Origin of the sequence: Pseudoalteromonas sp. SR41-8, from assembly GCF_014163915.1 — a bacterium.
Taxonomy (GTDB): Bacteria; Pseudomonadota; Gammaproteobacteria; order Enterobacterales; family Alteromonadaceae; genus Pseudoalteromonas; species Pseudoalteromonas rhizosphaerae.
In genome coordinates this window covers 115,344-157,733 of sequence record NZ_JACJEE010000010.1, presented here as the reverse complement: position 1 = coordinate 157,733, position 42,390 = coordinate 115,344, and the positions used below count along the sequence as shown (strand labels likewise).

General features: G+C 38.0%; 39 protein-coding genes (1 of these 39 cut by a window edge). 21 read left to right on the top strand and 18 right to left on the bottom strand.

Features of this window, described 5'->3' with window-relative positions; genetic code table 11:
- The first annotated feature begins 93 nt into the window (after positions 1–93).
- The 11 genes from flgJ (at position 94) to H5162_RS09175 (ending at position 12,955) form a co-directional block, all read left to right on the top strand.
- The gene (gene flgJ / locus H5162_RS09225; protein ID WP_182778328.1) at positions 94–1,062 is read left to right on the top strand and encodes a flagellar assembly peptidoglycan hydrolase FlgJ; all 969 of its coding nucleotides are present in this window, start codon (positions 94–96) and stop codon (positions 1,060–1,062) included.
- Between the two features lies 1 nt (position 1,063).
- The gene (flgK, locus tag H5162_RS09220; RefSeq protein ID WP_145239522.1) at positions 1,064–3,070 is read left to right on the top strand and encodes a flagellar hook-associated protein FlgK; all 2,007 of its coding nucleotides are present in this window, start codon (positions 1,064–1,066) and stop codon (positions 3,068–3,070) included.
- 2 nt (positions 3,071–3,072) lie between these two features.
- Complete coding sequence (flgL, locus tag H5162_RS09215) at positions 3,073–4,305, top strand: flagellar hook-associated protein FlgL (protein WP_182778326.1); 1,233 nt, start codon at positions 3,073–3,075, stop codon at positions 4,303–4,305.
- A gap of 338 nt (positions 4,306–4,643) precedes the next feature.
- Positions 4,644–5,606 (top strand): flagellin, encoded by a 963-nt coding sequence (locus H5162_RS09210; protein ID WP_182730995.1) that lies wholly within the window; start codon positions 4,644–4,646, stop codon positions 5,604–5,606.
- A gap of 417 nt (positions 5,607–6,023) precedes the next feature.
- Positions 6,024–6,992, top strand: a complete 969-nt coding sequence (locus tag H5162_RS09205) for a flagellin (protein WP_182718208.1) — start codon at positions 6,024–6,026, stop codon at positions 6,990–6,992.
- Positions 6,993–7,157: 165 nt separating this feature from the next.
- Positions 7,158–8,120 carry a flagellin gene (locus tag H5162_RS09200; protein WP_182778324.1) on the top strand — a complete coding sequence of 321 codons (963 nt, stop codon included), beginning with the start codon at positions 7,158–7,160 and terminating at the stop codon, positions 8,118–8,120.
- A 77-nt stretch (positions 8,121–8,197) separates the two neighbouring features.
- A complete protein-coding gene (locus tag H5162_RS09195; RefSeq protein WP_149981560.1) occupies positions 8,198–8,632 on the top strand; it encodes a flagellar protein FlaG in 435 nt (144 codons plus the stop codon).
- 31 nt (positions 8,633–8,663) lie between these two features.
- Positions 8,664–10,082 (top strand): flagellar filament capping protein FliD, encoded by a 1,419-nt coding sequence (gene fliD, locus H5162_RS09190; protein WP_182734918.1) that lies wholly within the window; start codon positions 8,664–8,666, stop codon positions 10,080–10,082.
- A 28-nt stretch (positions 10,083–10,110) separates the two neighbouring features.
- Complete coding sequence (gene fliS / locus H5162_RS09185; RefSeq protein WP_149981556.1) at positions 10,111–10,539, top strand: flagellar export chaperone FliS; 429 nt, start codon at positions 10,111–10,113, stop codon at positions 10,537–10,539.
- Positions 10,529–10,828 (top strand): hypothetical protein, encoded by a 300-nt coding sequence (locus H5162_RS09180; protein WP_149981555.1) that lies wholly within the window; start codon positions 10,529–10,531, stop codon positions 10,826–10,828. The genes fliS and H5162_RS09180 overlap by 11 nt, the downstream gene beginning before the upstream one ends.
- 9 nt (positions 10,829–10,837) lie before the next feature.
- Positions 10,838–12,955, top strand: coding sequence for a 6-hydroxymethylpterin diphosphokinase MptE-like protein (locus tag H5162_RS09175; protein WP_182778323.1), 2,118 nt, complete (start codon positions 10,838–10,840; stop codon positions 12,953–12,955).
- A gap of 4 nt (positions 12,956–12,959) precedes the next feature.
- Here H5162_RS09175 and H5162_RS09170 read toward each other — a convergent pair whose 3' ends face one another.
- From H5162_RS09170 to H5162_RS09105, 14 genes are all read right to left on the bottom strand, one after another.
- Complete coding sequence (locus H5162_RS09170) at positions 12,960–13,658, bottom strand: nucleotidyltransferase family protein (protein WP_182731000.1); 699 nt, start codon at positions 13,656–13,658, stop codon at positions 12,960–12,962.
- A complete protein-coding gene (locus tag H5162_RS09165; RefSeq protein ID WP_169019238.1) occupies positions 13,655–15,103 on the bottom strand; it encodes a PfkB family carbohydrate kinase in 1,449 nt (482 codons plus the stop codon). Before H5162_RS09165 ends, H5162_RS09170 begins: the two co-directional genes overlap by 4 nt.
- On the bottom strand, positions 15,100–16,155 hold the full coding sequence (locus tag H5162_RS09160) for an alcohol dehydrogenase catalytic domain-containing protein (RefSeq protein WP_145239471.1): 1,056 nt from the start codon (positions 16,153–16,155) through the stop codon (positions 15,100–15,102). The genes H5162_RS09165 and H5162_RS09160 overlap by 4 nt, the downstream gene beginning before the upstream one ends.
- A gap of 3 nt (positions 16,156–16,158) precedes the next feature.
- Positions 16,159–17,007 (bottom strand): FkbM family methyltransferase, encoded by an 849-nt coding sequence (locus tag H5162_RS09155; protein WP_145239468.1) that lies wholly within the window; start codon positions 17,005–17,007, stop codon positions 16,159–16,161.
- Positions 17,007–18,785: a thiamine pyrophosphate-binding protein gene (locus H5162_RS09150; RefSeq protein WP_076923528.1), complete on the bottom strand. Its 1,779-nt coding sequence runs from the start codon at positions 18,783–18,785 to the stop codon at positions 17,007–17,009. The genes H5162_RS09155 and H5162_RS09150 overlap by 1 nt, the downstream gene beginning before the upstream one ends.
- Entirely contained in the window at positions 18,786–19,556 is a 771-nt protein-coding gene (locus H5162_RS09145; protein WP_182778322.1) for an SDR family oxidoreductase, read from the bottom strand.
- The gene (locus tag H5162_RS09140; protein ID WP_076923526.1) at positions 19,556–20,611 is read right to left on the bottom strand and encodes an alpha-ketoacid dehydrogenase subunit beta; all 1,056 of its coding nucleotides are present in this window, start codon (positions 20,609–20,611) and stop codon (positions 19,556–19,558) included. The genes H5162_RS09145 and H5162_RS09140 overlap by 1 nt, the downstream gene beginning before the upstream one ends.
- Positions 20,601–21,557 carry a thiamine pyrophosphate-dependent dehydrogenase E1 component subunit alpha gene (locus tag H5162_RS09135; protein WP_169019240.1) on the bottom strand — a complete coding sequence of 319 codons (957 nt, stop codon included), beginning with the start codon at positions 21,555–21,557 and terminating at the stop codon, positions 20,601–20,603. Before H5162_RS09135 ends, H5162_RS09140 begins: the two co-directional genes overlap by 11 nt.
- On the bottom strand, positions 21,557–22,219 hold the full coding sequence (locus H5162_RS09130; RefSeq protein WP_083707533.1) for a class I SAM-dependent methyltransferase: 663 nt from the start codon (positions 22,217–22,219) through the stop codon (positions 21,557–21,559). The genes H5162_RS09135 and H5162_RS09130 overlap by 1 nt, the downstream gene beginning before the upstream one ends.
- Positions 22,220–22,226: 7 nt before the next feature.
- Positions 22,227–23,222, bottom strand: a complete 996-nt coding sequence (locus H5162_RS09125) for a GDP-mannose 4,6-dehydratase (protein WP_076923524.1) — start codon at positions 23,220–23,222, stop codon at positions 22,227–22,229.
- Between the two features lie 3 nt (positions 23,223–23,225).
- Positions 23,226–24,500, bottom strand: a complete 1,275-nt coding sequence (locus H5162_RS09120) for a hypothetical protein (RefSeq protein WP_076923523.1) — start codon at positions 24,498–24,500, stop codon at positions 23,226–23,228.
- Entirely contained in the window at positions 24,500–25,108 is a 609-nt protein-coding gene (locus H5162_RS09115; protein ID WP_076923522.1) for an SIS domain-containing protein, read from the bottom strand. Before H5162_RS09115 ends, H5162_RS09120 begins: the two co-directional genes overlap by 1 nt.
- Entirely contained in the window at positions 25,105–26,052 is a 948-nt protein-coding gene (locus H5162_RS09110; protein WP_145239453.1) for an NAD(P)-dependent oxidoreductase, read from the bottom strand. The genes H5162_RS09115 and H5162_RS09110 overlap by 4 nt, the downstream gene beginning before the upstream one ends.
- 68 nt (positions 26,053–26,120) lie before the next feature.
- Positions 26,121–26,846 carry a cytidylyltransferase domain-containing protein gene (locus H5162_RS09105; RefSeq protein WP_182778321.1) on the bottom strand — a complete coding sequence of 242 codons (726 nt, stop codon included), beginning with the start codon at positions 26,844–26,846 and terminating at the stop codon, positions 26,121–26,123.
- A 186-nt stretch (positions 26,847–27,032) separates the two neighbouring features.
- Between H5162_RS09105 and pseI the strand changes: the two genes are divergently transcribed.
- The 5 genes from pseI to H5162_RS09080 are packed head-to-tail and all read left to right on the top strand — an operon-like array spanning position 27,033 to position 32,511.
- Positions 27,033–28,082, top strand: a complete 1,050-nt coding sequence (gene pseI / locus H5162_RS09100; protein ID WP_182718191.1) for a pseudaminic acid synthase — start codon at positions 27,033–27,035, stop codon at positions 28,080–28,082.
- Positions 28,079–29,167: an FkbM family methyltransferase gene (locus H5162_RS09095; protein ID WP_182718190.1), complete on the top strand. Its 1,089-nt coding sequence runs from the start codon at positions 28,079–28,081 to the stop codon at positions 29,165–29,167. The genes pseI and H5162_RS09095 overlap by 4 nt, the downstream gene beginning before the upstream one ends.
- Positions 29,167–29,409, top strand: a complete 243-nt coding sequence (locus H5162_RS09090; RefSeq protein ID WP_145239445.1) for an acyl carrier protein — start codon at positions 29,167–29,169, stop codon at positions 29,407–29,409. Before H5162_RS09095 ends, H5162_RS09090 begins: the two co-directional genes overlap by 1 nt.
- Positions 29,410–29,411: 2 nt before the next feature.
- Positions 29,412–30,995 (top strand): hypothetical protein, encoded by a 1,584-nt coding sequence (locus H5162_RS09085; protein ID WP_169019245.1) that lies wholly within the window; start codon positions 29,412–29,414, stop codon positions 30,993–30,995.
- Positions 30,985–32,511 carry a class I adenylate-forming enzyme family protein gene (locus H5162_RS09080; RefSeq protein ID WP_182778320.1) on the top strand — a complete coding sequence of 509 codons (1,527 nt, stop codon included), beginning with the start codon at positions 30,985–30,987 and terminating at the stop codon, positions 32,509–32,511. Before H5162_RS09085 ends, H5162_RS09080 begins: the two co-directional genes overlap by 11 nt.
- Before the next feature lie 5 nt (positions 32,512–32,516).
- Here the strand turns inward: H5162_RS09080 and H5162_RS09075 are convergent, their stop codons facing one another.
- From H5162_RS09075 to pseB, 3 genes are read right to left on the bottom strand one after another with little or no spacing between them, the layout of a single operon-like run.
- Positions 32,517–33,653, bottom strand: a complete 1,137-nt coding sequence (locus H5162_RS09075; protein ID WP_182731005.1) for a Gfo/Idh/MocA family protein — start codon at positions 33,651–33,653, stop codon at positions 32,517–32,519.
- Between the two features lie 56 nt (positions 33,654–33,709).
- The gene (gene pseC, locus H5162_RS09070) at positions 33,710–34,864 is read right to left on the bottom strand and encodes a UDP-4-amino-4,6-dideoxy-N-acetyl-beta-L-altrosamine transaminase (protein ID WP_182778319.1); all 1,155 of its coding nucleotides are present in this window, start codon (positions 34,862–34,864) and stop codon (positions 33,710–33,712) included.
- A complete protein-coding gene (gene pseB / locus H5162_RS09065; RefSeq protein WP_145239431.1) occupies positions 34,861–35,862 on the bottom strand; it encodes a UDP-N-acetylglucosamine 4,6-dehydratase (inverting) in 1,002 nt (333 codons plus the stop codon). The genes pseC and pseB overlap by 4 nt, the downstream gene beginning before the upstream one ends.
- Before the next feature lie 210 nt (positions 35,863–36,072).
- Between pseB and H5162_RS09060 the strand changes: the two genes are divergently transcribed.
- Both H5162_RS09060 and H5162_RS09055 read left to right on the top strand, forming a co-directional pair.
- Positions 36,073–36,858 (top strand): flagellin, encoded by a 786-nt coding sequence (locus H5162_RS09060; RefSeq protein WP_182778318.1) that lies wholly within the window; start codon positions 36,073–36,075, stop codon positions 36,856–36,858.
- 163 nt (positions 36,859–37,021) lie between these two features.
- Positions 37,022–38,458: a sigma-54 dependent transcriptional regulator gene (locus H5162_RS09055; RefSeq protein WP_182731007.1), complete on the top strand. Its 1,437-nt coding sequence runs from the start codon at positions 37,022–37,024 to the stop codon at positions 38,456–38,458.
- A 417-nt stretch (positions 38,459–38,875) separates the two neighbouring features.
- On the opposite strand, the gene H5162_RS09050 is transcribed toward H5162_RS09055, so the two are convergent.
- Positions 38,876–39,463 (bottom strand): DNA-3-methyladenine glycosylase I, encoded by a 588-nt coding sequence (locus H5162_RS09050; protein WP_182778316.1) that lies wholly within the window; start codon positions 39,461–39,463, stop codon positions 38,876–38,878.
- A gap of 140 nt (positions 39,464–39,603) precedes the next feature.
- On the opposite strand from H5162_RS09050, the gene H5162_RS09045 reads away from it, so the two are divergent.
- The 3 genes from H5162_RS09045 to fliE all read left to right on the top strand — a co-directional run.
- The gene (locus tag H5162_RS09045; protein ID WP_145239418.1) at positions 39,604–40,716 is read left to right on the top strand and encodes a PAS domain-containing sensor histidine kinase; all 1,113 of its coding nucleotides are present in this window, start codon (positions 39,604–39,606) and stop codon (positions 40,714–40,716) included.
- Positions 40,713–42,191, top strand: a complete 1,479-nt coding sequence (locus tag H5162_RS09040; RefSeq protein WP_182731009.1) for a sigma-54 dependent transcriptional regulator — start codon at positions 40,713–40,715, stop codon at positions 42,189–42,191. Before H5162_RS09045 ends, H5162_RS09040 begins: the two co-directional genes overlap by 4 nt.
- Positions 42,192–42,369: 178 nt before the next feature.
- Positions 42,370–42,390, top strand: partial view of a flagellar hook-basal body complex protein FliE gene (fliE, locus tag H5162_RS09035; RefSeq protein ID WP_145239413.1) — the 5' portion only. The gene runs 312 nt beyond the window's last position; only the first 21 of its 333 coding nucleotides appear in the window; it begins with the start codon at positions 42,370–42,372; its stop codon lies off the right edge, out of view.

Below are 42,390 nucleotides of genomic sequence, written 5' to 3'. Positions count from 1 at the left end.
CTCGCAAACTCGCAAACTCGCAAACTCGCAAACTCGCATTGGCTCAATTATTGCATTGTTAATAATATCATTAATCACTGTGTCAAATTGCTGATGGATACTAATCATCTCGATAAACAAAACTTCTTTGATTTAGGCAATCTCAATACATTACGTCAAGATGCCTTAAAAAGTGGTGCCTCGCCTGAAGCATCAAAAGAAGCGCTAAAAAAAGCAGCGGCACAATTTGAATCTATTTTTACGCAAATGCTTTTAAAAAGTATGCGTAAAGCAAACGAAGCGTTTGAAGACGAAGACAGCCCTTTTAACTCCAGTGGAGTAAAGTTTTTTGAAGAAATGCATGATCAACAGTTATCGGTTGATTTATCTTCAAAAGGTTCATTGGGCTTAGCCGATCTCATAGTGCAACAACTCTCTCCTGACGGGAAAAAATTTACCCCTAGTTCAGTGCTGCGCACCGTCGATGATTTTACCAGTGATCAACGTGCAACCAGCAAGAATGCTGATAACGCGGCTGACACTCAGGCTGTCAATAGCAGCTCATCAACAGCGCAAAAACCTCAGTTTGAAAATGCAGAAGATTTTATCAGTAGTGTTTGGGAACATGCCAAAACAGCCGCTGAGAAAATTGGTTTGAACCCCGCTGTGATGGTTGCACAAGCAGCTCTTGAGACTGGCTGGGGGAAACATATCATTAATAAAAGTGATGGCAACAGCAGCTTTAACTTATTCAATATCAAATCAGATAGAAGCTGGCAGGGTGAGAAAGCCAATAAAATGACACTCGAATTTGAGCAAGGTACACCAGTAAAAAGACAAGCCAGCTTTAGAGCATATGATTCGATTAAAGACAGCGTGAATGACTTTGTGCAGTTTTTAACGGAAAACCCACGCTACCAAGAAGCATTACAAAATACCGCAAAACCGGCCGCTTTTTTAGACTCTTTACAAAAAGCCGGTTATGCCACAGACCCCAATTATGCCGAAAAAATTAAGCAAGTACTTAATCGTACAGAACTTAAAACACTGGCGACAACATTGGTTCGCCAAGGAGTAAATTAAGATGTCGTTTAATTTATTAGACATTGCAAATTCAGGCGTTCGCGCTAATTCAGAATTGCTACAAACGACCAGTAAAAACATTGCCAATATAAATACAGTTGGTTATGTACGTGAGCGTACAGAGCATATGACCATGATCGACAATCAAGTTGGTCGTGGTGAAACATATCGATTATTGAATGAATTTGCTCAAAAGCAGCTCAATCGCGATACTTCAAATAAAACCTTTTTTGATCAATTTGTTACAGAAGCAGGCCGGGTTGATAGCTTGTTTTCTCAAGAATCCAATAGCTTATCGAGCAGTATGAATTCGTTATTCAACAATGTGCAGGAAAGCTTAAATCAGCCATCATCAACAGTTGCACGTTCGTTGGTTATGACAGATGCAGAAAATTTGATTGATCAAATGGATCGTTTGTCAGGCATTGTATTTGATCAAAAAAACATCGTGAATGAGCAGTTAGAAATTTTTTCTGATGAAGCGAATACATTGATTCAAAATATTAGCAGTTTGAATAAGCAAATAGCTACGGTAAATGGTACGCGCAATGAGGCAAACTCAAGCACCATGTATAACGAGCGAGACCTTGCTATTCGTAAGTTATCGGAATTAATAGATGTAGAGACTCTTGATGGCCCCAACGGTGAAAAGCTGGTATTTATGGGGACCGGTGAATCACTCGTAATGCAAGACGGCGCATTTAATTTGTTTTCGATGGCGGGTGATCCGGATCCTAATTTTAAAGAATTACGTTTAGATATAAATGGCGGCAAAGCTGTGCCGCTTGATGTTGATGTAAGTAAACTTAAAGGTAAGATTGGTGGGTTACTAGCATTTCGTGATGATATTTTAGTGCCAGCACAAAACCAGCTTGGCCAAATGGGGCTTGCAATTGCTGATGCTTTTAACCAACAAAACCGTTTAGGGATGGACGGCAACGGTGAACTTGGTGGGGACATTTTTACAATTCCAACGGTTGGCGGTTACGCCTATCAAGCTAATACAGGTAACTCAAGCATGACGGCTACCCTAGAGCCTGGTAAAGGCAGTGAAATTCCTGCTAGTGACTTTATTGTTACTTATACCAGTGGTACAACGGTAGAAATACAACCTGTCGATAATAAAGGTGAACCATTAGGCTCTCCCTCAACCGCCAATATAGTTGCTGGCGTTATTGATTCATCGACTATGACCGGTGGGGAATCTTTTGGTTTACAATTAAATGTTACAGGAACCGGTAATGTTGGTGATCAATTTGCTGTAAAACTTAATGCAGAGGCTGCATCGAGTTTAACACTTGCCACCGATAGGCCTGAATCGTTAGCGCTTGCTTCACCAATCCGTACGGCTGATAACATAAACAACACTGGCAATGCCAATATTTCAGTAGGTAGTGTAAGTAGTGTGACTTCAGGTGGTTTTACAACTACGACACCTCCGGATCTTGCTAATGGCGATATCACGATAGTGAAAACTGCTAACCCAGATGAATACACAATATCAGATGGGGTCAATACAAGTACTTTTACAGTCACTCCGCCTGCTGAAAATATGCTTTCACAAGCTGGGAATGGTTTCGAATTATATGGCTTTGACTTTAATATTGAAGGCATACCAGCAACAGGCGATAGTTTTACACTGGAGTTTAATGAAGGTGGTTTTGATGATAACCGCAATGGCTTAATGTTGGCTGGGTTACAAAGTGGTGAGTTAGTTCGACAAAATGTGACCACAACTTCAACTGCAGATAATCATAAAACATTTAATCAAGCCTATGCAGGGTTAGTTACTGATATTGGTGTTGTAACCAATCAAGCGAAGACTAATGGCGCTGCTTTTGAGGCATTAGCTCAACAGTCTGAAGCCTGGTATGAGTCACTCTCGGGAGTAAACCTTGATGAAGAAGCAGCCAATTTATTACGTTTTCAACAATCTTATGCGGCGTCTGCACAAGTGCTATCAACAGCCCGTACAATTTTTGATACTTTACTTAATGCTGCGAGGTAATTATGCGTTTATCTAATAATTTGATGTACCAAAACAGTGTTAATTCGATTTTGAATAATCAGCAAAATGTCAATAAAGCACAAGAGCAAGTTAATACCCAAAAGCGAGTGCTTACAGCTTCAGATGATCCATCGGCAACAGCACGGGCGTTACTGTATACCGATCGTATACAAGCGAATGAGCAATACAGTAAAAATATTACTATGCTGACGAGTCGTTTAAATACCCAAGAAAGTGTACTTGAGAATATTAAAGGCTCGCTTGAAAAAGCACATACATTAGCAATTCAAGCTGGTAATGGTGTTTATACAGATATAGATCGTGAAGGTATTGCTGAAGAGATTAAATCTATACAAAGTAGTGTGCTTGATTTAATGAATGCTAAAACTGAAGATGGGAAGTATATATTTTCAGGCTATCAAGATAATACCCAAACCTATTCGCTTGATTCTTCAACTGGCAAATATGTTTATGGTGGCGACCAAGGCCAGCATAAAATTAAAGTAGCGGAAGGAGTTGAAATTAAATCCAGTGATAATGGGGTTGATACGTTTGAAAAGGTCAATGCACGTTTAGACGTCGCCTCGAATGATGGTGTTGCATCAGGAGGGATCACTAGTGCAAAAGTGTATGTGCGTGAACAAGCTCAGTTTGACTCTTTTCATAAAGCAAATTATAACGCTGATCCTGCTGCCGCAGTCGGAGCAAATACGTTTAATATTATAACGACAGCAGGTACACCTAATACTTATCAGGTTGAACAAGGTGGAAGTGTGATCAGCTCTGGCAGCTTTGAGGGATCACAAATTAAATTTGCAGGGTTGGAAATCGACATTAGCCCCGTGGCAAATGGGCAGGTAGACTTTACTTTAGAAGCACCGCAAAAAGAAAATATTTTAAACACCTTAAGTAATTTGATCGCAGGACTGACTGATCCAACAATTAGCCAAGAAGATTATGAGCAAGTATTGGCAGCGGCCATGATCCAGATCGACAATAGTAAAAATCAGGTCTCTTTAACGCAGGCTGGTTTAGGTGGGCGGTTAAATACAGCTGAAAAAATCACGCAATCTAATAGTGACCTTGATGTAAATAACAAATCTTCTCGTGCAGATTTAATTGAACTCGATATGGCTGAGGCCATTACTGAACTCACGAAGCAAGAAACTGCACTACAAGCCTCGCAGGCAACTTTTGGCCGCTTGGCTAAATTATCACTGTTCGATTACTTATAAGTAAGTAAAGGAGTAAGGCAATATATTGCCTTACTCTCGTATTTTTCCAGCCTTTTAAGATCATCTCCTTACTATTTAACAGCTTAATAATTTCCTGAAGAAAAAGACCTGTACAGTAATCCTTGTAGTTTTTTAATGAGCTTTATTAATTTAGTCACTATAAAATTCATTAAATTACATGAGCTTAAAAAATAATGGAAAAAAAATAAAAAAAAAGCTAAAGGATTTTTTTGCTAGACCGATAACTTAATTAACCAAGCAAAGCGTTGTAAATAACAACCACTGCTTAATCTAGTAAGTTTGAGAGTAAATGATAAGTTTACTTCTGGAGAGATATCATGGCTTTATATGTAAATACAAATGTTAGCGCGTTAAACGCACAAAGACAATTAAATAATTCTGGTAATGCACTGGATACATCATTCCAACGTTTATCATCAGGTTTTCGTATTAACAGTGCGAAAGATGATGCGGCTGGCCTACAAATTTCTGACCGTTTAACATCACAAATTAACGGTTTGAACCAAGGTAACCGTAACGCGAACGATGGTATTTCACTAGCACAAACAGCTGAGGGTGCATTAGACGAAGTAACATCAATGTTCCAACGTATCAGAACATTATCACAGCAAGCAGCTAACGGCTCAAATACTGATGAAGACCGTTTAGCGGTGCAAGAAGAGATTCGCTCTCTTTCATCAGAAGTTAATCGTGTTGCTGCAGATACAACGTTTGGTGGTCAAAACCTATTAGATGGTTCTTTCTCGGCTAACTTTCAAGTAGGTGCAGATGCCGTTCAGAATATCAGCTTTAGTATGGCATCGGTTGGTGGTACTGCTAACTCTATCGCAGCTAATGGTGGTTTCACCATGTCAGGTATTGCAGGTGTTGCCAGTGCGGTAACCGGCGCTAGTTTAAGTGCGACAGCTGGAACAATCAGCTCGCAAGTAGGTGCATCAGCAGACCAAACAGCATTTTCATCAGTATTTACTGCTGGTGGTATCAGTGTATCTTCACAGGCTAATGCGCAAGCTGTAATGGCTGGTATGGATTCGCTTATCGCGGTTGTTGATAAAAAACGAGCTGAGCTGGGTGCGGTACAAAATCGTTTTCAGTCAACGATTCGTAACCAATCAAATATCTCAGAGAATCTAAGTGCTGCAAAATCACGTATTAAAGATACTGACTTTGCTCAAGAAACTGCAAACTTAACAAAAATGCAGATTCTACAACAGGCTAGCCAAACAATTCTTAGCCAGGCTAATCAACGTCCACAGGCTGCATTAAGTCTTCTAGGATAATTGGTTGGAAATAGTCAATTAATTGACTAAGAATGTAGCGCCTTTGTTTAATGGGGTATTAACAAAGGCGCTGAAACGGATTGATAAAGCGGAGGCGCTTAAAAATCCTGTATTGTTCTAACATTTGTAAGAACATAAATTATTAAGCATAAAATATGCCAATAATTAAAACCTACTCTCAAACTTATCTTCAAAGGGCCTTATAGGCCCTTTTCTCTTTTTTTCTAATTCAATGCAACTCTATCTATAAAGTTGGCCTAAAGATTGCTCAATACTTATTAAGTTTTTAAATTAACCTGCAAAGTGGCAGTTTATTGCCCCGGGCCAATCTTACTTGGCTGCTGTAACTAGTCACTTTGTCAAAACTCCACTCATTTTAGAGTGGCTTTAATTTGACAGATAAGAAGAGAGTTTATTATGGCTTTATTTGTAAATACGAATGTTAGTGCGCTTAATGCGCAAAGACAGCTTGAAAGAACTGGAAACGACTTAGATACTTCCTTTAAACGTTTATCATCTGGTCTGCGTATTAACAGCGCGGCGGATGATGCTGCTGGTTTACAAATATCGGATCGTTTGCAATCGCAAATCTTGGGTTTAAACCAAGGCAACCGTAATGCGAATGACGGTATCTCGCTGGCACAAACGGCTGAAGGTGCGCTTGATGAAATTACTTCTACATTTCAACGTATCCGAACACTTGCTCAGCAATCAGCAAATGGCTCTAATACAGATGAAGATAGGCTCGCTATCCAAGAAGAGATTAGACAGTTATCTGATGAGGTTAACCGAATTGCCACGGACACTACATTCGGTGGTCAAAATTTATTGGATGGCTCTTATTCTGCAAGCTTTCAGGTTGGTGCTGATGCTGTACAGACTATTGGTTTTAGTATGCAGTCTGTTGGCGATACAGCTAATTCTCTTGCTGCTAATGGTGGTTTTACTATATCAGGTGTTGCCGGTGTTGCTTCAGCCGTGGGTGGTAAAGCACTTTCAACGCTCGCAGCTAATGTAAGCTCAGTTGATGGCGCAACGGCATCAACAACATTAGATTTTTCTTCTGTATTTACAGCTGCAGGTATTAGTGTGTCATCACAAGTAAATGCACAGGCTGTGTTTGCGGGTATGGATTCTCTAATAGCGGTGGTTGATAAAAAACGCGCTGAATTAGGTGCGGTACAAAACCGTTTTCAGTCGACAATACGAAATCAAGCTAATATTTCTGAAAATTTAGCCTCTGCTAAATCAAGAATTAAAGATGCTGATTTTGCAATGGAGACAGCTAACTTAACTAAAAACCAAATTTTACAACAAGCGAGCCAAACAATATTAGGCCAAGCAAATCAAAGGCCTCAGGCTGCATTAAGCTTGTTACAGGGTTAAAATAGTATAACGTTGTTAAAAATTTATAAATAAAGCTAAAGTTTCCGTTTTATCTGACGATAACTGACTTAGAGAACTAAAAATCTAGGACTCTCAGTCTGGAGTAATAACAGGGTAGGGGTATCCCGTTGTTATTCTATTTAAAATGATAAAGCGGAGGCTATTATGGCTTTATATGTAAATACTAATGTGAGTTCATTGAACGCACAGCGCCAGTTGATGAAATCTGGTAACCAGCTCGATACATCCTTTCAACGTCTATCATCAGGTTTTCGCATTAATAGTGCAAAAGATGATGCTGCAGGCATGCAAATATCTAACCGTTTAACTAGTCAAATAAATGGTTTGAATCAAGGTAACCGAAATGCTAATGATGGGATCTCACTTGCGCAGACTGCTGAAGGCGCACTTGATGAGACTACGTCAATGTTCCAGCGTATTCGTACTCTTGCTCAACAAGCTTCAAACGGTTCAAATACAGATGAAGATCGTTTAGCAGTACAAGAAGAAATTCGTTCATTATCAGAAGAAGTAAATCGTGTTGCTGCAGATACAACATTTGGTGGTCAAAATCTACTAGATGGTACATTCTCAGCTAACTTCCAAGTTGGTGCTGATGCTGTACAGAATATTAGCTTTAGTATGAAAGATATTGGTGGCACAGCTAACTCTGTTGTAGCTGCCGGCGGCTTTACTATGTCAGGCATTGCCAGTGTTGCTAGTGCTGTAACGGGTGCAAGCTTAAGTGCTACAGCCGGAACAATTAGTTCACAGGTTGGTGCTTCAGCTGATAACACTGCTTTCTCATCAGTGTTTTCAGCGACTGGGATCAGTGTATCTTCTCAGGCAAATGCACAAGCTGTAATGGCAGGTATGGATGCAATGATTGCAGTAGTTGATAAAAAACGTGCCGAACTCGGTGCTGTACAAAATCGTTTTCAATCAACTATTCGTAACCAATCTAACATTTCAGAAAATTTGAGTGCTGCTAAGTCACGTATTAAAGATACTGATTTCGCTGCCGAAACAGCTAATTTGACTAAATCTCAAATATTACAACAAGCAAGCCAATCTATTTTGAGCCAAGCAAACCAGCGTCCACAAGTAGCATTATCGTTACTAGGCTAGACGGTTAATTAGGTCATTATTGAGATATTGTCTCGATAATGACTTATACTTTGTTTGTATTTTGAAGGAGAGCTACTATGGCTGACTTAGGTGGAATAATTAAATCGAGTGAAAACTTCACCGCTAATTCATCTTTTACAAATAAAAATGAGTTAAACGAAGCAAGTAAAAAAGCAACCGTTGAAAAAGCTGGTACAAAAATTGCTGGTAGAGAGCCCGCACTTGTTGATAATAGTCAGCAACTTGATTCTGAAAGTGAAAGAAAAGCACTGATCGACGAAGTGAAAGAAAACTTAGAGAAATTAAATAAATATATTCCTGTGACGGCTACAAATTTAAAATTTGAATTTGATGAGCAGGGTGATCCACCAATAATTAAAGTGTTTGATAAAACAAGCGAAGAAGTTATTCGTGAAATTCCAACTGAAGAGTTTAGAGAAGTTGCTAAAGCTTTAGATGAATTTGCCGATAAACTTACTAATAAAGGTTTGTTACTAAATCAAACCGTATGATATTTTTTGGAACAGATAGTAGGAGAGAAGTATGCCACTTATAACATCCGCAGGTATTGGATCTGGGCTGGATCTCGAAAGTATCATTACAGCATCTGTTGATGCCGAAAATGTTCCAAAAATGAATGCCTTTGCAAAAAAGGACAAGTCGTTAGAAGTTGAATTATCTTCAATCGGAGAGATCAAGTCTGCGTTATCCAAGCTACAAGACACAATAAAAAAGCTAGCAGATCCTGATAATTTCAATAAACGTATTGCTAATATCACTCAACCAACAAGTGATGACGGTGATCTCGTCTCAGTTACCCCAACAAAAGATATTACGCCTGGTAATTTTAAAATTGAAGTTGTTGCACTTGCTCAAGGCAGTCGTGCAACTTCAAACGATGCCGTACCTCCTTTGTTTACATCTACTGACGATGTGGTCACTGCTTCTGGAGGCACCTTGTCATTTGCTGCTGGAGACAAAAGCTTTGACCTAACTCTTGATGCGGGTGCGACATTAGCTGATTTGCGTGACGCAATTAATGACTCGGATGATAATTTTGGTGTAACAGCAAATATAATAAATACTGGTACTGAGTCAAAGTTGGTTCTTACTTCGAGTGTGAGTGGCGCTGGTAATGACTTGGTAATTACCAATGATAATGCTGAGCTAGACAATGTATCTACAGATGCTAATGGTGGAGCTTCTGGTAGCGGTGGTATTGGTATAACAGCTGGAAATGAAGCAAAAAGTGCAGTTATAAAAGTAGATGGCATAACAATAACAAATGACACCAATACCTTTAAAGATGCTGTACAAGATATGACGATCACCGCTAAACGACAAAGCGTTGATGGAGAGACTGCAAAGTTAGCTGTTAGCTATGACCGTGAGAGCGTTACAACATTAATTGATGAATTTATTGCTAATTATAACAATGCTATAGGGCAGTTAGGTCTGCAATCGAGAGTCGGTAAACCTTTAAATAGCGATGCAACCATTCGTACTTTGAGCTCGCAAATGGTCAATATGCTTTCTACAAATTTAACGGATGCAGGGCCTTTCACAAGTATTTTCGATATTGGCTTGGGTGTTGATAAGAAAGGTTATCTAGAAAAATCAACTTTAGTCCGCAGTTTAAATACAGCAATGGATGAAAATTTTGATGATATCGGAAAGGCTTTTGCTGGTGAAAATGGTGTTGCTAAACAGTTCGAATCTTTTTTAGATAATTACGTAAGTTCAAAAGGCATTTTAAAGCAAAGAGAAGATAATTTAAATACACAGGTCACTGATTTAGAAGATGATGTACTAAAGCATGAATTTAGAATGACCGAATTAGAAAGTAGGCTTAGAAAGCAATATGCGGGTTTAGATGTGTTACTGGCGCAAATGCAATCAACACAACAGTACTTAGGAGCGCAGCTTGCGAGCTTACCTGGATTTACAAGAAACAAATCATAAATTAATTTTGATTTAAAAGGGTTTTAATATGTATAACGCCAAAGTAAAAAATTATCAGAAAGAAGCACTCAAGACCCGTGTTGCGGGTGCTGATCGCTATGAAATAATTCAAATGTTAATGGCGGGTGCGATTGAAAAAATGGTGATGTCTAAAGTTGCTATTGAAAGAAAACATATGGAAGCGAAGGCCGAACATTTATCTAAAGCGACTGCTATTATTGAAGCCTTAAGGGGCTGTTTAGATTTTAAAGTTGGTGGTGAAGTGACTGATAATTTATATGCACTTTATTCTTATATGATAGATCGCTTAGTTGATGCAACAATAAAAAATGATCCTGCAATTGTTGAAGAAGTATCTAATTTATTAAAAGAAATAAAGTCTGCTTGGGATGCTATTCCTCACGACGTTCGAGAAAAAACACTTAGTGAAAATGGTATAGATGCTAATGTCGGCTAGTTTATTGTCTCAGTTAGCCCCAGATTTGTCTGTAATTAATCAATATTTAGCTGAAGGTGATATAGAGTCAGCTCAAAGCAAGTTACTATTAATTGATAGAACATTGAAAGCACTCTTTGCCTCACCTGAGAACCTCAGCGAAAACGATGTGTTATTTTTATCGGATTTTTCAATCAAATTGAATACTACGGTATTAGAAATAAGCCTCAAAAAACAGCAGGCTGCAAAAGAACTTGGTGTTCATATTAATACGCAAAAAAAAATAAATGTGTATAAAAATATCAAGTAGGTAACCGACATGATAAAGAATATAGATATTAATAACGAGCTTGAGCACATCTCAGAAAAACTTGAAAAAACTATTAAACATCAAGAAAGAGAGGCTATTTTTGCTACAGAAGCAAATGAGCGATTTGAAAAGAATTGGCAATGTTTCACTCATTATTACCCTGAGATTGTAGCAGCTTTATCTAAGCTGCAACTCCGCGATGATTTTTGTATTCATGTCACGCAAAGTGGTCATGGAAATATTATACCTAAAAATGCATTAGCTCCCCTTTATTCTCAAAACCCTCTCGAGCAGAGCCAGGAGCAGGTTAGGCGTCAGATTGAACATCCTGTTTTTAGCTTAACAGATTATACAGGCTACCCAGATAGCAGTTCTGATAAACGTCTTCATACAGAGTATATGGTTAAGCTTGGTCAGTTTATGCGTAAATTGCGCAAGTATGACGAGAAAAAAATAGCCCAATTACCTTGTCACTTCCCATCGGGAATTATTTTTGGAGTGGGATTAGGCTATCACATACCTGAATTATTAAATCATACTGAGTTTGATTATTTATTTATTATTGAGCCAGATATCGAGCAGTTTTATGCAAGCTTATTTTGTATTGATTGGTTTGATGTTATTAAAAAAATTGATGACCAAGGAAACTGCCTTTTCTTTAATCTGGGAGCAGATAAAAACACGTTTATTCAAGATTTAGAAAATGTAGTTGAAGATATAGGAGCATTTTCCGCTGTAAGAAGCTTTTGTTATCAGCATACACCTGGACGTGAAATTAATGAGTTAATAGCCAACTGGGCTGCGGATTATTTTCGTTTTCAAATGGGGCACGGCTTTTTCAATGATGCAATAACTGGGTTTGCACACTCGATAGCTCATATTGAAAGTAATCAGTCTTTTCTTACAAATAAAGCGAGTTTACCTGCTTCGTTATTAGATATACCTGTATTTATAATTGGCAATGGCCCATCTTTAGATGAAGCTGTTGAATATTTGAAAAATAATCAGAATAAAGGGATTGTTGTAGCTGCAGGATCTGCCATTGTTTCTTTAGAGCGATTGGGGATCCAGGCGGACTTTCATGTACTAGTAGAGAGACCTTATGCAAACTACAAAATAGTCGCTGATTCCTTACCGAGCGAAGCGTATAAACGAGTTAATTTACTAGCCGTTAATATGGTCCATCCTAAGACAACCGAGCTATATAAGTGGTCAGGGTTAGCATTAAAAGGGAATGAAGGTGGTACTGATTTCATTAATTTTTTATCATTAAAAAATCGCTCTAAAACACTGCCATTAATTCCATATAGTAATCCACTTGTATCTAATACTGCACTCTCGTTATTTTTAAATTTTGGTTTTAAAAATGTGTATTTATTTGGTGTTGATAATGGAAGCTTACCCACAGGTAAACATCATAGTGATCACAGTTTTTATAAAAAAGATAAAGATGATGAAAAAGGAATCAGTTGTGCACCTGTCACGGAAAAAACTTTACCTGGTAATTTAAGTGATAGCTTTGTTTACACTAATGATTTATACAAAGTATCGCATAGCCAAATAGAAAAGCTGTTGGAAATATTTCCTGCAGTTGATGTATTCAATATTGGTAACGGGGCTAAAATTAAAGGCGCTATTTCATTAGCTGCTGATATATTAATTGATCCAGAAAACAGCTTAGATAAGCCTCCTTTGCTGGAGTTAATCAAGACGCGATATTTTGAAAACCTGAATTTGGATAAATTAAACGATGAAGATTACGAAATACAGCGCTTTATTGATATGTGTGACCATCTGTTAGTTATTAGTAACGAGCCTTATACAACAATCAAAGAAGCTGCAGATTTGCTTAAAAGACAGCAACGGTATGTGTATTCATTTAAAAATTCACCATTAGGTCATATTTATCATATGATGAAAGGGTCATTATTATATTATCACTGCCCACTAATTACATTGCTTTATAGTTATGAAAATGAAACGTTTACATTAGAACAATTTGATGAGCTTTTTTTACTTTGGCAAAATTATATTGTTGATATGAGAGACTACTTTGAAGATAACTACAAAAAGCCCTGTGATTTTCTTAATGATGAACAGCTTAAAATTATGAACCAAGGCTCGTAATCTTTTATACCAGTTTTTGGGCACGCTGATAACTCTCGGGCGTGCCTATATCCATATATTCATTATCTACGATCCACCCTTGCATTTTTCCAATCATGTTAGGCACTATGTCTTTGCTTAAATCATAAAATTTATCTTCTTTTAATTCTTTAAAATACCGCTCATAAACAGAATTAGAAAAAACAAAGAGTGCTCCGCTTGCGATATTTCCGGGAGGGTTAGCTACTTTCTCATGAAATTCATGGATGACATTATTGGTGTCCATAACTACAATACCGCATTGACTCGGTTGACATGAAGTAAACAGTAGTAGTGACACATCTACATTGCCCGGTTTAGTGTTATGAACGTGAATTAAGCCTTTTAAATCACTGAGGCAGAAATTATCAGCATGGATCACAATCACTTGTTCATCTTTCCAAAAGTGAGCATTTTTAATTAATGTGCCGCCAGTACCAAGTAATGTACTTTCTTTAACAATGGTTATTTTATTTCTATAGGGCGATTGGCTGATGTAGCTTTCGACCTGCTCAGCTAGATAATGGACGTTAATTAGTATTTCAGATACACCTAAATTATCTAGCTTCTCTAACCAGTAAGATAGAAGAGGGCGTCCGGAGATTGGCACTAAACATTTTGGAATTGTATTAGTCAAAGGTTTTAACCGAGTGCCTAATCCTGCTGCTAGCAATATCGCTTTCATATATTTTTGAATGACTCCAGTACTCGTTGCTGGAGCGTGTTAAAAGACAGTGGCTGATTTCCTAGTGTATCTACTTGGCAAGCGGCTGCAATACTTGCAATATAAAATGCCTGCCACGGTGTTGCACCTGAGCACAAAGCAAGGCTACTGGCAGCTAAGAAGCAATCACCAGCTCCCGCAGGATCAACCGCATTACGGTTAATCGCAGGAAGCATATCATTTTCCCATTGGCCATTTTGATCTGGTAGATGGATAAAAATACCTTCTCCCGCAAGGGTAATAACCAACGACATCGGATTAGCTTTTTCACACAGTTTTTGCGCTAAAATAGGTAGACCATCATCAATGTTATTCAGAGCAACACGGACTTCTTTTTCTGTTGGTGTTATTAGCATCATATCTTTATAACGGGCAATGTCACCAACTTGAGAAGAGGTTTGGCTGTCTGCGACAACACGTACATTGTTTTCTTTGCATAAAGCAATGACTTTATCGACCAGAGTTTGAGGTAATAATCCATAATTAAAATCAGAAAATACCAGTAAATCGAAGTTGTTAATACTACTTTCAAGTTGCAAGTATAAATCGGTTTGAATTTCTTTAGAAATTTTATGCTGTCGAACTTGATTGACCCTTAGAAGTGTTTTATTCCCAGCTCTATATCGTGATTTTAATGGTGTAGGGCGACTGCCATCATCGAAAAGTATAGTATCAATATTGTATGCGTTAATATGATTTTTTACGTAATCAGCTTTATCATCTTTGCCAAGTACCGAGAAAAGCGTAACTTGATTAGCTCCTAGCCCTTTTATATGACCTGCTGTAATTGCTGCTCCGCCTAAAAATGTATCCGTTCTATCTGGTGTCATCACTATGGTAGGATCCTCCTGAGATAAGCCTACCGCAGTACCTTGGATATATTCATCGACGATTATTTCGCCAATTACAGCAACACGGTTTTCACTAAATTGAGAAAATACCGTGTTGATTGATTGATAATCAAACTGATGCCTTGTTGCATAACTTTGGCATTTTTTGTAATCAAAGTTATGACCATGGCTTATTGTTCTTGTAATATATTGTTCGGAATTAGATTCGAACTCACCAGAGCCAAAAATAAGCTTTCCTCCGTACATTTCAACAAGAGCATGCTCAGGATTGTGCCTACTTTCAAACTCTTTACCTTTCACGACAATATGAGGCTTGAGGCTCTTTACGGTTTCTGCTGGAGTTAAATCTGATAAAAATGCTTCATTCACACATTCGAGGGATTGAACCATCTCTAGGCGATGTTGTTCGTTTACCCGACTCTTTAACCCCATAGATTTGTCGCTGTTAACAGCAACAATTAGTTTATCACCACACTCTTTTGCAAAACGAAGTAAGCGAATGTGGCCAGGGTGTAAAATGTCAAAGTTTCCTTGAACAAGGACTTGCTTATTCATACTTCAATATTCTCAAAAGTAATGATGGCTCTGGTAATTTCTCTTCGTTCGAGCGCCGATATTGCTTCATTGATTTGATTCAAAGAATAGCGATGGCTTATCAAAGAATTAATAGATATTTCAAGTTTTTGAATAATATCTGCAATCGATTTTAAATCTTTGTCTGGGTTACAATTACCTCCCCAAGTTCCAAAAATTTGCTTTCCACAAATTAGTTGATGAGGATCTAACTTTATAAAATCGCCAGTTTTTGGATGTGAGGCAAAATAGCATTTACCGCTGTTATGTATATTATTAAAAGCGAATTCTATGGTTTCACATAGTCCAGCACTCTCAATAGCATAATCAAAGCCGTTAGGGTGTTGCTCTTTGAGTAAAGCTAGGCTTGCTTCTTCATATAAATAAGCTTCATCGGCGCCTAGTTGTAGTGCTAAGTCACATTTAGATTGTTCAATATCTACAACTATGATTTTTTTTGGTCTGAAATGTTTAAGCATTAATAGTGCACTTATGCCTATACCACCTAGTCCGATTAATATCACATTACTATTAGAGTGTGGTTGTATCTGGTTAAGAACCATACCGGCTCCTGTGGGGAGGGCGCAACCGAGTAAAACAGCTAACTCATTTGAAATACCTTCAGGGCAAATGGTTACTCTATTCTCAGATATAACAGAGTACTCTGAAAAAGTCGTAACTGGACCTGCATTGATAATTTGACCCTCTTTGCTAATTAGATGTGTCCCACCGGAATCGATTCCACTGCCTTTTAGCCAACCAAGAACGACACGATTTCCTTGTTTAACCTTGGTAACACTATTGCCAACTGCTATTACTTCACCTACACCTTCATGACCCATTAAGTGGGGCAAATACTTGTCTTCTCCTCTAAGGCCTTTACTCTCCATCAGCTGGCTTCTACACAAGCCAGCCATATGCATTTTCACCAGAACTTGATTATCTTTCAAATACGGTATTTTTAAATCGAGTAGTTGAAGGGGCTGCTCTATATCTATTAATACACCTGCTTTAAAATAAGTTGGAATATTCATATTTTACCAAGGCATCTTATTTTTACTAGAAAGGAAAACACTACCTTCTCTATGACTTAGGGGTAATTCGGCAAGAGAGTTCACTTTTTTCCAATCATTTTTTTGAAGAAAAATATTTAAGCCGACTTGTAAACTGTAGTCGAAAATAGTTTTTGCATTTTTTTCGCCATTAATTTCCATCATAAAATCAATTTTTAAAGCGTCCTCCGAAGAAATTGAAGTTAATACATCTGCTTCTTGACCTTCAATATCAATTTTAATTAAGTCAAATTCTTTAGCTATATTACCTATGTTATTAACTTTAACTTCAAATTTATCTAGCTCTCCATAGGGATTACTTTTTGCGCCGCTCAAATGACTTCCAGTTAAGTTTCCACATACTCGTGTAAATTCAGCTTTGCCATCAAAACTTGCCGCGGCTTCATTTATTGGCTTAATCTTTTTACAATTATTTAATTCTAGGTTTTGTTTTAAAACGCGGAATGTTTCAGGGTCCGCTTCAAAACATGTAACTTGATAATCTAATAAGCTCAGCACTATTGAATGCAGACCGATATTAGCGCCAAGATCTAACACATTCTTATAGTTATTTTTATTTTTCAAGTAAAAGCTTAAAATGATTAGCTCATCAATACCAAACAAATGAGTCGTATTAATATTGCCCATATCGTAATACGGAAGAGAAAATGTAATATTATCCGTTAATAAAAATGTTGGTGTTGATGTCGTGTTATAAGCGCTGGCAATTACTTTTGATAGTTTTTTGTTAAGAAGCTGGTAATCACTGCTTGATTGTACGTGTGATTGTGTATTCCTAGCTAGCATAACCAGCTCTTGGTGTAAGTTTATCATTATAGATTTTCCTTCAAACTGGGTATAAGCATAGCTTTTTTTTGTTTTATGTAAGCAAGTTCAGGGCTCATATTCTCTAATGGATTGCCATACTTGATAATCGGTTCATATCTAAAGTTTGGGTTAATTACTAATTCGATAAGCTTTGGCCCTTCTTGATCCATGCGAAGGTGTAAACGTTCTACTAATAATTTTAATTGCTCATTATTTTCAACTTTTTCAGAGTCGATCCCATAAGCTTTAGCAACTTCAGAAAAATTTATGTGAGGCAAGCCATTATTACAATCAGCAGAAAAATAATTTGAGTCTAGCCAATCATCTTGGGTTTGTTTTATCATACAATGACCACTATTGTTAAATACAATAATAATGACTGGAAGTTTCAAGTGATTTAACGTTGAAAGTTCTTGGATATTCATTTGCAAACCACCATCGCCAACTATACAAAATACTTCTTTTTCTTTTGCTAGGGCAACACCAATCGATGCAGGTAAAGCATAGCCCATGGGGGTATTATTATATGAAGAAATATACTGCTGGCCTTTTTTCTCTTTACCGTAGACAAGAGTTAAAGGTAAGCAAGTACCTGTATCCACACATATATTTTGGTCATCACAGAAAGCACCACTAAACAACTCAACAGCTAAATATGGGTTTACACCACCGTAATTATATTCAGGTATGTAGTTAAACTCTTGTGTGACATCCGTAATATAATTTAGCCACACATCGTTATTTTTAAATATTTCAATTAAATCTTCACAATGCAGTGAAAAAGCATCTAAAAAAACTTGTACAGATACAGGAAATTGATAGTTGATTACTTTGCCTAATTGGGCAAATTTCTCTATTTCATTATGGTCAATATCCACCATTGCGATTTTAGCTTCACGTGCAAAGGTATCTAATTTTGCTGTGGCTTTTGAATCTAGTCTGCACCCAATAGAAATGATAAAATCACAATTTTGTAAAACGATATTATTCCCACGTAAAGAATGAGTTCCAAAATTCCCTAGATTTAGCTCGTCATCATGATTTGCAATCCCTTTGAGCGGCCAAGTCGATAGAAAGGGGATTTTTAGTTTTGTTGCAAGTGAAATTAACCGTTCTGCTGAGTTATGGCACCCAGCACCAAGAATAAATAAAGGTTTTTTCGCTTGTTTTAATGACACTATGAAGTTATTAAATATGTTTTCTTGAATTACTTTATGGTTTACAGTTGATTGATTAAAAGCTTCAAATGGTATTTTTTTTATATCTAATATCTCTCGCTGAAAGTCATCAGGAATATCTATTAACACAGGCCCTGGCCGGCCACTTAATGCTGCTTTTATAGCTTCAGGTAATACAGTGATAATGTCATTAGGTCTTTTTAATTGTATTGCGTACTTTGTTATTGGCTTTGCCATAGAAACAATATCGGTTTCTTGGAAACCATATTGGCGAACCCCTAATTTATGCGATTGCCTAAATGAAGCTACATTTCCAGTTATATGTAAAGTAGCTACAGAGTCAAAGTAGGAGCTTGCGATACCTGTTAATAAATTTGTAGCGCCTGGGCCTGATGTGGCTATAGTCACGCCTAGTACATGGTGTGTTTTTGCATAACTATCAGCAGCCATCGCACATGATTGCTCATGTTGCATTGCAATAGCTGAAAGCGAAGGGTGTTTTTCAATTGAGTCAATTAAATGTAAAGCAGCACCGCCTTGCAGAACAAATACATGCTTGATATCTAATTGAGCAAGGTAAGATGCAATATAATCCGTTAGTTTCATTTATGTATGCTCTTTATTGAGTCTACGCAATTTGTAGATATTTGGGTTTTCAAGAGACTCCAAAAAATCCTCATGAAAAATTTCTTTGGATGCAATGCTATAGTTTCGTCCACTAAACTTACTATTTGCATTATCAAGAAGAAAAATTAAGGAGTCGATGACCAGTTGCATAGACACAAAGTCATTTTCCTCATATCTTCTGGCTGTTTCCTTATATGCTTCCGGCACTATTTCTTTTGCGTGGAGTGTTTGTTGGTGAATAGGTGTATCTACCCAGCCAGGACCAACATTTAGAAAGATTAAATCGGGATATTCAGCAGCTAAAACTTCAGTCATTTTTATTAATGCTACTTTCGCATTTATATAAGAGTTGAACTTCGTCGGGGCGCTATTGACGCCTCCGCCAGCAAAGGTCAGGATTTTGCAGTTTGATTTCATTTTTAGAACTGCTGAACTTAACACTTGCACTATAGATAAGTAATTAATTCTATATGCATTTTCCCAATCGTCATAAGAGCAATCTGATAGAGAACCGATTGGCTCGAGTGTGCCATGAACAAAAATTATACTATCATATATTGAAAAGTTCGTTTTATGGCACCAATCGTCAACGTTTTTTTGTGAGCTAAAATCAACTTTTGTTAGTTCAGCAAAATCTAAGTTTGATTTTCGCCCTCGATAAGTACCGTGAATAATCGTATTTCGGCTTAAGCGCTCAGCAAGTGCTTGCCCAATACCACTATTTATTCCTGTAATTAATACTCGATTCATTAAAACGGGCCTTTAAACCAGTTACCAGGAACATCGTGAGGAAATTCTACATCTTCGGTCATAAATATTTCCCTATCAAGGAGTTCAGATACAGCTTTAGTAATCTCAGTTCTGGTTTTGTAGTATTTTTTTGTTAATCCAAAGCTCGTAGGTTCAGGGTAAGAGGGGAGTGCTATTCGTTTTATTGGTTTTTTTAAGGAAGTAAAGCATGCTTCATATATTTTTGCTGAAATTTCACTAGAGACAGAAAATGAGTTATGTCCTATATCAGTGCATATGCAGGTTTGAGTCTTATTGACCGAGTTATAAATAGTTTGCCAATCAATATTTGTCGGTTCAGATACCTCAATTACCTCGCAGTTAACACCTTGTTTTTTTAGGAAGTTGTGGCAGTGTATGGCTTCTAGGAGCATATAGCTATTAGCGATGATAGTGACATCTTCACCTTCTTTGATGACTCTCGTTGTTTGCATGTTTGAGTTGTAATCGACGCACGTTTCTTTGTCGATGTTTTGGTTATGCAGCCATCGATGTTCAAGGAAAATAGTTGGATTATTATCCATTATACTTTGATAAAGTAGCTGTCCTACATTATCAGTTAAGCTTGGAGTAACAACTTTAAGTCCAGGGATATGTGCAAACCATGATTGCAAGCTTTGTTGATGAGTGGGTCCTTGACCCCAACCCCTACCTATGATTAAACGTATTGTTAAAGGTACAGTCATTTGCCCATTAAACATGTAGTGCCACTTAGCGGCATTATTTACAAGTTGGTCCATGGCAAGCAAGAAAAAATCGACTCGTTGATGGGTCATTAATACACGTGTGCCAGTAATAGCTGCGCCAATCCCCACACCCGTCATTGCATTTTCAGATGTTGGCATATCAAAGACACGGTCTGAGCCAAACTTTGATTGTAAGCCTGTAGTTGTACCAAAAATAGCTTTTGGATCATTAATACCTAATCCCATACAAATCATGCTATCGTCTTCAGCCATGGCACAGTGCTGTGCTTGGTTTATTTCTTCAGCGAATGTTGTTGTTTTATTTTGCATAAAGAAACTCTTCGTTTAACTGTGGATTTGGAAAAGGGCTATTTTCAGCAAAAAGAAAAGCATCTTCTATTTCATTTTTTATTTTGATAATCATTTCGTTATGAGTTTTCTCGAAATGTTGATCTGCTGATAGTTCCGCGAATAATAATTTTAACGGATCTTTTTCAAGCCATGTTTTGACTTCACCTGCGGCTCTGTAGTTTAAGTCATCATCAAAATTAGGACCGCAATGCTCTCTGTGACGATATGTATCAAGCTCTAAGAGTGCTGGGGCATTATTCTTTCTAATATATTCAATAGCACTCTCAACGGCATGGGTTAGTGGTATTAGAAGATTTCCATCAGCGTGAAAGCTTTCAACTCCAATTGATTGCGATAAATCCGTAATGCTTCTATTAACCGGCTGGCGAACTTCTAATGGGCTATACACTGAATAGCGGTTATTCTCACATATGAATAATATAGGAAGAGATTTAACTGCTGCAAAATTTAACGACTCGTAAAAAGCGCCTTCTTCCGTTGCACCGTCACCAAAATAACTTACGGTCAAAAAATTGCTATTTTGTAGTTTTTGACTTAGCGCACTGCCAACCGCCAGTGGTATACTATTACCCACAATTGCAGTGCTAGCTATAAAACCGCAATCCAAGTCTGTTAAGTGCATAGAGCCACCTCTGCCACCTGTGCAGCCTGTCGCCTTGCCATATAATTCAGCTATCATTTTCTTTAATGATCCGCCTTTGGCTAGATAGTGGGCATGTGCTCTATGTGAACTGAAAGCCTTATCATCTTTAGATAAAAAATTAGAAACAACAACAGGTACTAGCTCTTGACCTATTGACAGATGTGTTGGGCATCTCATTTCTTGCTCAGGGTAGCGTAAGGCTATCATTTCTTCTATTTTTCGAATTCTTAATGATTCGAAATATGCATCAAGTTTTTTCATTAGGGTATAAACCAATAAAAATCGCCAGTGTAGCCTGTATCTTTGAAAAACTCTTTCCACTGATCAACATGCATCATTGTTTTGGCTGTTAGATTCCAGGCTTCCATGCGTTCTTTTTCTTGTTCATTTCTATATGCATCAACAGTAATAAATGCTTTAGCTTTAGAAACTCGCTCTATTTCTTGCAGTGCTTTTGCACAATTATTAAGATCTAAATTATGAATAGTGTTAATTGATATTACAGTATCAAAACTATTGTCTTCGAAAGGTAATTTAGTAGCGCAACCTTGTTGTAATAAGTGCTTTACTTCCTGTTTGGCATTGTCTAATGCGTAATGGGATATATCTATTCCACTTAATGTCATTGTTGGTAGCTGTTGTAAAATATCATAAAGCATAAATCCTTTTGCACAGCCTACGTCTAATAAACTGCTATTTTCTTGCAGGCCAAAGTGCGTAATAAAGTCAGGCACGACTGGCTGCCAAAATCTTGAATGATAGTTAAAACCACCATAGCCGTGCTCTCTATCACCATCAAAGAATTCCTCGTCAAATTGGCGCGCTATAGCTCTAACTGCTTCACTTTTGGCTTCTAATCTACCAGAAAGATCACGCTTAGACTTAGGGTAATTTTTTAGTAAATCTATTTCTTGTCCTATCATGATTACCTCAAGGTTTGTGAATATAGTCATGTTCTTGCTTGGCGAGTACATCTAAATTTTGCTTCATCCAATAAATTGTTCGTTCTAAGCCGTTTTCTAATGAAATAGAATCTTGCCAATTTAGCTCGGAGCGAATTTTTTTTGTGTCTAATAAATATGCTGCATCTTTTCCTAATCGATCTTCAGTCGATTGGCACACTTGTTCAAATGGGAGCTTAAGCATATTGCAGATTGTTTCAACGAGTACTCGAATAGAGATCATTTGCTCTGTTGAAATATGGTAAATATCACCATTTTTACCCTTTTCGCCAATAAGTTGTGTCGCTGAAGATACATCGTCAATATGTATAAATGATCGTGTTGAATGCCCTCCGCCATGCAGCTGTAATTTTTTGCCTAGTAGGGCATATAAAATAGTACGAGGGATTATGCGATAAAGCTGTTGGCCTTCACCATAAACATTGGCAGCTCGTGTAAATACCACTGGAAAGTCATAAACATCTGCAAATGTATGTAGACTCATATCTGCAGCAGCACGGGAGACTGCATATGGTGTACTGGGTTGATAATTAGTATGCTCTGGTACTAATCCGTTACAACTACCATAAACTTCGGGAGTTGATATATGGATGTATTTTTCAAGGAAATCTAATTGTCGGAGAGAATTGTGTAACTTGATCGTTGAAACAGTGTTAGTCATAAACCAATGTTCAGGATGTTGCCAGCTTTGACCAACCATGCTTTGTGCAGCAAAGTTATAAATTTTTTTAATTTTTTTCTGTTTAACAATATCAATAATTTTTTGCAGATGATGATTTATATCCAGTTGGCTAAATTGCAATTTATCTGCATTTTTTTGCCAACTATATGGTAGTAATGCTGAATTAGGTTCTGATGAGCGACTAACAGCAACAATTTGCTGATCATTTTTTAGCATATGCGCACAAAATGATGCCCCTGAAAATGAATTGCTTCCTAAAACTAAAATTGATGAGTCATTCATAGTTTAGATTGCCGCCTTATTTATTTTATTCTCAAGAAGAGAAAATTGAGTTTGAATATTTTCAAATGAATCATCCATCCATGCATTTATTTGAAATTCATTATCATTAAAGTAATGATTTTTTCCAACTTCAAAGCCGTGCATGCTATTTGTTCTGTCTGATAGATTTGGAATATCATTCGAACACCATCTAAAAATGATTGAGCGAGCCCCTTCAAGATAGCTAATCGGATAAAGAGGACCACTGTCAACACCCATATTTATATACGCTTCATGGTATAAGGCGAGCCTGATACTTAAATCTACAGCTGCAAGGGGATACGTTGTAAGCGATTGATATTTTTCTTCAAGGGGCTCACTTACTTTATAAGTATCTCTAATAATTAGCGGAAAGTATTCATTGAGGTCTAGTGATAATGCAAAATCAAGCCATGCCGTTGTATTGCTATTTCTGTGCTCGGAATTTGCCCAATATTCTCTCAATGTAATTGTTATTAGCTTTTTTTTGCCCACGTTATGTCTTATGAAGTCATTAACAATAGTATAAGCTTGTTGTGGAGGTGCTAAGTTACTTAATTTAATATTTTGCTCGGCATAAGATTTTAATAATTTAAAATCTCCAGCTGCTTGTCTAGGGTTTTGAAAGTAGTTATTTGGATATATGCTAGGGTTCAAGCTTTTATAGTATACAAGGCTACTTTGCGAAATCGGCTGATCAATACCTATGCATGAGGCAAGACAATTAAACATGGGTTTAATAACCTTTTCGATACGCCATTTAGCATCAACGTTATCGTGATATACATTTAATCCTGGAGTATCGTCACTATGGCTAGGGATAATTACAAATTGAATATTTTTTTTATTTTGTTTTTTTCGTTCTATTTCAGCTAAAACGATAAAAGTAGTTACATCAAAGCAGGGCAAATTATAAGAGAGATCATAAAAAGCATATAACGTTGATTTAGTATCAATATCAAATTGCATTTGTATACAAGGAATGAGCTTACCGCTCATGTGGTTAAAAAAAGAACATTGATTAGTGGTAATACCAATTTTATTTAAAGATTGTAAGATATCAAAGACAAATTCAGAACAAATTACTACTTGGAGCGTTTGTTTTTTTTCTAGTTTTGATAATTCTTCTAATGATTTTGCAGGCGTGCCTTTGTATGATTCGCCACCATTTGTACAAGCAAAAATATTATTGTCAGTATTATATTCTGATCGGATAAACATTTCTGTTGAGGCTGTAATTCCGTAGACAATGGTGGTCATTAATTAGCCTCACGTAATGCATTGTATAGAGCTTTCATTAAGATATGCCCGACAATAACTTGAGTATCTTCTGATATCTGCATATCTTGGACTTCGAAATGGAAAACTTGGTCAAGCATCGGCTTAACTTTACCGCCAGAAAATCCTAAAATGCCCACTGTTTTCATGCCAATGTCGAGTGCTTGTTGAGTCGCTCTAATTATATTTTCAGAGTTACCGCTACCAGATAAAACAAGTAAAATATCATTGCTGTTTGCTTTAACTTTTAGCTGATGTGCAAAAATATTTTCATAACCAATGTCATTGCCTAGGCAAGTTAAAACAGAGCTGTTTGCTGGTAATGCTTCAACTTTTAATGCATTACCTTCTGGGCTAATACCAAATGTAAAGTCATTTGCAAGGTGGATTGCATTTGCTGCTGAGCCGCCATTGCCACATAAATATAAAGTGCCGTTATTTGCCTTCATAGTAAGTAAGGTATCAACAAGACTCTTAACTTGTTCACTATCTAACTGTTTTAATACATCCGTTAGGGTGTTCACATAGTTTGTTGTCAGGTTTTTCACTGAATCCTTGGCTATAGTGGTTGCAGATTGGTTGTTAGTCATAAAACTTCTCTTTGCATCCATTTAAGGTTGTAAAAATGGTCTTCATCTTTAAGTAAGTCTTGTTTGTAAGCTGTAATAATTTCGGTAATGGCTGTGTCGACATTTTTATTGGGTGTAAAACCGGTAGATAGTAACTTATCTGAATTAATACGGTAACAACGAGGGTCATTTGAAGGAGTAACCTCAATCTCACATGCTATTTTAGCCTGTACCATTTTTGCTATATCCATAATTGAGATATTTTCAAACCCTGCATTAAAGACACCAGAGACTTTCTCTGGATTATCCAGCATATAAATATAGAGATCAGTAATATCGTCAATATGAATATTTGGTCTGACTTGATCGCCGCCAAACACTGTGATTTTTCCATTTTTTAGAGCTTGCATTGTCAGCATATTGACAGAAACATCTAAGCGCATTCGTTTAGATAAACCGCATACAGTTGCTGGGCGTACAATTTGTACCGCCATGTCGTCGGCATAACTAAGAAGTACACGCTCTGCAACCATTTTCGTTTTGTTGTATTCAGAAATAGGCTCAAGCGTTAAGTCCTCAGTTACTTGCTCTTCATCTTTAACGCCGTATACGCTACCCGATGACGCATAAATAAACTGTTTTATTCCACAGCGCTTTGCTTTATCGGCTAAGCGCATAGTTGCTAACGCACTCACTTCCCATGTTAATTTAGGGTTTAAATCACCACAGGGATCGTTTGCGATAGAAGCAAGATGAATAATAGAATCCACACCGTCTAAGTTAATCGTATCAGTGTCGCGTACGTCACCTTTAATGACTGAGAGGTTGTCATGAGAGGGCAAAAAATTACCAAACCATTGGATGTCAAACGCGATTACGCGATGGCCTAAAGCCAGTAGTTTTGGAACCAGTACAGTTCCTTTATAGCCAGTTGCACCGGTAACTAATATTGTTTTTGGATTCATTTAATATTCTCTAATTCTTTGGTAGTCATAAATATAATGTTCAATGACATACAATTATTATGCCTAACTTAAGTAGATTTTTGCTCTACATGTTTATTTATATCGGTGATGTGAGGGTTTTCCTTTAATGTTTTTATTAAATCATTATAGGAAAAATCTACTTTATTCAAAAAATGCTCATAAACAGCGGTAATTGCTTTGTAATCGTCTGGTTCATCAAGTGTTAGGCGAAAGTGGCTATAATCTTCATACGCACTGAATGTGTGAGTCGTTATAGTCTTAAATTTTGCCATGCCTAACGTAACATGCTCACGATCGTCCGGTGATGTTGCTTTTAGATGGGTATTCTCTAGTAAATCAAATGAAAATGCGCAGCAGTCAAGTCCTCTAGGGTAACCACTATGAGGACCTAAATTAACCATGTCATAGGTTTGAGTCACTCTTTCATTAATCACTTTGTTACATAGCTCTTCATCAATCAGTGGACAATCACTCGTTAGCCTAACTATGGTTGTAGATGATTGAGCATTATAATGTTTAGCAGCCAGATAATAGCGGCTTAGTACGTCTTGTGTATCCCCTTGGTAGGTTTTAATATTCAGCTGTGTGCATAAATCCAAGATAGGCTGCTCAGTGCCATCATTAGTTGTTGCGACAATGATTTGATCGTGCCAGTTTGGTAAGCGTTCAAGCATAATTTGTAACACTGGTTTGCCACACAGCGGCAACATCACTTTGGCAGGCAATCTGGTTGATGTCATACGTGCTTGAATTATTATTAATACATCAGACATGGTCACTGGTAATCGTAATTATTATTGAGATAAATATAGCAAATCATTACACTCTTGCACATAACTTAAAAGTTAAAATCCTTTTGGATCAATATAGTTTATCAAATTGTAAGCTATTGTAGATAATTAGGTATGAAATTTGCTTTGATTTAATGATTTTTTGACAGTGCAATTTAAGGGGCGCAAATGGCGTTTAATTCTGAAATTACCATCGATGGTAGAAAAATTGGGCCAGGTCATCCTGTGTATATTATTGCCGAAATGTCAGCAAACCATGGTCAAAATTTAGAGCAGGCGAAAGCGTTAGTTAGAGCCGCAAAAGAGGCCGGAGCTGATGCGATAAAGTTACAAACTTACCGCGCAGATACTTTAACAATGGATTGTAAATTACCGCATTTTGAAGCAACAGGTCCATGGCAAGGACAATATTTATATGATTTATACGAAGGGGCATATATGCCATGGGATTTTCACGCCCCTTTAATTCAGCTGGCGAATGAAATCGGTATCACTATTTTTTCTTCACCATTTGATGATTCTGCAGTCGATTTATTGGAATCTTTTGATTCACCTGCATATAAAATAGCTTCGCCAGAGTTGATCGATCATGACCTCATTCGAAAAGTTGCTGCGACTGGAAAGCCGGTGATTATGTCAACAGGTGGAGCAACGCTTGCTGAGATTGACGAAGCTGTGAAAGTTGCTCACCAAGCAGGAGTAACAGATTTAGCTATATTGAAATGTACAAGTAGCTACCCAGCTCCCCCGCAAAGCATTAATTTAAAAACAATCCCTCATTTAGCAGATGTTTTTAAAGTACCAATAGGCTTATCGGATCACACATTAGGTAACCATATACCTGTCGCCTCTGTAGCTATGGGGGCGACAATTATAGAAAAGCATTTTGTGATGAGTAAAGAAGATGAAACGGCTGATAGCTTTTTTTCCATGACACCAGATGAACTGGAAGATTTAGTTCAAGGAGTTAGGCAAGTTGAGTTGGCTATTGGCAGTGTACATTTCCCTAGTGAGCCCAGTAAAGCAAGGCGTTGCCTATTTGCAGTGAGGGATATTGCTGCTGGTGAAGTTTTGAACAAAGAGAATGTGGTCAATCTAAGGCCTGGTGTAGGTGAGCTGATGCCAAAGGATTTAGGATTTATAACGGGCAGACTCGCAACGAAAGCGATTAAAAAAGGTATGCCTTTGACTTGGCATCACGTTGGAGCGATTAAATGAACTATCTAATTTACGGAGCGGGTCATTTTGGAGAATGTTTTTATAGAATTTTAGTAAAGCAAAAGCTACAAGTTAATGGGTGGATCGATCAACGTTTAGTTAGCCAGATGAAGTATAATTTACCTATTTTTGATGAGCATACAGCTGATCGTAATATGACAGTCATTGTTGCTGTAACGCCGTTAGTTAACTCTAATAGAGGGCAAATCAAAGAGCGCCTACAAGAGCTCGGTTATAATAATGTTCTTGGCTTTTTTGAGGCTGCACGAGAGTTCCCAGAAGTGTTTAAGGAATATGCACAGCTAGAGCATTTATGGATGCGCACAAGTCATCATGATATGTTGAATTTACCAAGTATTAAGTGGTTACGAGCGCGTTTGGGGGATGATAAAAGTAAAAATATATTAGATAAATTGTGTGCTTTTAGGGCATCCCTTTCTATTGATGACTACCCTGAACCGGATAGAAAAATTGAGTACTTCCCAGATGATATACCTTTCAATTTTCAATCACCAATTCGTTTTATCGATTGTGGTGCTTATACTGGGGATACAGTAGAGGCGTTTGTAGAACTTCATAAAAAAAATATTATAACACTTGAGCATATTTCCTCATTTGAACCCGATACAAATAATTATCAAACACTTACAAATACACAAAACAGGCTAAAGAAAAATAATCCTGAAATTTCTTTTCAAGCATTCCCTTCGGGGGTTTGGAAATGTGTTGATTTACTTAATTTTAATCAAGGGCAAACAAGCTCCAGCAATATTATACAAAGTGAAGTTATAAATGATTCTTCAGTATCTGTTGTTGATTTAGACTCAACTTGTCAAGCTATGGATATAAACTATATAAAAATGGACATAGAGGGGGCCGAATTAGCTGCTCTTGAAGGTGCCAAAAGTTTAATTCAAACCCAACAGCCTGTGCTAGCTATTTGTGTTTACCATAAACCGAAAGATTTATGGGAACTCCCTCAATTTATCGATCAATTGCAGCCTAATTACGATATGTATTTACGAGTACATGAACATTTAGGGTTAAGCACCGTTTTGTATTGTATTCCAAAAGGTTCTCATTAATGAAAAATCAACTTATTAACTTTTTATATCAGTTTTTTACAGACAGAGGTTGCGCTGTTGATATTGATAATATTTTAGAGCTTTCATTCAAGGATGATATAGCTTTGGATTCATTTGAGGTTCTGACATTAGTAATGCAGATTGAATTGACTTTCGGTATAAAAATTGAACCTCAGGAATTGCTTGATCCAAAGACGAATTATGTGAGTGGATTTGTTGATATGGTTATGGCAAAGCAATAATTATGTTTGCAATTCGTATCACTAATAAGCAAGACAATGGCATTGGTCATTTAATGCGAATGAAACATTTGGCTTCTGCATTAAAACAGCATCAATTAGGTGTCCACATAATTCTTGATGATTTATGTCAGTTTAGCCAAACGCTGTATGCAGATTTTAAAGTGGCTGATGTTCATTGGCAAAATTATGAAGAGGACGCACTTTTAACAATTAATTATATGCATCAGAATAGTTTATCGCATTTAATAGTTGATAGTTATACTTTACCGCACGAATACGAGCAGTTGATAAAGAAATCCGGTTTTACCTTAACCGTTATTGATGATAACGAGCGGCAACATACTTGCGATTTTTTGATTGATTATAAATGGGTAGGACCGAATACAAAGAGCCGTTATGAATCGCTAGTACCGACTGATTGCGTTCGTCTTTTAGGCCCGAATTATTGTATTTTAGATCCCACATATCGTACCGTTGAAAAGCACTCTTCGGAGTCAGATCTTCCCGTTCGAGTTTTATTTTCATTAGGTGGCGGTGGTGATCTTTTTATTCTAAAAAGAATCTTTGATGGATTACCAAGAGCCATTCAAGCAAATGTTCTTTTTGATATAGTGGTAGGTCCCTATGCAACGAATAAAGATACTATGTATGCTATTGGGCAAGAGTTTCCAAATATTAATATTTTAGAGAATGTAACTTGCCTGAAAGAGTATTATGAAAGAGCCTCACTTTTTGTGGGTGCATTAGGCACCTCTTTTTATGAATGTGCTGCGACTAAAACACCAGCGATTACTTTTTCTCTTGAGGATAACCAGACTAATGATATTGATATCTTGGAATGGTTAGGTCACTACCTCCATATTAATGATGTTTCTATTGATGATTTTTTGCGATTAGGAGAGTTAATAGATATCGCTCTTAGTCAATTACCAAGATTACAATTGCTGGTAGCCAAAAGAAAAGTATCGGTTGATGGCGAGGGGGCACGGCGAATAGCTAAAGCTCTTGTCGGTGAGAAGATATCAACAAATTGTTTTGCTATTGCTGAGCAGCACTGCGAAGTAAAGACTGAATTAACAGATAATTTGGTTGTTTGCCAAGTTGATGATACCCATATAAATAGTTATTTATCGGCTAGAAACTTACCTAGCAATAGCGTGAGAATGACTGTGCAGAATGCTATTAAGCCATTGGAACATTATTTATGGTGGTTTAATCAATCACGTTTTAACTTTGTGATTACAGAGCGAGAAGGCAGTAGGCAATCTCAAAGTTTGTATATCTGGCATAATTTATATAAAGATAAGTATTTATATGGCGGCTGGTTTTCTTGTAATCAAGATCTTTCCTTGCCCATAGCTATGATCGCCTTACAATGGCAACTTGAGTTTTGTAAAGCGAGTCATCCCAATGCTATTTGGCTTGCGGTGATCCACAAAGACAACAAATTTGTAAATTTGCTAAATCGCTATATGGGATTTGTGGCAATACCAATACATTCAAAAGAATATAAAGTAACGCAACAGTTATTTCCTTTGGCCGATGAGAAGTTTAATTTTGTAATGTGGGACCCAAATGCACAATAAAAATATATACCAGCTTGTTCAATCACATACGGTTACTCAACCTGAGAAAATTGCGTGTATATATCAACAGACCCAAATTAACTACCAACAACTAATAAATAAGGTGGATTCTTTAGCTGCTGGCCTGACTCAGTTAGGAATTAAGCAAGGACATAAAGTTGCGTTATTTTGTCCAAATAACCTCGAGTTTACATATTGTTTATTAGCTGCGGCTAAACTGGGTATTGCGCTTGCGCCATTACCACTAACTCTCAAAGGACAGGCTTTATCAAAAGCGTTACAAGTAGCTGATTGCGAGTATGCTATAGCATGGATAAGTGTAGCTGAACAACTTGTTAATAATGATGTTTTAGCTACCGACAATATAATTACGATAGGTGGCAATAGTGATAACTTGATTGATTTGGTCAATGTAATGTCTGCATCCACGGCGCAATATGATGAGTTTCCAGTAGAAAATATCAATTTACCTTATATTCTTACCATGACTTCAGGTTCTACTGGTCAACCTAAGCCAATAGTATTTACTCAAACGACTAAAATTGTTCGCGCATTTGATGCGACGGCTCAGTATTACCAATTAGATAAAAGCGATGTTGTGTTGGTTTCAACACCTTTATATCATTCACTTGCACAGCGCTCTTTACTGATGCCACTAATGTTGGGCGCAAGTGTAGTTATTTTACCCAAGTTCTCAGTTAATGCTTGGCTTGATGCAATCAATACTCATAAAATTAGTTTTTTATTTGCTGTTTCAAGTCAACTAAAGGCCTTGATCCCAGAGTTAGCAAAAGCGCAGTTAACAAGCTTGAAGTGTGTTGTATCATCTTCTGCAACGCTTGAAAGCGACGACAAAAAGTCACTGTTATTAGCCTTGAATTGCCGTTTTCATGAATGTTATGGGGCATCAGAAATGGGGGTGATCAGTGATTTTGATATAACCGAGCCGAATGTACCGATCAATAGTGTAGGTAAGCCTTTACCAAATCTGAAAATAAAAATATGTGATGCTGAACGTAATACTTTGTCTAATGGTAATATCGGTGAAATAGCTTGTCGCTCACCAACTGCGTTTGCACAATATTATAACTTACCAGAGCAAACTGCGCAGAGTTACGACAGTGATGGTTATTTTTTTACTGGTGACCTTGGTTATTTGGATGATGATAATTATCTTTATTATGTTGGTCGAACAAAAGAAGTTATTAAATCGGGCGGGATCAATGTTTACCCGAGCGATATTGAGTTGGTAACTAATTACTTACCTTGGATTGCTGAGTGTGCGGCTTTTGGAGTAAGTGATGATAAATTTGGAGAAGTCATTTTATTATCTTTTGTTTGTAATGATACTGCGCCAGTGAATGCAAAAATGCAGTTGCAAATGCATTTATTCAAAGAACTTACTGACTATCAGCAACCGCGAATTTTGTTTGAGATGAAAAGACTGCCAAAAACCGAAATGGGTAAAATCCATAAACCGAGTATCAAGCAGGCATATCTAGAGAGTTGTAATTAAGCATATTACACGCTTTCCCAGCCAAGTGTTTGTGTCGAACGTTTAGCAGCAGCAAATAACTTTAAGCCATCTGCGGCGTGTTCTAAACCAAATACGTATGGTTGGTTATTTTCTTGCCCTAGTTGAAAACATTGTAAATCTTCAGCGATGTCGCTGTATAAGTTTGCAAATGCTTCTACAAAACCAGTGGGGTGGCCTGGTTTCATGCGGTTATATCTAAATTGGTGGGCGTAGTCGCACTGACCCGCTCGGTCTAATATCTCTCGCCTACCATCATTAAAATTTAGTTCTAACTCATCGGGGTTGAGCTGTAACCATTTAGCACTTCCGGTATCTCCATACACTCTGATCTGTAAACCGTTACGATGACCAATAGCCGTTTTTGACATCCACATGCTGCCTTTGACGCCACTGGCATACTTTACTAGCATTTGTACGTCATCGACTAAATTAGCATATTGAGAGTGGTTACTAAATTCAGCTAATGTGTGAGTTGGTTCCTCACCCAATAAAAAGCTACTTAGGTGATGAAGGTGAACACCTAAATCTAAGCAAATGGTTGGTACTTCAGCATCTCGCAGACGCCACGCCTGCGGTTGTGATGTTTTTCCCGCGATATCGGGGGGGCGGCGAAAGCCTTCTTGCGGCATTTCTAAGTGAATTTTTTGAATTGTTCCCAGCTTTCCTGAATTTATTAAATGCTTTAACTCACGTACCATTGCATAGCCACTGTAGTTAAAAGTAACAGCTAAAAATTGTTTCTTTGGATCATAATAAGGGCGAAGAGTTGCAATTTCTCGTGGTCCACAAACCATCGCTTTTTCACAGATTACGGGTAATTTTTTTTCGAATAAATACTGTAAAACTTCTAAATGATGTGGTGTTGGAGTGAGCACTACAAAAGCATCAATGTGACCCTTTTCAGCTTCGACCATTTCTTTCCAATCTGCGTAAACACGTTCTGCTGGGATCCCCCAATGAATACCTGTAGCTTGATTATTTTCTTGATTACGACAAAAGGCACCGGCAACAACTTGAAATTTATGATCCATGTGAGCTGCGCAAAAGTGCACATAACCAACAGCTGACGTGTTACCCCCGCCAATAAAAGCAAGTTTGAAAGTCGGGTGAGTTTGTAACATAGTTGCCTCAAGGTTCATTAAATAATATGTTTATATCGTCAAAAAGGTTGAAAACTTTAATTTAAGATTTGCTGTAGAGTGTTCAGTACAAAATGCACTTCTTGCTCTTTCAACGATGGATGAAGAGGAAGGGTGATAGCACCTTGATAATATTTTTCAGCATTAGGGAAGTCACCAACCTTAAAGCCTAGAGTTTGATAGTATGGCTGTAAATGTATTGGAATATAATGAACGTGGCCAATGATCCCAGCTGCTCGAAGCTGAGTTACAGCGTTTTTATGACGAGTTGTATTGCTATTATTTAGTTGAATTATGTACAAGTGATAAGCGGAATAACAGGTATCAATTTGCTGTAATGGACGAACCAAATTTAAATCAAGATGTGTATCATATATTTTAGCAAGGTGATGTCGCTGCTTAACAAATTCGTCAACTTTACTTAGTTGGCTAAGCCCTAACGCTGCGTGTAAATCAGTCATACGATAATTAAAGCCAAGCTCGATTTGCTGATAGTACCAAGGTCCATGACTTGCATCGGTCATTTCACTTTCATCTGATGTGATCCCATGGCTTCTTAATCGTTTTAAACGCTTTGCTAAATTATCATCATTTGTAACCGCCATACCGCCTTCAGCTGACGTGATGATTTTCACAGGATGAAAGCTGAATACGCAAATATCTGAAAACTCACAATTACCAACAGGTTTATCTAAATATTTAGCACCAATGGCGTGAGAGGCATCTTCGATAATTTTAAAATCATATTTAGTAGCGAGCTGATGAATGGCTTGCATATTGCATGATTGACCCGCCAAGTGTACCGGTATGACAACTTTAGGTAAGCAGTTATTTTTTTCTGCTAGGATCAGCTTCTGCTCAAGTTCCTTAATCGACATGTTGCCGGTATCTAAGTCAATATCAACAAAGTCAATCTTAGCACCACAATAAAGTGCGCAATTACTTGATGCTACAAAAGAAATAGGAGATGTCCAGACTATATCGTTTTCTCCAACGCCTAATGCTAGGCATGCGATATGTAACGCCGATGTTGCACTATTTACTGCAATGCCATGCTTTACTTTACAGTAACTAGCAATGCCAGCTTCAAATGCAGGTACTTTAGGACCTTGCGTGAGCCAGTCAGATTGTAAAACATTGAGTACCGCATCAATATCTGCTTGGTCAATAGATTGCTTTCCATATGGGATCATAAAAGTGCCTGAATATTAAAAGCTGCTATTTCTTCTATTGTCAAAAAGTGGGGGTTACTTAAAGAACTATACTCAAACCCGACTTCAACTTTTTTACCGCGCTCATTTAATGCGTTTGTATCAAAACTATTGCTGCGACTACTAAATTTAATACCAGGTGCAATCACAAAATGATCATCAAATTCGTAGGTATCAAAACACAAATCAGAAGGGCACATCACCTCATGTAATTTTTCACCCGGGCGAATACCAATATTTTTTTGTGGCAGGTTTGGTGCCATAGCTGTTGCTAAATCTGTAATACGAATTGATGGGATCTTGGGAACAAAAATTTCTCCCCCTAACATCCTCTCAAAGTTAGTTAAAACAAAATCAACACCTTGTTGTAGGCTTATCCAAAAGCGAGTCATTTCTTCATGGGTGATAGGGATATGGTCGCGGCCTTGGTCAATAAACTTTTGGAAAATAGGCACTACTGAACCGCGCGAGCAGACTACATTACCGTAGCGAACAACTGAAAATGTAGTGCGATTACCACCGGCAATATTATTAGCGGCAACAAACAATTTATCGGATGCTAATTTTGTCGCACCATATAAATTAATTGGGTTGGCTGCTTTATCAGTAGAAAGCGCAATGACTTTTTCAACATTATTATCTAAGGCAGCATCAATGACATTTTCCGCACCATTGATGTTAGTTTTGATGCATTCCATCGGGTTATATTCTGCGGCAGGGACCTGTTTAAGAGCTGCAGCATGAATAACGTAATTTACTCCACGCATTGCACGGCGTAAGCGGTCTTTGTCGCGTACATCACCGATGAAGTAACGCATACATGGTTGATCAAAGTCTTGCTGCATTTCAAATTGTTTTAACTCATCACGAGAGAAAATAATTATTTTTTTTGGCTTGTATCGCTCAAGTAACGTTTTTACGTATTTTTTACCGAATGATCCGGTACCACCGGTAATTAAAATTGTTTTGTTATCGAACATAGTTTTACCCAAGTTATTTATCATTGGCGTAGTTATAGTAAAAAATTAAATACGCAAAAAGTGAAATTTAATACACTGCTCAGTACTTTACCTATTAACAGAGTAGGTTAGCAAGCACGATGCCAAGTTAATTTAATTAAACAATGGTACAAAGTGCAAAATTTGGCAAATTAAGCTATAATTTAACCAATCAGCGTGTCGGAGCCTGTTATGAAAATTCAATCACCAGCAACTAGTTTTTTAAACCAAACACAGCAAACCAGTAACAAGCTTGCAGAGCAACTTGCTACGGGTAAAAAAGTCAACTCTGCGGCAGATGATGCCGCTGCATTACAAATAATTAATAGATTAACCTCCCAGCAAGACGGTTACAGCCAAGCGGTGAATAATGCCTATGATGGTATTTCTTATTCGCAAGCGACCGAGTCAAACTTGTCGGGTGTCAATGATGCTGTCTCGCGTATTCGAGAATTGTCCATCCAAGCAGGCAATGGCGCATTAAATGATAATGACCGTGCTGCTTTGCAAGAAGAAGTGGTGCAATTACAAAGTCAGATTACAGAGACGTTTGAGAATGCCAATTTTGCAGGTAAACCTTTGTTTGATGGTCAGTCGGTGTCGTTTCAAGTTGGTCCAGATGCGAATGCAAATCAAACGGTTACTCCTTCGGACGGTAGTTTTGCATCAGTAATATCAACAATTGATATTTCTACTCAAGCAGGTGCTCAAACAGCAATTGATATTAGTGACCAAGCGGCGGAAGAAATTAATGCGCAACGAGCTGAGTTAGGTGCTTTTCAAAATACTTTGGCAAGTACCATTAAAGGCTTAGGAACTCAGCAAGAAAATATTGCCGCGAGCCAAAGTCGAATTCAAGATACCGATTATGCTCAGGCGGTTTCACAGCAAGTATCAAATGATATTTTAGCACAAGCGTCAGTTGCATTGCGTGGACAAGCCAACCAATCGGCTGAATCTATTTTAGGCTTGCTTTAATATTAAAGATACTGCGGTAATTCTTAAGTATTACTTGCAATTAGCTAAGCGTCTATTTTTTGGCATGGTTGTCAAAAAACTGCCGCTTAGTGCTTGCATCCCTGTCAAACTCGCTTACAATTTAAATTATTAATAGCTTGTAGTAACTGTGGTTCGCTAAATAATGATCTTGATCTTAGATAATAATAATAATCGTGCGATTGGTTTACATGCTGCGCTTACCTTTATTGGTGAGGCAGTGCAACTGCTTGATGATGCAAGCCTTGAACAAGAATGTGAAAAATACCAAAAGCAGTCATGTATGGTGATCCTCGGCGCATTACAAAGTTTAGATCATGAGAGCGTGATCAAGCGCCATCCAACAATACCATTTCTATTAATTGGTGAAACCCTTAAATCACTATTGAGCATTGCCAATGTAGTTGGCCTTATCTGTGAACCTTTTAACCATGATGTAACGACTCAATTACTGCATGATTGCCAACAGTATCAACGGATGTTACCAAATGAGCATAAACACGCAAAACCGCACAAAACCTTTGATGGCTTAGTTGGTGAAACTGAAGCGGTTAAAGATGTACGCTTTTTAATTGAACAAGTTGCTAAAACGGACGCTAATGTATTAATTTTAGGCGAATCAGGTACTGGTAAAGAAGTAGTTGCTCGTAATGTTCATTTACTATCAAAACGTAATACAGGGCCATTTGTACCCGTTAACTGTGGGGCGATACCTGCGGAGCTGTTAGAAAGTGAGTTATTTGGTCATGAAAAAGGCGCGTTCACTGGTGCTATTTCAGCGCGTAAAGGCCGCTTTGAACTTGCCCAAGGTGGGACGCTTTTTTTAGATGAAATTGGCGATATGCCGCTGCAAATGCAAGTAAAGTTATTACGAGTGTTACAAGAGCGCAGCTATGAGCGGGTTGGTGGTACAAAACCAATTCAAGCGGATGTGCGGGTGATTGCTGCAACACACCGTGATCTTGAAAAAATGATAGAGCAAGGAAGTTTCCGCGAAGATTTATATTATCGACTCAATGTTTTTCCTATCGAAAACCCATCACTTGCAGAACGTGCTGATGATATTCCATTATTATTAAAAGAGCTAATGCGCCGTATTAATGAGCAAAGTGGTACTACCGCTAAATTTACCGAGCGCGCAATTGATAGTTTAAAAGAGCATACATGGCCGGGTAATATTCGCGAGTTAGCTAACTTAGTTGAGCGTATGGTGATCATGCTGCCAGATAAAGTGGTTGATATTCCAGACCTACCAGCAAAATATCGTTATATTGAAGTTGATGCTTATGAACCACAATATCCCGAAGAGCTTATGGAGCGTGATGCTTTCAATGATATTTTCAGTACTGGTTTTAGTGATTACGACGATGAGCCAGAAGTTGAAGCAATTCAGCCATCAGCAGACCTTTTACCCGACGAAGGGATTGAGCTAAAAGATTATTTAGCTGAGCTGGAAATTAGCCTGATCACTCAGGCCTTAGAGCGTTATGATTATGTCGTAGCGCGTGCTGCGGAGATCTTGGGTGTACGCCGCACAACCTTAGTTGAAAAAATGAAAAAATATAACCTATCACGAGATTAACACGTGCTAAGTTGCTAATATTTTACTTCGCAATATCAGTAATCACAGAGTGTGGTCGTCGTTTACGGTGATAAGTTCATTGACGCGCTAAAGCACTACCTACCATTTCGGTGCTTGCAAATAGTTACTTAATTTTTACCACCGAGGCGCTGCGCGCTACACGGAGCTGAAGGGCTAGGACCCTAATCCCTTCCTCTTTGAACTCGGAGTTCTCTGTGGTGGATCAATCATTTAAAGATCTTTTGCACAAAGAGAAGTGAATGAGAGCAAATGAGCAGATAAAAATATATAAATCTTTCGCGGCTGAAGCCTGCTTATATGTGGGTTAAGCATTTGTAGGAAATGGCTTCAGCCATTAATTCCCAGAAGCTAGATTTTAGGATCCTAGCGCCTAGTCACTTTTCTAGCTCTTAACACCTAGTATTTTTCAATAATCTCTGCTTTTCTAAAACAATCATTACTATGATCATTCACCATACCACAGGCCTGCATATGGGCGTACACTGTGGTTGGACCTAAAAACTTAAATCCCCGTTTTTTTAAATCTTTTGCAAATGCAGTTGAGGCCTCTGTAATTGCAGGGTAGTCACTAAGTTTATCTAACTCATTCACTAACGGCTTACCACCTACAAACTGCCATTGATAGTTACTGAAGCTGCCAAATTCTTGCTGAATTTCAATAAAACGTTTGGCGTTATTTATAGTTGCTACAATTTTTAAACGATTACGGATAATTGTTTCATCAAGCATTAATCGTTCAACATCGTGCTCGTTCATTTGTGCGACTTTTTCTACATCAAAATCCAAAAATGCACGACGATAGCCATCACGTTTCTTTAAAATCGTATACCAACTTAATCCTGCTTGTGCTGATTCCAGAGTAATAAACTCAAAAAGTGTTTGGTCATCATAAACAGGCACACCCCATTCGTTGTCGTGATAGTCAACATAGTCATCTTTACTGGTATCGAGCCAAGGGCAGCGACATAAATTTGTTGAATTCATAGTGTCTCCTTGCTTTGCTTATTTTAGTTTGTCATTTTTTTGTCGCGTTATTTATACGCTAAGTAAATGAAATTAATCAATATAATTGTTGGTACAATTTGTGCATTTAGCTAGTTAGATCCTGTAAACGAGAATGCATTATGGCCTTAGCTAATGTCTTAAAACCACAATTTATCACAGCGACCCAGTATAACCCATGCTTACTGCAAGAAGAGTACATTGGTGAGTTAAGTGAATTACGCCAGCAAGCTAGTTGGTTAAGTCATTTAGTAGATACAATGCCTGCGGGTGTTGTGGTGCTTGATGGTCGCGGTTTGATCGCTAAAGCTAATCAAATCGCAACAGACATGTTAGGGGAACCACTCGAAGGTGAAAAGTGGTTCAGTGTGATCCAGCGCTCGTTTCGGCCCCAACAAGATGATGGCCATGAAGTATCGCTAAAAGATGGACGCTTAATTAAGTTAGAAATAACGGCATTAGCGCCAGAGCCAGGGCAATTAATCTTAATGACTGACTTAACCGAAACGCGTCGTCTACAAACACGCGTTGCACATATGCAGCGTTTAAGTGCATTGGGTAAAATGGTGGCATCTTTGGCACATCAAGTGCGAACACCACTGTCTGCTGCGATTTTGTATGCCGCTAATTTAGGTTCAAAGCGGTTACCCGAAAGCTCTCGAGGCAATTTTCATACTAAGTTAATGTCGCGTTTAAAAGATCTCGAAACCCAAGTAAACGATATGTTGTTGTTCGCAAAAAGTGGCGATCAGCAAGTTGTTGAACATGTTTCCATGCAGCAATTATTAACTGAAGTGAAAACTGGCGCTGATGCTATGGTCGCACTTAATAATAGTGAACTTCAGGTCAGTTTACCTGAGCCTGATATCGAGATAATGGGCAATAAAACTGCGCTTGCCAGTGCCATTCAAAACCTTATTCACAATAGTATTCAAGTCATTGGCAGTAATGCACTCGTTCAATTAAGTGCGCAGCGGGATGCGAGTGACCCCGAGCTAGTGTGTATTACTGTAAGTGATAATGGCCCTGGGGTCGATTTAAGCTTACTTGATAAATTATTTGAACCATTTTTTACTACCCGAAGCCAAGGCACAGGTTTAGGCTTAGCGGTGGTTAGTTCAGTCGCAAATGCACACCAAGGACGAGTTGAAGTAACGAACAATGCTCAAGGCGGAGCCTGCTTTAGTTTACTGTTACCTATTTGTACAAAGTCAACATCGGCGGAGGCAATATGAACAACACGATTTTAGTGGTTGAAGATGATGCAGGGCTTCGTGAAGCCTTGATTGATACGCTTGAAATGTCTGGAATAGATTGCGTTGCGGCTGACAGTGCCGAGCAAGCTATGGTGCTACTTAAAAAAGACAGCTTTTCGCTGGTCGTGAGCGATGTGCAAATGGGCGCGATGAGTGGTCTTGATTTACTGCGCAGCATTAATCTTAATTACCCTGATCTACCGGTTTTAATGATGACAGCGTATGCGACTATTGATGATGCTGTTGAGGCTATGCGGTTAGGGGCAATTGACTATATGGCCAAACCGTTTGCGCCCGAAGTGCTACTTAATATGGTAAGCCGCTATCTACCTGAGCCAGAAAAAGAAACTGACGGGCCGATTGTCGCTGATCCGAGTAGTATTCAGCTATTAGAACTTGCAAGTCGGGTTGCTAAATCGGATGCCAGTGTGATGGTGCTTGGTCCTAGTGGCTCAGGTAAAGAAGTACTCGCACGCTTTATCCATGATAAATCAGATCGCGCAGAGCAGCCATTCGTCGCAATAAACTGTGCTGCGATCCCTGAAAATATGCTCGAAGCTACATTATTTGGCTACGAGAAAGGCGCGTTTACTGGTGCGATTCAAGCTTGTCCGGGTAAATTTGAGCAAGCACAAGGTGGCACAATTTTACTTGATGAAATCACTGAGATGGATTTAGGCCTACAGGCTAAGTTACTACGCGTATTACAAGAACGCGAAGTTGAACGTTTAGGTGGTCGCAAAACTATTAAGCTGGATGTGCGTATTTTGGCTACCAGTAACCGTGATTTAAAAGAGGCTGTGGCTAAGCACCAGTTTAGAGAAGATTTATATTATCGATTAAATGTATTTCCGTTGATGTGGCGTCCACTTTGTCAACGTCCAGGCGATATTGTCGTGTTGGCAAAGCATTTAATTGAACGTCATCTCAATAAAAGCAAAGAGCCTATCGCTGTACTTAGCGAACCGGCAGAGAAAAAATTATTAGCTCATACTTGGCCAGGTAATGTGCGTGAACTGGATAATGTGATCCAGCGTGCGCTGATATTACGCCACGGTGATATGATTGACGAAAGTGCTATTTTTATTGAAAATTTAACCCAGACTCCTCTAACTGCGGCTTTATCAGCAAGTTTAGTGCCGGCTAATTCAGCACCAGAAAGCACTACTTCGGCGGTTACAAGTTCACCAACTAATGATGCTTATTATGATCTGCAAGCGCCAGCAATAAAAGCCACAGCACAACGCAATCAGCTGCGTGAAGAATTACCAAGCTTGGATTCGGGAAGTTACAAAGATGAACTTAAAGATAAAGAGCATAGAATTATTTTAGAAACCCTAAATCGTTGTCAAGGCAAGCGTAAAGATGTAGCTGAAACATTAGGGATCAGCCCACGAACATTACGTTATAAATTGGCTCAAATGCGTGATTTGGGGATCACCTTACCTGCTTAAGCCTCTATAATTTTTGTTTTCCTTCACTATTTAATTTACGCTCAGCCTTGCTGGGCGTAAACTTGTCAAAACTCTGACAACTAAAATAAATCTTAAGTTTCTGATATTTATTGGTTTATTAGTTGGCATGCTTTGTGCTTTATTAAGTTATTAGTAAACTGCATCGTCAGAGACAATTATGAAAATTCAAAACAGCGCA

Excerpts from the sequence above, each read along its gene's own strand:
- flgJ (WP_182778328.1), top strand. The coding sequence starts at position 94 with ATGGATACTAATCATCTCGATAAACAAAACTTCTTTGATTTAGGCAAT.
- flgK (WP_145239522.1), top strand. The coding sequence starts at position 1,064 with ATGTCGTTTAATTTATTAGACATTGCAAATTCAGGCGTTCGCGCTAAT.
- flgL (WP_182778326.1), top strand. The coding sequence starts at position 3,073 with ATGCGTTTATCTAATAATTTGATGTACCAAAACAGTGTTAATTCGATT.
- H5162_RS09210 (WP_182730995.1), top strand. The coding sequence starts at position 4,644 with ATGGCTTTATATGTAAATACAAATGTTAGCGCGTTAAACGCACAAAGA.
- H5162_RS09205 (WP_182718208.1), top strand. The coding sequence starts at position 6,024 with ATGGCTTTATTTGTAAATACGAATGTTAGTGCGCTTAATGCGCAAAGA.
- H5162_RS09200 (WP_182778324.1), top strand. The coding sequence starts at position 7,158 with ATGGCTTTATATGTAAATACTAATGTGAGTTCATTGAACGCACAGCGC.
- H5162_RS09195 (WP_149981560.1), top strand. The coding sequence starts at position 8,198 with ATGGCTGACTTAGGTGGAATAATTAAATCGAGTGAAAACTTCACCGCT.
- fliD (WP_182734918.1), top strand. The coding sequence starts at position 8,664 with ATGCCACTTATAACATCCGCAGGTATTGGATCTGGGCTGGATCTCGAA.
- fliS (WP_149981556.1), top strand. The coding sequence starts at position 10,111 with ATGTATAACGCCAAAGTAAAAAATTATCAGAAAGAAGCACTCAAGACC.
- H5162_RS09180 (WP_149981555.1), top strand. The coding sequence starts at position 10,529 with ATGTCGGCTAGTTTATTGTCTCAGTTAGCCCCAGATTTGTCTGTAATT.
- H5162_RS09175 (WP_182778323.1), top strand. The coding sequence starts at position 10,838 with ATGATAAAGAATATAGATATTAATAACGAGCTTGAGCACATCTCAGAA.
- H5162_RS09170 (WP_182731000.1), bottom strand. The coding sequence starts at position 13,658 with ATGAAAGCGATATTGCTAGCAGCAGGATTAGGCACTCGGTTAAAACCT.
- H5162_RS09165 (WP_169019238.1), bottom strand. The coding sequence starts at position 15,103 with ATGAATAAGCAAGTCCTTGTTCAAGGAAACTTTGACATTTTACACCCT.
- H5162_RS09160 (WP_145239471.1), bottom strand. The coding sequence starts at position 16,155 with ATGAATATTCCAACTTATTTTAAAGCAGGTGTATTAATAGATATAGAG.
- H5162_RS09155 (WP_145239468.1), bottom strand. The coding sequence starts at position 17,007 with ATGATAAACTTACACCAAGAGCTGGTTATGCTAGCTAGGAATACACAA.
- H5162_RS09150 (WP_076923528.1), bottom strand. The coding sequence starts at position 18,785 with ATGAAACTAACGGATTATATTGCATCTTACCTTGCTCAATTAGATATC.
- H5162_RS09145 (WP_182778322.1), bottom strand. The coding sequence starts at position 19,556 with ATGAATCGAGTATTAATTACAGGAATAAATAGTGGTATTGGGCAAGCA.
- H5162_RS09140 (WP_076923526.1), bottom strand. The coding sequence starts at position 20,611 with ATGCAAAATAAAACAACAACATTCGCTGAAGAAATAAACCAAGCACAG.
- H5162_RS09135 (WP_169019240.1), bottom strand. The coding sequence starts at position 21,557 with ATGAAAAAACTTGATGCATATTTCGAATCATTAAGAATTCGAAAAATA.
- H5162_RS09130 (WP_083707533.1), bottom strand. The coding sequence starts at position 22,219 with ATGATAGGACAAGAAATAGATTTACTAAAAAATTACCCTAAGTCTAAG.
- H5162_RS09125 (WP_076923524.1), bottom strand. The coding sequence starts at position 23,222 with ATGAATGACTCATCAATTTTAGTTTTAGGAAGCAATTCATTTTCAGGG.
- H5162_RS09120 (WP_076923523.1), bottom strand. The coding sequence starts at position 24,500 with ATGACCACCATTGTCTACGGAATTACAGCCTCAACAGAAATGTTTATC.
- H5162_RS09115 (WP_076923522.1), bottom strand. The coding sequence starts at position 25,108 with ATGACTAACAACCAATCTGCAACCACTATAGCCAAGGATTCAGTGAAA.
- H5162_RS09110 (WP_145239453.1), bottom strand. The coding sequence starts at position 26,052 with ATGAATCCAAAAACAATATTAGTTACCGGTGCAACTGGCTATAAAGGA.
- H5162_RS09105 (WP_182778321.1), bottom strand. The coding sequence starts at position 26,846 with ATGTCTGATGTATTAATAATAATTCAAGCACGTATGACATCAACCAGA.
- pseI (WP_182718191.1), top strand. The coding sequence starts at position 27,033 with ATGGCGTTTAATTCTGAAATTACCATCGATGGTAGAAAAATTGGGCCA.
- H5162_RS09095 (WP_182718190.1), top strand. The coding sequence starts at position 28,079 with ATGAACTATCTAATTTACGGAGCGGGTCATTTTGGAGAATGTTTTTAT.
- H5162_RS09090 (WP_145239445.1), top strand. The coding sequence starts at position 29,167 with ATGAAAAATCAACTTATTAACTTTTTATATCAGTTTTTTACAGACAGA.
- H5162_RS09085 (WP_169019245.1), top strand. The coding sequence starts at position 29,412 with ATGTTTGCAATTCGTATCACTAATAAGCAAGACAATGGCATTGGTCAT.
- H5162_RS09080 (WP_182778320.1), top strand. The coding sequence starts at position 30,985 with ATGCACAATAAAAATATATACCAGCTTGTTCAATCACATACGGTTACT.
- H5162_RS09075 (WP_182731005.1), bottom strand. The coding sequence starts at position 33,653 with ATGTTACAAACTCACCCGACTTTCAAACTTGCTTTTATTGGCGGGGGT.
- pseC (WP_182778319.1), bottom strand. The coding sequence starts at position 34,864 with ATGATCCCATATGGAAAGCAATCTATTGACCAAGCAGATATTGATGCG.
- pseB (WP_145239431.1), bottom strand. The coding sequence starts at position 35,862 with ATGTTCGATAACAAAACAATTTTAATTACCGGTGGTACCGGATCATTC.
- H5162_RS09060 (WP_182778318.1), top strand. The coding sequence starts at position 36,073 with ATGAAAATTCAATCACCAGCAACTAGTTTTTTAAACCAAACACAGCAA.
- H5162_RS09055 (WP_182731007.1), top strand. The coding sequence starts at position 37,022 with ATGATCTTGATCTTAGATAATAATAATAATCGTGCGATTGGTTTACAT.
- H5162_RS09050 (WP_182778316.1), bottom strand. The coding sequence starts at position 39,463 with ATGAATTCAACAAATTTATGTCGCTGCCCTTGGCTCGATACCAGTAAA.
- H5162_RS09045 (WP_145239418.1), top strand. The coding sequence starts at position 39,604 with ATGGCCTTAGCTAATGTCTTAAAACCACAATTTATCACAGCGACCCAG.
- H5162_RS09040 (WP_182731009.1), top strand. The coding sequence starts at position 40,713 with ATGAACAACACGATTTTAGTGGTTGAAGATGATGCAGGGCTTCGTGAA.